Annotated in this window: 51 protein-coding genes, 1 tRNA gene and 1 riboswitch (2 of these 53 cut by a window edge); of the genes, 23 read left to right on the top strand and 29 right to left on the bottom strand. The window is 38.8% G+C overall.

Annotated elements, in window-relative coordinates; translation table 11 throughout:
• A protein-coding gene (locus ACFSKV_RS03060; RefSeq protein WP_380800273.1) for an LOG family protein crosses the window boundary here: on the top strand, positions 1-572 show its 3' portion. It extends 274 nt beyond the left edge of the window; the window shows 572 of its 846 coding nt (coding positions 275-846); its start codon lies off the left edge, out of view; its stop codon occupies positions 570-572.
• A 185-nt stretch (positions 573-757) separates the two neighbouring features.
• Here the strand turns inward: ACFSKV_RS03060 and ACFSKV_RS03055 are convergent, their stop codons facing one another.
• The 6 genes from ACFSKV_RS03055 to ACFSKV_RS03030 all read right to left on the bottom strand — a co-directional run bounded on the left by ACFSKV_RS03055 (position 758) and on the right by ACFSKV_RS03030 (position 4103).
• Positions 758-1351 carry a hypothetical protein gene (locus ACFSKV_RS03055; protein ID WP_380800271.1) on the bottom strand — a complete coding sequence of 198 codons (594 nt, stop codon included), beginning with the start codon at positions 1349-1351 and terminating at the stop codon, positions 758-760.
• 493 nt (positions 1352-1844) lie between these two features.
• A complete protein-coding gene (locus ACFSKV_RS03050; RefSeq protein WP_380800269.1) occupies positions 1845-2324 on the bottom strand; it encodes a DUF4252 domain-containing protein in 480 nt (159 codons plus the stop codon).
• 56 nt (positions 2325-2380) lie between these two features.
• Complete coding sequence (locus ACFSKV_RS03045) at positions 2381-2911, bottom strand: DUF4252 domain-containing protein (RefSeq protein WP_380800267.1); 531 nt, start codon at positions 2909-2911, stop codon at positions 2381-2383.
• A gap of 1 nt (position 2912) precedes the next feature.
• Entirely contained in the window at positions 2913-3344 is a 432-nt protein-coding gene (locus tag ACFSKV_RS03040) for a hypothetical protein (RefSeq protein ID WP_380800265.1), read from the bottom strand.
• Positions 3334-3822 carry an RNA polymerase sigma factor gene (locus tag ACFSKV_RS03035; protein ID WP_380800264.1) on the bottom strand — a complete coding sequence of 163 codons (489 nt, stop codon included), beginning with the start codon at positions 3820-3822 and terminating at the stop codon, positions 3334-3336. The genes ACFSKV_RS03040 and ACFSKV_RS03035 overlap by 11 nt, the downstream gene beginning before the upstream one ends.
• Positions 3823-4030: 208 nt before the next feature.
• A tRNA-Phe gene (locus tag ACFSKV_RS03030) sits at positions 4031-4103 on the bottom strand.
• Between the two features lie 104 nt (positions 4104-4207).
• Here ACFSKV_RS03030 and ACFSKV_RS03025 point away from each other — a divergent pair.
• The 5 genes from ACFSKV_RS03025 (at position 4208) to ACFSKV_RS03005 (ending at position 10569) form a co-directional block, all read left to right on the top strand.
• Complete coding sequence (locus ACFSKV_RS03025; protein ID WP_380800262.1) at positions 4208-5542, top strand: 4Fe-4S dicluster domain-containing protein; 1335 nt, start codon at positions 4208-4210, stop codon at positions 5540-5542.
• A 99-nt stretch (positions 5543-5641) separates the two neighbouring features.
• Positions 5642-6433 carry a (Fe-S)-binding protein gene (locus tag ACFSKV_RS03020; RefSeq protein WP_380800260.1) on the top strand — a complete coding sequence of 264 codons (792 nt, stop codon included), beginning with the start codon at positions 5642-5644 and terminating at the stop codon, positions 6431-6433.
• A gap of 402 nt (positions 6434-6835) precedes the next feature.
• Positions 6836-7327, top strand: coding sequence for a hypothetical protein (locus ACFSKV_RS03015; RefSeq protein WP_380800259.1), 492 nt, complete (start codon positions 6836-6838; stop codon positions 7325-7327).
• Between the two features lie 53 nt (positions 7328-7380).
• Positions 7381-9306, top strand: coding sequence for a CHU_0125 family OmpA-like outer membrane integrity protein (locus ACFSKV_RS03010; RefSeq protein WP_380800258.1), 1926 nt, complete (start codon positions 7381-7383; stop codon positions 9304-9306).
• An 87-nt stretch (positions 9307-9393) separates the two neighbouring features.
• Positions 9394-10569: a methionine adenosyltransferase gene (locus ACFSKV_RS03005; RefSeq protein WP_380800257.1), complete on the top strand. Its 1176-nt coding sequence runs from the start codon at positions 9394-9396 to the stop codon at positions 10567-10569.
• A gap of 18 nt (positions 10570-10587) precedes the next feature.
• On the opposite strand, the gene ACFSKV_RS03000 is transcribed toward ACFSKV_RS03005, so the two are convergent.
• Positions 10588-11544, bottom strand: coding sequence for a pyridoxal-phosphate dependent enzyme (locus tag ACFSKV_RS03000; RefSeq protein WP_380800254.1), 957 nt, complete (start codon positions 11542-11544; stop codon positions 10588-10590).
• 22 nt (positions 11545-11566) lie between these two features.
• Here ACFSKV_RS03000 and ACFSKV_RS02995 point away from each other — a divergent pair, with 22 nt between their 5' ends.
• Complete coding sequence (locus ACFSKV_RS02995; protein ID WP_380800252.1) at positions 11567-12286, top strand: peptidoglycan DD-metalloendopeptidase family protein; 720 nt, start codon at positions 11567-11569, stop codon at positions 12284-12286.
• Here ACFSKV_RS02995 and ACFSKV_RS02990 read toward each other — a convergent pair.
• Positions 12255-13037, bottom strand: a complete 783-nt coding sequence (locus ACFSKV_RS02990; protein ID WP_380800251.1) for a type III pantothenate kinase — start codon at positions 13035-13037, stop codon at positions 12255-12257. The two genes, ACFSKV_RS02995 and ACFSKV_RS02990, sit on opposite strands and share 32 nt — an antisense overlap.
• 270 nt (positions 13038-13307) lie before the next feature.
• Here ACFSKV_RS02990 and ACFSKV_RS02985 point away from each other — a divergent pair, with 270 nt between their 5' ends.
• The 5 genes from ACFSKV_RS02985 (at position 13308) to ACFSKV_RS02965 (ending at position 16399) form a co-directional block, all read left to right on the top strand.
• Positions 13308-13790, top strand: a complete 483-nt coding sequence (locus ACFSKV_RS02985; protein ID WP_380800249.1) for a GNAT family N-acetyltransferase — start codon at positions 13308-13310, stop codon at positions 13788-13790.
• A 40-nt stretch (positions 13791-13830) separates the two neighbouring features.
• Complete coding sequence (locus ACFSKV_RS02980; RefSeq protein ID WP_380800248.1) at positions 13831-14304, top strand: antitoxin Xre/MbcA/ParS toxin-binding domain-containing protein; 474 nt, start codon at positions 13831-13833, stop codon at positions 14302-14304.
• Between the two features lie 11 nt (positions 14305-14315).
• Entirely contained in the window at positions 14316-14777 is a 462-nt protein-coding gene (locus ACFSKV_RS02975; RefSeq protein ID WP_380800247.1) for an RES family NAD+ phosphorylase, read from the top strand.
• A complete protein-coding gene (locus ACFSKV_RS02970) occupies positions 14774-15532 on the top strand; it encodes an SDR family NAD(P)-dependent oxidoreductase (protein WP_380800246.1) in 759 nt (252 codons plus the stop codon). Before ACFSKV_RS02975 ends, ACFSKV_RS02970 begins: the two co-directional genes overlap by 4 nt.
• A gap of 276 nt (positions 15533-15808) precedes the next feature.
• Complete coding sequence (locus ACFSKV_RS02965) at positions 15809-16399, top strand: hypothetical protein (protein ID WP_380800243.1); 591 nt, start codon at positions 15809-15811, stop codon at positions 16397-16399.
• Positions 16400-16543: 144 nt separating this feature from the next.
• On the opposite strand, the gene ACFSKV_RS02960 is transcribed toward ACFSKV_RS02965, so the two are convergent.
• Positions 16544-18940, bottom strand: coding sequence for a TonB-dependent receptor (locus ACFSKV_RS02960; protein ID WP_380800242.1), 2397 nt, complete (start codon positions 18938-18940; stop codon positions 16544-16546).
• Between the two features lie 185 nt (positions 18941-19125).
• Positions 19126-19222: riboswitch (TPP riboswitch) on the bottom strand.
• 198 nt (positions 19223-19420) lie between these two features.
• On the opposite strand from ACFSKV_RS02960, the gene ACFSKV_RS02955 reads away from it, so the two are divergent.
• Positions 19421-19543, top strand: coding sequence for a hypothetical protein (locus ACFSKV_RS02955; protein WP_380800240.1), 123 nt, complete (start codon positions 19421-19423; stop codon positions 19541-19543).
• An 8-nt stretch (positions 19544-19551) separates the two neighbouring features.
• Here the strand turns inward: ACFSKV_RS02955 and ACFSKV_RS02950 are convergent, their stop codons facing one another.
• The 5 genes from ACFSKV_RS02950 to ACFSKV_RS02930 form a co-directional block, all read right to left on the bottom strand.
• Positions 19552-20616, bottom strand: a complete 1065-nt coding sequence (locus tag ACFSKV_RS02950) for a fatty acid desaturase family protein (RefSeq protein WP_380800238.1) — start codon at positions 20614-20616, stop codon at positions 19552-19554.
• Positions 20617-20833: 217 nt separating this feature from the next.
• Positions 20834-21358, bottom strand: a complete 525-nt coding sequence (locus tag ACFSKV_RS02945) for an AAA family ATPase (RefSeq protein ID WP_380800237.1) — start codon at positions 21356-21358, stop codon at positions 20834-20836.
• Positions 21351-21974, bottom strand: coding sequence for a nicotinamide riboside transporter PnuC (gene pnuC / locus ACFSKV_RS02940; protein ID WP_380800236.1), 624 nt, complete (start codon positions 21972-21974; stop codon positions 21351-21353). The genes ACFSKV_RS02945 and pnuC overlap by 8 nt, the downstream gene beginning before the upstream one ends.
• Before the next feature lie 55 nt (positions 21975-22029).
• Complete coding sequence (locus ACFSKV_RS02935; RefSeq protein WP_380800233.1) at positions 22030-24843, bottom strand: M16 family metallopeptidase; 2814 nt, start codon at positions 24841-24843, stop codon at positions 22030-22032.
• Between the two features lie 326 nt (positions 24844-25169).
• Positions 25170-26606: an NADP-dependent isocitrate dehydrogenase gene (locus ACFSKV_RS02930; RefSeq protein WP_380800231.1), complete on the bottom strand. Its 1437-nt coding sequence runs from the start codon at positions 26604-26606 to the stop codon at positions 25170-25172.
• 246 nt (positions 26607-26852) lie between these two features.
• Here ACFSKV_RS02930 and crcB point away from each other — a divergent pair, with 246 nt between their 5' ends.
• Both crcB and ACFSKV_RS02920 read left to right on the top strand, forming a co-directional pair.
• On the top strand, positions 26853-27221 hold the full coding sequence (crcB, locus tag ACFSKV_RS02925; RefSeq protein ID WP_380800229.1) for a fluoride efflux transporter CrcB: 369 nt from the start codon (positions 26853-26855) through the stop codon (positions 27219-27221).
• Positions 27222-27276: 55 nt separating this feature from the next.
• A complete protein-coding gene (locus ACFSKV_RS02920; protein WP_380800228.1) occupies positions 27277-28176 on the top strand; it encodes a TIGR01777 family oxidoreductase in 900 nt (299 codons plus the stop codon).
• A gap of 360 nt (positions 28177-28536) precedes the next feature.
• Here ACFSKV_RS02920 and ACFSKV_RS02915 read toward each other — a convergent pair whose 3' ends face one another.
• Both ACFSKV_RS02915 and ACFSKV_RS02910 read right to left on the bottom strand, forming a co-directional pair.
• A complete protein-coding gene (locus tag ACFSKV_RS02915) occupies positions 28537-28710 on the bottom strand; it encodes a PLDc N-terminal domain-containing protein (protein ID WP_380800226.1) in 174 nt (57 codons plus the stop codon).
• Positions 28711-28716: 6 nt separating this feature from the next.
• A complete protein-coding gene (locus ACFSKV_RS02910; RefSeq protein WP_380800224.1) occupies positions 28717-28947 on the bottom strand; it encodes a PLDc N-terminal domain-containing protein in 231 nt (76 codons plus the stop codon).
• 85 nt (positions 28948-29032) lie between these two features.
• Here ACFSKV_RS02910 and ACFSKV_RS02905 point away from each other — a divergent pair, with 85 nt between their 5' ends.
• Positions 29033-30247, top strand: coding sequence for a cation:proton antiporter (locus ACFSKV_RS02905; RefSeq protein WP_380800222.1), 1215 nt, complete (start codon positions 29033-29035; stop codon positions 30245-30247).
• Positions 30248-30303: 56 nt separating this feature from the next.
• Here ACFSKV_RS02905 and ACFSKV_RS02900 read toward each other — a convergent pair whose 3' ends face one another.
• Genes ACFSKV_RS02900 through ACFSKV_RS02890 form a run of 3 tightly spaced genes read right to left on the bottom strand, consistent with a single transcriptional unit; the run spans position 30304 to position 34971 of the window.
• A complete protein-coding gene (locus tag ACFSKV_RS02900; RefSeq protein WP_380800221.1) occupies positions 30304-31356 on the bottom strand; it encodes a 2-oxoacid:ferredoxin oxidoreductase subunit beta in 1053 nt (350 codons plus the stop codon).
• Positions 31331-33169 carry a 2-oxoacid:acceptor oxidoreductase subunit alpha gene (locus tag ACFSKV_RS02895; RefSeq protein WP_380800220.1) on the bottom strand — a complete coding sequence of 613 codons (1839 nt, stop codon included), beginning with the start codon at positions 33167-33169 and terminating at the stop codon, positions 31331-31333. The genes ACFSKV_RS02900 and ACFSKV_RS02895 overlap by 26 nt, the downstream gene beginning before the upstream one ends.
• A complete protein-coding gene (locus ACFSKV_RS02890) occupies positions 33166-34971 on the bottom strand; it encodes an FAD-dependent oxidoreductase (RefSeq protein ID WP_380800217.1) in 1806 nt (601 codons plus the stop codon). Before ACFSKV_RS02890 ends, ACFSKV_RS02895 begins: the two co-directional genes overlap by 4 nt.
• A gap of 126 nt (positions 34972-35097) precedes the next feature.
• Between ACFSKV_RS02890 and ACFSKV_RS02885 the strand changes: the two genes are divergently transcribed.
• The 7 genes from ACFSKV_RS02885 to ACFSKV_RS02855 all read left to right on the top strand — a co-directional run bounded on the left by ACFSKV_RS02885 (position 35098) and on the right by ACFSKV_RS02855 (position 45026).
• Positions 35098-35892: an SDR family NAD(P)-dependent oxidoreductase gene (locus tag ACFSKV_RS02885; RefSeq protein ID WP_380800288.1), complete on the top strand. Its 795-nt coding sequence runs from the start codon at positions 35098-35100 to the stop codon at positions 35890-35892.
• Between the two features lie 78 nt (positions 35893-35970).
• The gene (locus ACFSKV_RS02880; protein ID WP_380800215.1) at positions 35971-37746 is read left to right on the top strand and encodes a cyclic nucleotide-binding and patatin-like phospholipase domain-containing protein; all 1776 of its coding nucleotides are present in this window, start codon (positions 35971-35973) and stop codon (positions 37744-37746) included.
• A 118-nt stretch (positions 37747-37864) separates the two neighbouring features.
• The gene (locus tag ACFSKV_RS02875) at positions 37865-39289 is read left to right on the top strand and encodes a sensor histidine kinase (RefSeq protein WP_380800214.1); all 1425 of its coding nucleotides are present in this window, start codon (positions 37865-37867) and stop codon (positions 39287-39289) included.
• Positions 39290-39462: 173 nt separating this feature from the next.
• Complete coding sequence (locus ACFSKV_RS02870; protein ID WP_380800213.1) at positions 39463-42813, top strand: sensor histidine kinase; 3351 nt, start codon at positions 39463-39465, stop codon at positions 42811-42813.
• Positions 42814-42824: 11 nt separating this feature from the next.
• On the top strand, positions 42825-43199 hold the full coding sequence (locus ACFSKV_RS02865; RefSeq protein ID WP_380800212.1) for a response regulator: 375 nt from the start codon (positions 42825-42827) through the stop codon (positions 43197-43199).
• A gap of 21 nt (positions 43200-43220) precedes the next feature.
• On the top strand, positions 43221-44261 hold the full coding sequence (locus tag ACFSKV_RS02860; RefSeq protein WP_380800211.1) for an adenylate/guanylate cyclase domain-containing protein: 1041 nt from the start codon (positions 43221-43223) through the stop codon (positions 44259-44261).
• A gap of 177 nt (positions 44262-44438) precedes the next feature.
• The gene (locus ACFSKV_RS02855) at positions 44439-45026 is read left to right on the top strand and encodes an HD domain-containing protein (protein WP_380800209.1); all 588 of its coding nucleotides are present in this window, start codon (positions 44439-44441) and stop codon (positions 45024-45026) included.
• A gap of 10 nt (positions 45027-45036) precedes the next feature.
• Here the strand turns inward: ACFSKV_RS02855 and ACFSKV_RS02850 are convergent, their stop codons facing one another.
• The 10 genes from ACFSKV_RS02850 to ACFSKV_RS02805 form a co-directional block, all read right to left on the bottom strand.
• Complete coding sequence (locus tag ACFSKV_RS02850; protein WP_380800208.1) at positions 45037-45717, bottom strand: 3'-5' exonuclease; 681 nt, start codon at positions 45715-45717, stop codon at positions 45037-45039.
• A 4-nt stretch (positions 45718-45721) separates the two neighbouring features.
• Positions 45722-47668, bottom strand: a complete 1947-nt coding sequence (locus ACFSKV_RS02845; RefSeq protein WP_380800207.1) for a DUF294 nucleotidyltransferase-like domain-containing protein — start codon at positions 47666-47668, stop codon at positions 45722-45724.
• Between the two features lie 65 nt (positions 47669-47733).
• Positions 47734-49626, bottom strand: a complete 1893-nt coding sequence (acs, locus tag ACFSKV_RS02840; protein ID WP_380800206.1) for an acetate--CoA ligase — start codon at positions 49624-49626, stop codon at positions 47734-47736.
• A 34-nt stretch (positions 49627-49660) separates the two neighbouring features.
• Positions 49661-50017 carry a response regulator transcription factor gene (locus ACFSKV_RS02835; RefSeq protein WP_380800205.1) on the bottom strand — a complete coding sequence of 119 codons (357 nt, stop codon included), beginning with the start codon at positions 50015-50017 and terminating at the stop codon, positions 49661-49663.
• A complete protein-coding gene (locus ACFSKV_RS02830) occupies positions 50010-52751 on the bottom strand; it encodes an ATP-binding protein (RefSeq protein ID WP_380800203.1) in 2742 nt (913 codons plus the stop codon). Before ACFSKV_RS02830 ends, ACFSKV_RS02835 begins: the two co-directional genes overlap by 8 nt.
• Before the next feature lie 307 nt (positions 52752-53058).
• Complete coding sequence (locus ACFSKV_RS02825) at positions 53059-54762, bottom strand: sodium:solute symporter family protein (RefSeq protein WP_380800202.1); 1704 nt, start codon at positions 54760-54762, stop codon at positions 53059-53061.
• A 19-nt stretch (positions 54763-54781) separates the two neighbouring features.
• Positions 54782-55045: a DUF4212 domain-containing protein gene (locus tag ACFSKV_RS02820; RefSeq protein ID WP_380800201.1), complete on the bottom strand. Its 264-nt coding sequence runs from the start codon at positions 55043-55045 to the stop codon at positions 54782-54784.
• A gap of 16 nt (positions 55046-55061) precedes the next feature.
• On the bottom strand, positions 55062-56507 hold the full coding sequence (locus tag ACFSKV_RS02815) for a porin (protein ID WP_380800200.1): 1446 nt from the start codon (positions 56505-56507) through the stop codon (positions 55062-55064).
• Between the two features lie 142 nt (positions 56508-56649).
• Positions 56650-57072, bottom strand: coding sequence for an IS1/IS1595 family N-terminal zinc-binding domain-containing protein (locus ACFSKV_RS02810; RefSeq protein WP_380800199.1), 423 nt, complete (start codon positions 57070-57072; stop codon positions 56650-56652).
• 134 nt (positions 57073-57206) lie between these two features.
• Positions 57207-57671, bottom strand: the 3' portion of a protein-coding gene (locus tag ACFSKV_RS02805; RefSeq protein ID WP_380800198.1) for a ZIP family metal transporter. Its footprint extends 312 nt past the window's final position; only the last 465 of its 777 coding nucleotides appear in the window; the start codon falls outside the window, past its right edge; its stop codon occupies positions 57207-57209.

Genomic DNA, 57671 nt, shown 5'->3' with positions numbered 1-57671 from the left:
AGCCGGAAGATGAGTATTATGAACTTTCCAGGTCAGTAGGCAGAAAATTTGCAGAAGCAGGTTTCACTGTACTCACTGGCGGAGGCCCCGGTGCCATGGAAGCCGGAAACCGTGGAGCATTTGAAGCAGGTGGAAATTCCTTAGGTTTAAATATTATTCTTCCTCATGAGCAGCAACCCAACCCGTATGTGGATGAAACCATAGAATTCAATTACTTTTTTGTAAGAAAGACCATGTTGGTCAAATATTCCTGTGCCTTCATCATTATGCCGGGCGGGCTTGGAACTTTGGATGAATTGTTTGAAGCGGCTACTCTGATCCAATGTGGGAAAATCGGACCATTTCCTTTGATTCTTGTAGGAAGTGAGTTTTGGAAAGGACTAAGGGATTTTGTTTCCTACATGGCGAAGGAGGGGGTGTTCTCGCCTGAAGAAATAGGATTTTCCAGAATTGTGGATACACCGGAAGAAGCAGTGGAAATGGTCATTAAAAGCCTTCCTGCTGGGTTACATAAAATTCTGGAAAAAGAGAAGAAGAAACTTGAAAGACGCAAGGCCAAAAGAGGACTATAACAGCCTTAAAATCCAAAGGATAAAAACTGAAAGTTTACAGGAGATCATTATTAGAAATAAAGAATTCCTGATGAATTATTAAGCTGTAACGAATTCAGGGATTTTAAATGTCAAGACCGACAGATTATAAATCAAAAAAAGCCGCTGAAATCAGCGGCTTTTTGATTATTCCAAACTTCAGGAAATTATCTCGTGGCCATCATTTTAGAAAAACCGTCATTGGTTTTTACATAGAATTCCACTTTTGAACTAGGGCTGATTCCATGAAGTTTAAAAAGCTTTTGGAAACCACTGGCACTATCCAAATTCTCCTCATAAACTAATCTATCGTTTTCGAAAACCATGATAGACATATCCGCAGGAAGAAGCGAATTCACCAATAGTTTGTAACTGTTATTTTCAACTTTCTCCAATTTGGAATAGACCAAAGGAGCAGTGGCATTGTTTTTCTTGCCAATGTTTACAGCCAAATGCTCTACCATATGGTTTGCATCCACAACTTCTACACTGTAATTACCAGGGCCAACCTGTGAGAAATCATAATATTTTGCAAAAGGATTCTTGGCAACAATTCTGTCTTTTTGAACCAAAACATTGTTTTCGTTGTAAATTTTAACTGTTACCGGTCCTTCAGGATTTGCTCCATATCGTAATTGGACCTTTTCTTCATCCACTTTTCTAATGGATACCGCAGATGCTACAGGATCTTCTCCTGTCTGGTAAGCCATGGCATTTACCGAAATGCCAAATGCTAGAATTAATGCATTGAATACTCTCATAGTAGTAATAATTAATAGGTTTAAGAAATTTTTTCTGATTTAAGACCTCTTTGGGATTTTCCCAATTTTAAACAATTGGAGGCCGGCTATTTGTGGGTGAAGCCTAAAAGATTACTGACTTCGATACAAACATAGCAGGTTAATTTATGTTTTGCAAATTTTTTAACAAAAAGGTTATTTTGTTATGTTTTTGTTAATAAAATAAAATTAAAAATACATTATCAATAATTGCATGAAATTTTCTCGGAATCGATATCATAAAAAAGCAAAAGACTGATTTCTATACAAAATCCAAATAAAATTTTTTTCATTTGAAATATCTGAAGAAATGAAAAATAAAAAATATAATATTCCTTTAGAATTGAAATTTATCATTGTCAGTAACATCCAATAAGGAAAAAGTCTAATTGTAATGATCAATAGCTTTGATTTGGGATAATAAAATACCCTGCAAAAAACATCAGTTTTTTTGCAGGGTAATAAATCGGGTAGATTATTTAATGTTGTTGCCTACTTCTGCCAAAGTTTCGGAATCGAAATCTCCCTGCAACTCGATTACGAGAAAATCCTCTGATTTATCTTTCACCAGGACAACCACATCGCTGATTCTTTTGGAACCTTTGGTGTATACCATAAATGAACTGTTTTTTTCGCTAGCCTCCATCATCAGGTCGAACTTTTCTTTTTCCAAAGATTTTTTAAGGCTGTTAAATTCAGAATTGGCCTGTTCACCATTAACCGGAAGTTTGAACATTTTAAGCCTTTCCATAGAATTGGAAATGGATTCTGCATGACCATTATCCAATTTTACATCCAAACTTTTGGCAAAGTTCATAAAACTCCCTCCTAGGTCAAGATGAAAGAAGTCAGGATTGCTTTTATGCTTCTGGTATAGTGATTCCACACTTTTGCTCTGTGCTAATAGATAATGGCTTGATGTTAGAAAAATCATGCCTAACAATAATCGTTTCATAGTTTTCATAGTGGATTAATTTTCTGTGTTTTGAAATTTCTTAGTTTTTAATTTTTTCATTTCTTCCCGCCTTTACTATATTCATTCATTCCGGGCATATTGGTTTTTTCTGCCAAAATATTCAGGTCCTGATAAGTGAAATTTCCAAGCATACTCAATAAGGTAAAGCTTTCAGAAGAACCTGAAATCATCAATAATTCCATTATTCTGCCATTTTCTTCCCTTAGCATGAATTTGGTATTGGAAGTTTTATCTGCCACATCCATTAGGTCTTCATATTTATTTTTGGTCAGGGTTCCCATGGCTTCTTCATATAAGGGCTTTCCATTGAGATTTTCCGCACTTAGGATCCTGATACCCCTGACTTTGGAAATCAATTCCCCAAGTTCCTGTGCCTCTTTGTCAGAAGTTTCACCTGCAGACTTGAGAAAGCCTCCTGCCATCTGCATCATCTTTGGACTGATATACACCCTGGAAAAGTTATCATCTTCCATATACTTGGAAAAGAATTTGGAAATCGCATCGTCCTGGGCCTGTATTCCTGTAACTAACAGGAACAAGATTATTATAAGGCTGTATTTTTTCATATCATTTATTCAATTCCTGTAAGTTGAACATTTCTTCTGTTACACCTAAATGCTTAAATTCTTCCATATGTTGAAGACTTTGGGTTCCTTTTTCCATATTGGTCTGGATAAGATTAAAGGCCTGCATTACCTGTTCGAAGGCCTCTTTTTCAGCTTGCTTTTTATGATTATCATACACTGCCCATCCAGAGACCAACAACAACAATAGAGCAGCGGCCATCTTCATCCAGCTGGCGTATTCCCATGCCTTAGGAGTGGGCTCTATTATCTTATTGGTCTTCTCAGATCTGATTTTTGAAATTCCCAGGAAAAAGGATTTCTCTGATTCAAACCCCTCACTTTCTTGGAGAAGTAATTTTAATTCCTTCTCCTCAGTCAGGCTGGTCTCACCCTCCCAGTATTTGTCTAATAATTCTTCTATCCTACTTTTCATTTTTGCTATTCATCAAATATTCCCTGAGACTTTTCCTTGCTCTATGCAAGTTTACCTTTACCTGCTCCATGCTGATCTCCAGATATTCTGAGATTTCTTCATAAGTCAGACCCTCCACCTCTCTTAATTGAAACACCTCTTTTTGTTTCTCCGGTAATCCTTCCAAAAAAGAAAAAACCATTCTCACCTCCTTCTCCCTGTTTTCATTTTCAGAATCCTCTTCCAATAATTCATGCTCTTGCAGTGGTTCAAATCTTTTTGAAGTTCTAAAATGTTGCAAACTCTCATTTTTAAGGGATCTTACCATCCATCCCGTTGGGTTGTCCATTTTTTGAAGCTCATTTTTTCTAACCCATGCCTTTTCAAAAACAGTCTGACAGATATCTTCTGCCACATCCCTGTCTTTAACCCAGAGATAGGCCATACGATAGAGTCTGTTTTTGAGCGGCCAAATATTTGCTTCAAAAAATGTCTTCATTTATGTAGGTGATGCATGGGAAATGTAAATGTTACAGCAATTTGGAAAAAAAATAGAAATTAGATTCATTTTAAATTATTTCTAAAAATAGTATGCATGCCTACTATTTATTATTTTGCAATGCAATTTAAAGTAAGATGGAAGGTTTTGGGAGCAATGATTATTCATTGATGGGCATAAAAAAAGCCCCGATTTTGATCAGGGCCTGTGGTGATGAGTGGACTCGAACCACCGACTCACGGATTTTCAGTCCGATGCTCTACCAACTGAGCTACATCACCTTTCCATTAAAGTGTTGCAAAGGTAGGTATTTGAATCTTTCGTGCAAACCATTTTAAAAAAAAATTAAAAACAAACCCTATTCAAAAACGCTAAATCAAACAATATGAGCATTTTACCCCAATTGGCTTTTATCATTGTTTTTGCAGCGGCAGTATACATTCTTTATAAAAGAATTAGTTACCTCAGAAGAAACATTTTTCTTGGAAAAGCAGAAACCAGAAATGACCAAACAGACACAAGATGGAAGACCATGTTTTTGGTTGCTTTTGGCCAAAAGAAGATGTTTAAACGCTTCGTCCCTGCCATGCTACACCTGTTGATTTATGTGGCATTTGTCATAATCAACCTTGAAGTATTGGAATTTATCATTGACGGACTTTCAGGAAGCCATAGGATATTTGCCCCCTTACTTGGAACTGCCTATGGAGTGGCAATGAACATTTTCGAATTTCTTGCCATCGCTGTATTGGTTTCCTGTGTGGCATTTTTGATCAGAAGAAATGTCCTTAAGGTTGAAAGGTTTACCAAACCTGAAATGAAAGGTTGGCCTGCTTTGGATGCCAACTTGATATTGATCATAGAAATTATACTCATGTTGGCTATCCTGACAATGAACGCTACCGATCAAATCCTGGCCAGCAGAGGAGTGGAACACTATACCTTGTTGAATGGCCTGTTTTTCAGCAGCATGATGCAACCGATTTTTGAAAATATGAGCGATGGGACTTTGATATTGATAGAGCGCTTTGCCTGGTGGTTCCATATCATTGGAATTTTGGCCTTTGCCATATATGTAACTTATTCCAAACACTTGCATATATTCCTTGCTTTCCCTAACACATGGTATTCAAACCTTAAACCAAAGGGTGAAATGATCAACATGCCTGAGGTAACCCATGAGGTCAATATGATGCTGGGCATAGCCACAGGAGGTGGGTCAGAACCACCAGCTGAAATCGGGAGATTTGGTGCCAAAGATATCAACGACCTGACTTGGGTGAATATCATGAATGCCTACAGCTGTACCGAATGCGGCAGATGTACTTCGGAATGTCCCGCCAATCTTACAGGCAAAAAACTCTCCCCTCGAAAGATCATGATGGATGTGAGGGATAGAGCTGAAGAAGTAGGTACAAGCATCGATAAAGGAGGACTTGGGCTGGAAGATGGCAAATCACTTTTGGGCGATTATATCACCAAAGAAGAGATCAATGCCTGTACTTCCTGCAATGCCTGTGTGGAAGCCTGTCCAGTCAATATTGATCCCCTTTCCATAATCCTTCAACTGAGAAGGTATGTTGCCATGGAAGAATCAGGTACCCCGGCACAATGGAACTCTATGTTTCAGAATATGGAGACCTCCTTCTCCCCATGGAAATTCGCACCGACTGATAGGTTCAACTGGGCGGATCAGTTGAAGAGTGAGGAAATGAAATAAAGAAGCGAGAGACTAGGTGCGAGAAATTAGAGATTAGAATTTCTGACTTCTCGCCTCTCTCTTCTCGCTTCTTATGTCTAAAATCTAAAAGTCTTAAAAATGTCTACATATAAAGTTCCAACCATGGCCGAGATGGCCGCTTCCGGTGAAAGTCCAGAGATTCTTTTCTGGGTGGGATGTGCCGGTTCTTTTGATGACCGATACAAAGCCGTGACACAGGCATTTGTTAAAATATTGAATAAAGTCGGGGTAAGTTTCGCCGTTCTGGGTCCGGAGGAAGCCTGTACAGGAGATCCGGCAAGACGTGCAGGAAATGAGTTTCTCTTCCAGATGCAGGCCGTGGCCAATATTCAGGTGATGAACGGCTACAACATCAAAAAGGTAGTCACCGCCTGTCCGCACTGCTTCAATACCATCAAAAATGAATACCCTGCCTTAGGTGGTTCCTATGAAGTGATCCACCACTCACAATTCCTACAGCAGTTGATCAATGAGGGGAAAGTGACCCTTCAGGGAGGCGGGGAATTCAAAGGCAAGAAAATCACCTTCCATGACTCCTGCTACCTTGGCCGGGCCAACGATGTATATGAAGCCCCTAGGGAGGTAATCAAGGCCCTGGATGTGGAATTGGTGGAAATGAAACGTTGCCGCACCAAAGGCCTTTGCTGTGGTGCCGGTGGAGCACAGATGTTCAAAGAACCGGAACCGGGTAAAAAAGACATCAATATCGAACGTACGGAAGAAGCCCTGGCCACAGGGGCATCCGCCATCGCGGTTGGCTGTCCATTCTGCCTGACCATGATGACCGATGGGGTCAAGAACAAAGAGCGAGAGCACGACGTCAAAGTCTATGACCTGGCAGAAATGATCGCCAAGGATATGGGGATTTGATGCTCTTTGATATGGTTTTGAATTGACTTAGACCTGTCAGGTTTTGAAAACCTGACAGGTAGCAGGTCCTTTTTTTAGTCTCCCAGCTACTACGCTTTTTAAAAGTCTATATTTGCTTATTCTCCAAATTAGAACTGGAAAAATATAGAAAGGTCAAAAAATGGAAATTTATTTTTCAAGTTTCATCTTTATAATTTAGGCATTTTATTTACTAAACATAACCTTAAAAACCCAATAACAATTTGGGTATTTGATTTGACCATAAACCCACTTAGGACAATGGCTTTTAACCATACCCAAGGATTAGCCAAGATTTTATACCCATCCCTTAATTTTCTCCGTTTAAAAAAAGAACTAAATTGAACCAAAAGACCTTATTTTAGGGAATCAATAAATATTCATATGTATTTGGAATTTGATAAAATGCCGGAACATTCCCGGATTTGGATATACCAGGCAGACAGAAAATTTACCACTCAGGAATTGGATTGGATTACAGAAAGATTGAAGACTTTTTGCAATCAATGGAATACCCATGGAACCCTAATGCCCACTTCCTTTACCATCAAATTCGGGCAGGTCATTATCCTTGCAGTAGATGAAAGTCAATTAGGTGCTTCAGGCTGTTCCATCGATTCTTCTGTACGCACTTTGAGAGAAATAGAACAGCAATTGGGTGTCAATTTATTGGATCAAGGAAAAGTCGGTTACCTGAAATCCGATGACCTTTTAGAGGTAAGTCCATTCCTGGGAATCAAATCCAAAGTAACTGAAGGAACCCTTCGGGCCGAAACTATCGTATTAAATCCTGTAATCAATAAAAAATCAGAATTGGATAATAATTGGTTGATTCATGCCAAAGAAAGCTGGTTGAACAAATACTTTATGAATTAATTATCATAATTATCCTATATTTAACACATTCAGAAAAACTTTTGTAAAGCTACATGAATAGATTGGCTATAATTCTTTTGGTAACCTTGGTGACATTAGGCTCCTGCACCAGCCTTTTTCAAAAAGGCCAAAATCAATTTCAGGCAGGAGAATATCAGCTCGCCATCAATACTTTTTCTAGGGTTTTGGAAGAAGATCCGGAAAATAAAGAGGCCAATCTTTATGTGGCCGAAAGCTATAGACTTTCCAATCGGGTAGAAAAATCTAAGGCCTATTATGAAAAATTGGTGGAAAATGAGGAATCTTTTGAATCTTACTACCGCTTAGGACTTAGCCTTAAAAGCCAAGGCAAATATAAAGAAGCAGAAGAAGCTTTTGTCAAAGCAAAGAATTTGACATTGGATGATAATTACCAAACATGGGTAAACAAAGAGATAGAAAATCTAAATAAAATTTCTGAAATAGAGGATGTTTTTCCTTTCCTCCAAGTTGAAAACTACAAATTACTCAATACCTCAGGGATTGATTATTCTCCAATTGTAAGCGAAGGCTTTTTGTATTTTACCAGCTCAAGGCAGGCCAGTGGACTCTATCCAGCCACGGGCCAACCCTATACCAAATTATTCAGAACAAAGGCAGATGGAATAAAGGTGGATGTACAGGGAATTCAGGCATTACCTGAATTCAGAAATGAAGAAGGTCTCAATCAGGGAGCAATTGCCATAAGTCCGGATGGCAATACCATCATTTATGCCAGAGGTAATTCAACTTCCGCCAAAGATCTTCCGGATGTCCACCTTTTTGTTTCCTATTTCAGGGGTGGCGGTTTTACCCAACCTATCTGGATGCCTGTCAATGAAGATGAATTTTATTACAATACCACTCCAGCCTACAGTCCTGATGGAAACGAACTGTATTTTTCTTCCAACAGGCCAGGGGGTACAGGCGGATTGGATTTATATCGTGCCACAAAACTTGCCAATGGGGATTTTGGCAATGCGGTAAACCTTGGTCCCCAAATTAATTCTCATGGAAATGAAATGTTTCCCTTTGTAGCCCCAGATGGTAAAATTTATTTTGCCTCTGACGGGCATCCAGGATTTGGAAAACTGGACATTTTTGTTGCAGAAAGAACAGATAAAGGTTGGGAGGTGAAAAATTTAGGGTCAAATGTCAACACAGTCGCAGATGATTTTGGCATAACCTTCACCAAATATCCCACAGAAGGATTCCTTTCGTCAAATAGAGAAGGAGGAGTTGGTGATGATGATATTTATTATTTTGAAGATAAAACACCTAAACCTAAAGTAGTTAATGTCTTCCTGAATGTGACTACAAAAGAGAAAAAAGATGACGGTTCTGAGGCTGTTCTTCCCCAAACCAGGGTTGTGCTCTATGATGCCTCAAACAAAAATATTGGCGGGGATTTCTCTAATCAAAATGGAAGATTAAGATTTACCCTTGCTCCTGATCAAAACTTCTCCATCATTGCTTCTAAATCTGGCTATTTCAGTAAGAGTATGACCTACTCAACAGTGGGTAAGACCCCAAGACCTGAAGAATTAATCCAGGATGTAACCAATGTGACCCTCGATACGACAATTGTTCTGGATGCGTTGATTCTGGAAAGGGCAATTGTTTTGGAAAATATTTATTATGATCTTGATAAAGCAGATATCCGTCCTGACGCTGCTCTGGAATTGGACAAGCTAGTGCAGATTCTTAAAGACAATCCGACTATCAGGATTGAGTTGAGTTCACATACTGATGCAAGAGCCTCGGATGCGTATAATGATGCCTTATCACAAAGAAGAGCCGAATCTGCAGTTGCCTACATAGTTTCTCAGGGAATAGATGCCAGCAGGTTAGTTGCTAAAGGTTACGGAAAGAGACAGCTGATTATCAAGGATGCCCAAACGGAAGAAGAACATCAGGTGAACAGAAGGACAGAATTTAAGGTAATCGAAATAACCAATTAAAGATTTTCGAACATTAAGTATAACAATCCCTGGAAAACAAACTCCAGGGATTTTTTTATTATTTTTAGGTATACGCTACCTTTTTACATGAATATTTATATTAATAATATCGACCATATATGCACCATTGAAATGGTTGAACGGAAAGGAATAGGCCACCCAGATACGATCTGTGATCAAATTGCCGAGGAGGTCTCTGTGGAATTGTGCAAATATTACCTGGAAGAGTTTGGCACAATCCTTCATCACAATATAGATAAGGCCCTTTTGGTCGGAGGACAAGCAAAACCCAAATTTAAGGGAGGAAAAATCACCCAGCCCATAGAATTATTTATTGCAGGAAGGGCTACTTTGAAAGCTCAAGGTAAAACAGTTCCTATTGATGAGATTGTCCAAAAAACGGCAAAGGACTGGTTAAAAAAACATTTGAGGTTTTTGGACATTGAAAAGGACATCCGGATTTTCCCAAAAATAAGAGAAGGAAGTCCGGAATTGGTGGAATTATTCCAAAGGTTTTCCACAGGAGAAATTCCCTTGGCCAATGATACCTCTTTTGGAGTAGGTTTTTATCCTCCCTCTTCCCTGGAGAAAAAAGTACTTGAAATTGAAAATCTCTTAAACAACACTAAAACCAAAGATAAATTCCCATTTATCGGGGAAGATATAAAGGTGATGGGTCTCAAGGAAGGAAAATCAACCCAGTTCACTATTGCCATAGCGATGGTAGATAGGTTTATGTTACATATTGAGGACTATCAATCCAAAATTTCTTCTATCAAACATTTCCTTAGCACTTCGCTTGAACTTAAAGAAGCCGAAATAAATATTAACACAGCAGATGACTATAAGAAAGAAAGTGTTTATTTGACTGTATCAGGCACGAGTGCAGAAAATGGGGATGATGGACAAGTTGGCCGTGGAAATCGGATAAACGGACTGATCACGCCTTACAGACCTATGAGTCTTGAAGCCACGGCAGGGAAAAACCCCATTTCCCATGTAGGAAAGATTTACAATTATTTTGCCTTTGAATTAAGTAAGGAAATCTGTCAACTTGGATTTGCAGATACTGCACAAGTGTTTATTGTTTCCAAAATAGGAATGCCGATCACTGAACCAACAATATTGGAAATCAAACTTGATCACAGAAATGCATCAAACGAAGATATCCAAAAATTAGCAAGGAAAAAACTGGAGGAATTGCCCCAAATCTGGAAGAAGATCCTAAATGCCCCCAATCCTTTCGAACCTTTTGGCAATTGAGCTTAATGATCATCTGTTTTAAAAAGGTAATTTACCTAAATCCACATTTCCTCCCGAAAGAATAATCCCTACCTTTTGGCCCTTGAAGCGTTCCTTATGCTTTAATAAAGCCGCCAAGGGTACAGCACAACTCGGTTCAATCACAATTTTCATTCTTTCATAAACCAACCGCATAGCATCTATAATCTCCTCTTCTGAAACCGTCAGGATATCATCTACAAATTGCATAATAATTTGAAAATTGATATTTCCCAGTGAGGTCAACAACCCGTCAGCAATTGTTTTGGGGCCTTCCATAGGTATTAGTTTTTTGGCTTGGAATGAACGAAAAGCATCATCAGCACCTGCAGGTTCCCCTGCAATCACTTTGGTTTGGGGAGAGATATATTTGGTAACCAAAGCTGTCCCTCCTAGAAGTCCTCCTCCTCCAACAGGAGCCATAATCACATCAAAATCAATATCCTCTTCCCACATTTCCAATGCACAGGTTGCCTGGCCTTCCACCACATCCATATAATCATAGGGAGGTATAAAGGTTGCGCCGGTCCTTTTAACTACCTCCTGTAGGGTAGTTTCCCTTGCCATCAGGTTGGGTTCGCATTCAATAATCTCCCCACCATATCCCTTGACAGCCTTTTTCTTGATTTCAGGGGCATTGGAGGGCATGACGATATAAGATTTGATTCCGGCAACCGTTGCAGCCCTTGCCAATGCAGCTGCATGATTGCCACTGGAATGGGTAGCTACCCCATTCTTTTTTTGTTCCTCAGTCAATTTGGCTACTGCATTGGCTGCTCCTCTCGCTTTGAATGCCCCCACCTTCTGGAAGTTTTCGCACTTAAAAAAAATTTCGCAACCCGCTATTTGGTTTATAGCCTCAGACTTCATAATTGGTGTTCGGTGAATAAAAGGCTGGATCCGTCTATGGGCCGCTTTTATATCCTCCAGGGAAGGGAATTTCATGTCTTCGTTCATAGAAATAAAGATAGTGGAAGGTATGAAAACTGACAAAATTTTTATCTTGCAGGCTATGGATTTATCATTGAACGAATTACTTGAAGGCGAATCTATCTTCCCTGTTATGGGAGAAAAACTTAATTCCCAAAATACCCTTCCCATGGATTTTTCTCCCAGAAACAAAGATTTGTTTCAGGTTGACCTAAACAATACGGAGATGTTAAGTAATTATGTGTTTGGCCAACTCAATAAAGCAGAAAAAAAATATGGAATAGGAGGATATTTTGAACATAGGGCTATTTACAGCAGAAGTGAGGTATTTGAAACAGAAAAAGATGACTTCCGGGATATCCACCTAGGTGTAGATATTTGGACCGAGGCCTTTCGCCCGGTTTACACTCCTCTGAAAGGAAAAATCCATAGCTTTAAAAATAATGCAGGCTTTGGCAATTATGGTGCAACGATTATCCTGGAGCATCAACTAAAAGAGGAAACTCTTTATAGTCTCTATGGACACCTTGCTCTGAAGGATCTGGAAAATCTAAAAATCGGAAAAGAATTCAATGCCGGGGATCTCTTATGCCACCTTGGCCCATTTCCTGAAAATGGAGATTGGCCTCCACACCTTCATTTTCAACTGATGTGGGATTTGTTGGGCATTTGGGGGGATTTCCCAGGGGTATGTTCTCACAGAGAGGTGGATAAGTTCAAGAGCATCTGCCCTGACCCTAATCTCTTGATTGGCTATTCGCCAAAGTAATCAAGCGGATTCCTTCCAAAGTTAGGTTCCGGTCTACAAGTTCAAATGAATCCTGAAGGGTGGTAAGAATGGAAGACAAACCGCCTGTAGCCACAATTCTACATTGATGGCCCAATTCTTTTTGAATGGTATCCAACATCCCTTTTACCAAACCTGTATAGCCATATAAAATCCCCGCTTGGATGGAATGGGACGTGCTCTTTCCCAATGCAGATTTTGGCAATTTCAATTCAACTTCAGGTAGTTTGGAAGTATTGGAAAACAATGCCCTAATGGCCGTTTTTAAACCCGGAACAATATTGACCCCCAATACTTGACCCCTATCCCCAACCACAGTAAAAGTCAAAGCTGTACCAAAGTCAACAATAATACAGGTAGATTTGAAAATTTCATAAGCAGCAGCCACATTGCACATGAGGTCAGAACCAATCTCATTGGGACGGGAAGTGCTCACCTTTAATGCAGAATAGCTCTTCCCACTGATTAAATAACAATTTTTTTCCAGGTATTCTTTACAAAACTGTTGAAGTACATGGTTGATTTCGGGCACAACGGAAGAAATACCAACATAGGTGATTTCATCTGTTTTTATCCCATTTTCCAAAAAGAAAAGATGTACTTCTTTTTCAAGCTTTAAGACGGAAAGCTCTTTATGGGTATTGATGCGGAGCTCGTGGGTCCACTTTTGATTGGCTTCCTGATAAAACCCAAATACAATATTGGAATTCCCTGCATCTATAGCTAAAAACATAATATTAATAGGATATTTTGCTGCTCCTGGTTGTGGTAATCACCAAATATATAAATTGATTTTCTCAAAAAGATCAGAATTAGAAATATGCCAAAAATAAAATTAGAAAATTTGGTTATTGTTTTTCAATCATATCAGCACAAACTATTTAAATAGTAGCAATCGAAAAAAAGTAAGCCTAATCTAACTTTTACTAATGTTTTATTCCTTTTGATTCACCGCTTAAAACAAACTTTCCCCCTTATTATCAATTTTTAATAAATTTCAGTCATGTATATCATTAGAGAAGGAAAAATCGAAGACCTCCCCAGAATTTTAGAGCTGATTAAGGAGCTTGCCATTTATGAAAAAGCACCCAATGAAGTCATAAACACAGTTGAGCAGATGCAAGAAGATGGGTTTGGGAATAATCCTGTATTCGGCTTTTTTGTGGCCATCAATGACCAAACCCAAGAAATCATCGGAACATCCATTTATTATTATAGGTATAGTACCTGGAAGGGTAAAAGGTTGTATCTGGAAGACTTGATCGTCACAGAATCTGAGCGTGGAAACGGGGCAGGGAAATTGCTTTTTGACCGAACTTTGCAAAAAACCTTAGAGGACAATTGCTCAGGTATGACCTGGCAGGTCTTGGACTGGAATACACCTGCCATTAATTTTTATAATAAATACGGAGCAGATTTGGATGAAGGCTGGATCAACTGTAATCTACAGGCACATCAGATCCGAACAATATTGCAAATGCAATAAATTTATTTTGTAAATAGCATGAAAATTAATAAATTTGGATATGGTCAAGAAATATAATTTACCTGGTAATTATCTTTTCCAAAAGGACATCCCTGGATTCTATCCTCCAATAGAAGACCAATATTTTTTTGCTGCCAAAATTACTACTGTAGAAGAGCCTCTAATCATGGAGGAACAGTTTAACCTATCTGAAGCCAAAGTTTTATTTGATTACCTTCACTTCAATCAGGCGGATGTTGCTGAGGTGTTGGAAATTGATCCCAGTACTCTTGTCCGTTGGAAAAAAGAAGACAAGCTCCTGAGCCGTTTATTGACTAAGACCATCAAAGACATGGACAAAATTATCGCCAAGGGAATAAGGATTTTTGGGAGTGAAGTTAATTTTCTACATTGGCTGAATACATCCAATGAAGCTTTGGGCAATCAAAAGCCCATTGATATGATGCGAAATCCAAATGGTTTGGAATGGATTGATCAGGCTTTGGATGCGCTTTCTTGGGGCAATGTCTTTTAAGTGAGATTAACTTGAATTATTTCAGACTCATAGAAAAACTTCCTGGTAGAACTGCCTTAGGTTTTGGACCTGGTTCGGGAAGGTGGAACCCATATGGAACTCCATTTATTTATGCCTGTAGCCATACTTCTCTGAATTTCCTTGAGCTATTAAGCATCAAAGGCCCAATAGTATCTTTGGCAAAATGGTCTTTGATACAGATTGAAATTGAAGATGATTTACCTTATTTGGGTATTGAAGACCTCCCAAATAACTGGGACAGAAGACCCTATTCCATAAGCACTCAATCTATTGGAAATTACTGGGCTAAAAAACAAGACTCATTTGCCCTAAAGGTGCCTTCTTGTAGAATTCCTCTGATCAATTACCCGGAGGAACATAATCTTTTGATCAACCCACTCCATCCAGATTTTATACATAAAGTAAAGTTCATAAAAGAATCAGAAGTTTCATTTACCCTCAATCCATCATGAACATCAACCTTAAATCCCAAAGAATTCTTGTCACCGGAGCCTCCAGAGGTATTGGAAAAGGAATTGCGGAGCAACTTTCCGCATCTGGGGCAGAATTATTACTGCATTTCAACAACAATTTGGACGCCGCAAAAGAATTGCAGGAATCCCTTACCAATCCTTCGCACCTAGTGCAATGTGATCTTTCCAATTTAGAAGCCGTAAAAGGCCTGATTCCGAAATTGATTGCTACCTATGGAAAAATTGATGCCATTGTAAATAATGCCGGTATTGCCATATCGGTTCCAGATAATGCACCTACAGATGATTGGACTTATATCTGGCTTAAGACTATGGATGTGAACATCAATGCCCTGGCAATAATTACCAAAGAATTTATCGAACATGCCAGAGAAAACAAAAACGGTAGAATCATCAACATTTCTTCCCGTGCTGCTTTCCGTGGAGACACTCCTGACTATTTAGCATATGCTGCCTCCAAAGCAGCTATCGTAAGCTACACCCGTTCTCTTGCCCGCTACTATGGTAAGGAGGGAATAAAGGCCTTTATCCTTGCCCCGGGATTTACCCGCACGGACATGGCACAGGATTTCATGGACCAATATGGGGAAGAATATGCGCTAAACGATATTGCCCTGAACGAGCTGACAGAACCTAAAGACATCGCTCCTATGGTAACTTTACTTTGCTCAGGACTGGCTGACCATGCGACGGGTTGTACCATTGATATCAATGCAGGGTCTTATGTGCATTGAGAGGTAAATTTCAATGTAAAATGAAGAATGGGGAATGAAGAATGGAGGATCTGGTTGTAGGGTCTGACCCAAGAGCCAAGGCAAAAGTAATAAGAGCCAAGTGGAAGCTTTAAAAGTTGGACGAGTTGGTGCTATTTGGTTTAGAAGTTTTCTAAATTCACTTTGATTCAAAGAAAAGAACCGAATTACTCAGAGGGGATATTGGGATGAGAGGTAGGCTTTGATTTTCTGATAAACCAATCTACCAAGAATCCTGTTAAAGGAAAAAAGCTTTCCATGCCTTCGTCCAAAGACAGTCTTTCCCCCGAAATGATCAAGATCCTGAAAATCTTTGGAATCGGGTCTTTACTTTTAGTGTTTTTACTTTCCTTTTTCAATGAAAGAAGAGCCAATAATTCTGGGGAAGAGGCCAGTTTGATGAGAATTACGGATGCAGATAGACTATTTTTTAAAAATATCCGTGCTCCCTATTATGACATTGAGGGAAGAAGTGATGCAAAAATGACTATTTATAAGTATGGCAAAAGGTTTGAAAGTGACTTAAGGCCGGTTTTGAACCTGTCAATAATTATCAATCAGGTTAAAGATGAGGCATATATTTATCTTGAATTTCCTGTAGAAGAATCACCGATCCGGATACTTTGGGAAAACAAGGAAAATGAAAAATCCGGTGAATTAGAATTTCATAATGGTGATAAACACGCTCACCTAGAATTTGTAGAAGGATTAAATCCTCTTTTAGAAGAAAATACCAAATTTCAATTATGGTATAACAATGAATGGGTCCCCATTCTTGAAGAAGAAAAAGAAAGAGAAGCTTTAAAAACACCTATTGCTGATTATTTTAGAATGATTAACTACCCATAAATAACCTTTTAAAATTTTTGGAAGAAAATGTATGTAGTCTGGTTTTCTAAAAAAAATGATCCCATGACAAATTTTATCATGGGATCGACTTTTGCTGCTTTGATACACTAATATCAAATGGTGATAGAATAAATCCAAACCTTGTTAGAATCTTACCTTCAGTCCTGCGAGGAAGTTGGTTCCTGCCTGGGGATAAAAAAAGTTTTCTGTTACCAACTCCCTTCCTCCTGCCCCTTCTGAAGGCACAAAATAACTGAAAGTGTAACCATTGGGCTCATATAATTGGTTGAATATATTATTGATCAATAAGGTGAGCTCTAAATTCTTTACAAACCTTGGTCTTATCGCATAATTTAACCTTAAATCAGAAGTCCAAAAGGCATTCAGTTTACGGTCTTCATTTTGTGTATTATCCAAATATTGACTGCCCACATATTTATTCAACAGGCTGATTTCAATATTTTTAATTGGCCTATAGTCCAAAATAGCAGCAGCAACAACATTTGGTGAAAACGCAATATCAGTATCCGTGTAGGTAATCACCTCCTGACTAAAGTCTGACCCTGAATAATCGTCCAGGTATTCCTGAAATTCAGCAATTTTATTCCTGCTCAATGCCAAGTTGCCCCCTAAAGTGAATTTTGGCGAAAGCATATAAGCTGCATCCAATTCCACCCCCAACCGGTAAGAGTTCTCCACATTATCCCGAACATAAGCTCCAACATCATTCAATTGACCTGTCAGTACCAATTGGTCTCTGTATTTCATATAATACAGATTTGCACTATAGCTAAAGCCTCTCCCTTGCACCTTGTATCCCACTTCAACATTTTGTAGATTTTCAGGTTTTGGAGCCCGGTCTACAATCGGAGAATCAGTAAAATCCCTTCTAACTGGTTCTCGATTTGCTACAGCATAAGAGGCATACCAGGATTTGCCCTCTTGTATCTGGTAAGTAAAACCGAATTTGGGATTAAAAAAATTATATGTTACCTCCCCTGAAATATCCCTTTGGTCATTATTGATCCCGGAAAAGCTGTAGTCAATTTTCCTCCACTGAAGGTCGCCAAATAGGTAGAAGCCCCTACCTGCCTCAAAGGTGCCTTTGGTATAAATATTATAATCATCTTTCACCGCCCTATTGTCATAATAACGGTCCCTGATATTGTTTGTACCTGCATATTGCATCCAGATTATTTCACCGAAGTGATCCCCGTCATATCTATTGGCACCACCCCCGACCAACACATCCCACTTTCCGTCATCGCTTAGATAATTCAAAGAAAAAACTCCTCCATAAAAATCATTATCCAGCCACCTCCTCCGGATGATATCCATTCTGGAGAGGGTGGAATCTCCTACCACAACAGGTGGCAATCCGTAACTGCTTAATCTATCATTAGGGCGGAACTGCTCAAAAAATCCCCTACCATAAGTATAATGTAATGCCCCATTTGCTTTCCAATTATCGCTTAATTGACCGGTATAAATTAATTGATAATGATCTTGTTTGTAATCGTCTACTTGGTTATCATAAGTATAAGGATTGAAAGTCCTATTGGTGGCCAACAAATCCTCAGGGACACCTTCCCATGCCTGGTAAGTCACTTCGGCACCTGAAAAAACATTTAACTTTACCACATGTTTCTCTCCATAATATCCTCCTGACAAAAAATAAGATTTCAAATCTGAACTGGCCCTGTCAATGTAGCCATCTGATGAGATTTGGGAAAGTCTCGCATCAAATGCCCATTTGTTATTGATCAGACCGGTCCCCACTTTCACCATATGTCTTCTGGTATTGAAGGAACCAAAGGAATTGTCTATTTCCCCAAACGCCTCATCTTGTTTGGTGTCGGTTTGGATATTAAGGCTGGCTCCGAATGTTGCCGCACCATTGGTTGAGGTCCCCACCCCTCTTTGAATCTGGATGTTGTCCACTGAGGAGGCGAAATCAGGCATATTCACCCAAAATACCCCATGTGACTCCGCATCATTGAGTGGAATTCCATTTACCGTCACATTGATCCTGGTCTGATCAGAACCCCTGATCCTCAAACCAGTATACCCCACGCCTGCCCCGGCATCAGAAAAAGAAACCACCGAGGGAGTGAAATTAAGCAAAATAGGAAGATCCTGTCCCAAGTTGAGTTTAGCAATATCGGATTTATCTACCTTAGAAAAGGTTGTCGGTGTTTTATCTGATGCTCTGGTAGCATAGACAATAAATTCCTCCGTCAACAAACTGCTTGGAGTCAGGAAAACCTCAAACAATTCAGAATCAGGCAAGGAAATTTCATTGGTAAAACTCTCAAATCCCAAATAACTTACCCTCAAGGTGTAATTACCATCAGGAACATTCCTAATCTGGAAATTACCTTGAAGGTCTGATGTAGATCCCCTTCCTGTGCCCAACAAAATTACATTTGCACCCTCCAACTCTTCTCCAGTGCTGCTTTTTACAATGCCTCTCAAATTGGATTGGCCAAATGCAGCAATTCCTACTAACCCAAAGGCCAGTAAAATCAATAATTTTTTCATGATAAATTAATACTCACCGAATCTTCGGTTTTTGGTTAAACATCAGAAAATCAAGGGGTGATTTTCTGTTTTTAGTTTACCCTTCTTCCCAATTAAACCAATCCAAAATTTTGCATGCATGAACCAATTAACCATAATTGGCGACTCTGAGTCTTAAGCCTACCGGCCTATTCTGGATTAGTGTTTTAATTGAACTCTCATTTCCCTTCGCCGGCACTACCCGGATCAGGTATTATGGGTATGATCTCAGCCCGATATTTTAAGGCACCCCTAATGATCTTGGACACGAAGGTAGATGGAGAGTTTGGAAAAAGCAAGTATTGGGGAAGGATTTGGAAAGATAAATGGATTTGGAAAGGGGAAGTCGAAAGTGGGATTTCGGCGATTGATCAACATTAAGATTACAGCATGAAGGTTTTCATTAAGGTGTTGAATTTTTTCTCAGATTGTCACAATGAAATTAAATTTTGATCAGATCTCATGCGCTTAAAAAGAAGGAACCCAAGAATGTTGGAAATCATTGAAAATAAAAAAGGAGCAACACCTAGCGTTGCTCCCTTGTATCAAAATGGATTATCGGATGTAACCGGTTATTCCCCTTAAAGTACTGCTTAAGATCTTCCCAGTTGCCTCAAATGGTTTACATGGGAAGCAAATGCATAGCGCATTTTTGGGTGTTCAATATAAGGTATTCCATATTCCCTGCAGGTTTCTTTAATGATCTTACTGATCGCTGGATAATGGATATGGGAAATATTTGGAAATAAATGGTGCTCAATCTGGAAATTTAGTCCACCTATAAACCAGGATAAGATTTTATTTCTTGTAGCAAAATTAGCAGTCGTCTTCAATTGGTGTACTGCCCAATCATCTTCCAACTTATTAGTAGTATTATCCAATATAGGGAAGTTTGTCTCTTCAAGAACATGTGCCAGTTGAAATACAGTACTCAGTATTATACCGGTAGCGAGCCCAAATAAAAGAAACCCGATTAACCATGGCATGAAACCTAGTATATATATGGGTATTAATACAAACAAAAACAAATGCAGGACCTTGAATCCCCAAAAGGAAACATGATCCCAAAGTTTCATTTTATTGATTGGAGTTTGGCCAACTTTACCTGTTACATATTTTTTATAATCAGTAAAAAATACCCAATAGAAATATAGAATTGAATATACAAGAATAAAATACCAATGCTGAAAACGGTGGACTTTGTATCTTTTTTGAGTGGGTCCCAACCTTAAAAAGGCTCCGGCATTCAGATCATCGTCATGTTCATCAATATTGGTAAATGAATGATGGGCTACATTGTGTTTGGTTTTCCACATAAACACATTGGCTCCCAGGAAATTGATCGTTATTCCAGCCAATTCATTAACCCACTTTTTGCGGCTAAAACTACCGTGCGCACCATCATGCATTACATTGAACCCAATGGTAGCAGTAAGTCCACCCAAGATGATGGCTTCAAATAAAGCGATATACCAGATAGGTGTAAAGAAAACCAAATGGACATATACCCCTATAAATCCTATCAACAATACACATGCTTTAAGATATAGGGAAAAGTTACCGGTTTGTTTTAAATTTTTTTCTTGGAAATAATTCTTAATTCTCGCTTTCAAATCTGCATGAAAGGAGCTTGCTGCTTGAAATCTTGGGGGACGCATTTAACTTAATAAAATTATTAATAATTAATAGAGAATGATAAACAGTCTGGGTGATTGTTAGGCATTCCTGATGTAAAGGTAACTTAATATTTCCGTGTATTTTTTACAAAAACAAAATAATACCAATTAAAATGTCAATTTAACATTTTTTACCATTTTATACCTCTAATAGGTTTAATAACATTTCTTCGATTTATTTTTAGGAAAAAGCTTGAAATCAACCCTTCATGAAGGTATCGACGGCGGCAATACTTTTCCTAAGCCTTTCTTCTTCTGACCCGGAAACAATAATAAAAGGAACTCCGGACTGCTGGATTAACCTTTGGTACCAATCAAATAAATAGCGCCTCATTTTAGGTTCAGGATGTTCTCTCAGCGGGTCTTCCTGCCAAGGAATATCAATATCAGTCAACAAATAGGCATCATAAATTCTTTCCCTGATTTGATCAAGAATCCATTCATCCACTTTGCCAAATTTATGCTCTGACCAAACTTTAATTACATGCAGGTCGGTATCACAAATAAGTAAATTTTTGGCTTTTTCGGCTTCCTTTTCTTCAAGTGCCACCTGACCCTTGGCGATTTTCAATAAGTCATCATATTGGTAAGAACGATCTAACTTTTCAAGATATTCCCGGGCATATTCCGGTACCCATGGAACTGAAAAATGGGCAGCCAAAGTTTGGCTCAATGTGCTTTTCCCTGTAGATTCAGGCCCTATAACTACCACCTTTTTAAGCATAAACTTCCTTTTTCGCCTTGGCAGACTTGATCCACTCGACCAGTCCAATGGTGGCAAGTACTGTAAAAAACAAAAACTGGAAAGAAGTCAGCATCAATCCTTTATAAAAATATAGTGGCACCGAAGCTATATCCGTGATAATCCAAGCAATCCAGTTTTCTACTTTTTTCTTGGCCATAAGCCACATTCCCACAAACGCAGAAGCTGTGGTGAAGGAATCCCAATAGGGCACATCAGAATCTGTGAAATTTGACAAGACGAAAAAAAGAACCACATAGGAACCCAAAAGCAGCAAAACAGATGTTGCAATTCCCTTTTTGTCCAACCAGGTAACCGGTAATTCCTCCTTGCCACCAGAAGGTTTACTCCAAACATACCAACCATAGATGGACATGGAAAAATAATAAGCATTGATGCCCATATCCGCATAAAGTTTATATTTCAAGCATATATAAACATATATCAGCGTTGAAAACATACCAGTCGGGAACACCAGGATATTTTTTCTGATAGAATAAACAACCGATGCTATACCGAAAAATACTGCAATGGCTTCCAACCAGCTCATTTCAGCCACTCCTTCTTTGACTCCGTCCCAGATCCATTGTATGTCCATAAGGCGAATTAAAGAGAATTTTTAGTATTGGAAAATTGTAGTGCCCAATATCTGCTCATTGACCTCGTAAAGGATATTTCTTCACCTCCAACAGGTTCTCCTTTACTAAAAACTCCTGAGCTGCCTTTTGGACCCTTTCAACACTTATTTGTTCAATAGAATTTCTTGCCTCCAAGATGGTCTCCCATGGCAATTCATAGGTCCGGATCCCAGATAACTGACTGTTCCAATAATTATTCCTCTTAAGGTTTTCTTCCAATGCAATTCTTCTCTTTTCCTTCACCTTATTGAGGTCTTCTTCTGTCGGACCATTTTCCTGAATCTTCTTAACCTCTTCCCATGCTGCCTCAATCAACTGATCCACCATGTCCGGGCTACAAGGAAATCCAATGGAAAAAGAGAAATTTCCAACTGGCTGAATTCCCATGCTGCCATTGGCACCTACCCCATATACACCCCCTATTTTCTCTCTTAAATTTTCAATCAGCTTAATGGTCAAAATCTCACCCAAATAGGAAATATCTGCTGCCTTATTCCTGTCATAGGTGGTCTCCCCTGAAAAATACAGGATAACCTGGCTCTTTTCATCCGTACCGACTTCAATGGTTTCGGATTTACCTCTTGGAGCTCTTATTCCCAAATCCCTAAAATTATCCTTATGTTCAGGGTCTGAGGGAAGACTTCCTAAATATCGCTCCAATAAGGGAATAAAAGTTTCTAAGTCAATATTCCCTGTAAAGAAAAATTCAAAATTTGCAGCATTCCCAAACCTGTCTGCAAATATTTCTAAACCTCTGTCCAGGTTAATTTTATCCAGGTCCTCCGGGTCATTGATACTCATGGCTCTGAGATTCCCATTGGCAATGATCTGATTCAACCTTTTTGAAAACAGGTAATCAGGATTAACCTGTGCTGAAGCCAATTGCGTCTTTTGATTGCTGATATAGACATCAAACAGTTCTTTGTCTTTCCTAAGAGAGGTGAAATAAAGATATATCAACTGCATTGCCGTTTCCAGATCCTTTGGTGATGCATTTCCCGTAATCGTCTGTGAATAGGTTCCAATATTTGGAATTACAGAAACTGATTTGCCGGCCAATACCTTTCTAAGGTCTGAGGGTGAAAAATCACCTACACCCATCACATTGACCATGACCCCGGCATAGCTTGCCGAATAATGGTCTTCATCTTCGTAGACAGAAACCCCACCTTTACCAACTCCTGAAAAAACAATTTCATCATTTTTGAAATCTGTTGTTTTTACAAAAACCTGAACCCCATTGGAAAGGGTAATTTCATGGATATCTATAGATTCAACATAATTGTTTGATACAATCTTTCCCGGATTTGGAGGCGTTTGAATCAGTTGTTCTGCCAATAATTTTTCCTCATAAGGAGAAAGTTCCATTTGACTGACTCCATCTATCAAGGACAGGACTTTTTCCTCTGAAGGTAAATTGTTCTTCTCCCCCTCAGGTGCCATTATAATAATGACCCTATTTTCTTCTCTCACTAAGGATTTGGCCAGGGCATTGATTTCCTGAAGGCTGATCAGAGGAATAATCTCATTGTAAAACTCATACTTCCAAGCCTCTCCTTCTGCAAAGTTGCCTTCCAAAAAATGATTGACGTACCGACCTACAATTGCCCGGCTTTCCACTTTGTCCATTTCTTTATAGGATCTTTCGGCATTATTTAAAACTGCTTTTTTTACCCTATCCAACTCACTTTGAGTAAACCCAAATTGGGCCACCCGCTCGTTTTCGATAATCAGTGACTGTATACCTGCCTCTACTTTACCTGGTGCTACTACAGCGGATGCCGAGAAATAATCCAGGTCACGGACAAAATTTCCATAACCGGTTCCTGCAAAAATAAATGGCGCATCAGGCTTTTGCCGCAATTCATCCAGTCGCTGGGTCAACATCCCACCATATAAAGTTCTTAAAAGGAAATTCCTGTAATCTTCTTTTGTCTTAGTAGGTAAGGCTTTGTGTTTATAAAAAAGTTGGATTTGAATACCTGGAGCTTCTTCATCTGTCACGATACTGACGAAAGTTTCCTTGTGCTCAGGAACTTTAAATTCCTCTCTTTTTGGCGCCTTTTTAGGATTTTCCAAAGTACCAAAATATTCCTTTATCAATGCCTCCAATTTTTCAGGCTCTGTATCACCCACAGCTATGACGGCCATGTTATCCGGACGGTACCAATCCTGGTAAAAGTTCTTAAGGGTTCCGTATTTGAAATTTTGTATAATATCCATTTTACCAATTGGTAATCGATCTGCATACTTGGAATTGTATAGCATGATAGGAAGATATTGATCCCGCATTCTCTGGGAATAACCCTGACCTGTTCGCCATTCTTCTACAATAATGCTTCGTTCGGCATCTATGTCCTCTTCTTTCATTAAAACACCTCCTGCCCAATCACTCAGCACCAGAAATCCACTTCGGAGCTTTTCCTCATCATCTGAGGGAATGGGGAGAATATAAACGGTCTCATCAAAACCGGTATAGGCATTTAGGTCTGCACCAAAGGAAACCCCTATGGATTGGAGGTAAGAAATCAGTTCGTTTTTTTCAAAATTCCTGGTTCCATTAAATGCCATGTGTTCTGTAAAATGGGCCAGACCTTGCTGATCATCTGTTTCCAAAATAGAACCTGCATTCACAGCCAATCGAAGCTCTACTTTATTTTCAGGTTTTGGGTTTTGTTGGATATAATAAACCAGCCCGTTTTCCAACACCCCAATTCGGACCCTTGGATCTAAAGGAACTTCATGAGAAAGATCCAGTTGGGCAAAGCTGGATGAAATGGAAAAAAATAAAAAAACTATACAGGTAATAGGGTATTTGTTGGTTTTCATTTTCATTAAACACTAATTCAGGGCAACAAATTAATAAATGAGATGAAAAATCATATCCTTTTATTTTAAATAAAATCATTATCCACCTTCTTACCTGAACTAAAAATATTGCAGAATCCCAATGAACTCAACGATATACTTATTTGGCGGTGATTGGAAAATTCACAAGAACCGCTCTTCTAACCCAACCCAATTGTTACAACAAGAAAACCTGGCTCCAAGTCAACCAGGTTTGTAACAATAGTGAAAGGTAATTATTATTAAACCAAAAAAACCGCTCCCAGAAATCTACCTGGAAGCGGTCCAAAAAATTCAATTAGCACAAATTACTGACCTTGCCCTAGGGAGTAAGCGGACTTCCCTTCGAAAGCATACAGATTTTCTGTTTTGATCACATCAATTTGGTTACTTTCCGCCAATTGAAGCAATTGTATAATATGCTGCTTAGAAATACTTTTACCTTCTGTAGGTTTGAAGCGGCAGCGCCAGTGATCAGTACAAAAAGTTTCAGGGAATCCCTCAGGCCATACCTTGATGCCTCGGTTGGTAATCATCGTCAATTTTACCTCACTTGAATTCATTACCTGAAGCTTTTCTGCCAATTCCTCGGCATCTGTCCCCGCCCAATGCACAAATATATCCACGCCTTCAAGTTCCTTTTTCAATGGGGTTTTACGGATGTATTTGGGAAGATTCAAGGTACTTTCTTTGGCATAAGATACAGCTTTAAGCTTTGATGGCTTGTGGCCTAAATTTCGGATCACTGCCTCGGCAAATTCTTTGGTTCCTACCTTTTGTTTACTTACACCTTCTTTATAAATGTCATAAGTATGAATACCTTCTTCGATGGTTTTTAACCAGGCATTTTGAACTTTCTCAGCCACATCACTTTGTCCGATATGGGCAAGCATTTGGATGGCTCCCTGTAATAATCCAGACGGATTGGCCATATTTTGACCTGCTCTTCGAGGTGCAGATCCGTGGATGGCTTCAAACATTGCACATTCTTCACCAATATTGGCAGAACCGGCCAAACCCACCGAACCTGCAATCTGGGCAGCCACATCACTCAGTACATCTCCATACAAATTAGGCATAACAATCACGTCGAAAGCTTCCGGAGTGTCCGCCATTTTCGCTGCCCCAATGTCAATGATCCAATGTTCATTTTCAATTTCGGGATATTCTTTTGCAATTTCATCAAACACCTGATGGAAAAGTCCATCAGTTTGCTTCATGATATTGTCTTTGGTAAAACAGGTCACTTTTTTCCTGCCATACTGCTTTGCATATTCAAAAGCATAGCGGACAATTTTTTCACATCCCGGCCTACTGATAAGTTTAAGGCATTGTACTACCTCATCAGTTTGCTGATGCTCAATACCTGCATACAGATCCTCTTCATTTTCCCTTACGATCACAATATCCATCTGCGGATGCTTGGTGTCCACAAAGGGATGTAAACTCATACAAGGACGGATATTGGCATATAGACCTAAAAATTTCCTGGTGGTCACATTCAAACTTTTATACCCTCCACCTTGAGGGGTGGTGATCGGGGCCTTCAAAAAAACTTTGTTTCTTCGGATAATATCCCAAGATTCCTTGGCTATACCGGAAGTATTTCCGGCTAAATAAACTTTTTCGCCCACTTCGATTTCGTCCACTTCTATTTGGGCACCTGCGGCTTTGATAATGGAAAGTGTCGCATCCATTATTTCCGGACCAATTCCATCTCCTTTTGCTACTGTTATTCGTTTCATTGCCTTTAAATTTTTTTGATGATGAGGCAAAGTTCTAAATTCTAACTCATAAGTTTTTATTTATGTTTAATATATTTATTATAATATTTTTTTATATTTCTTTTTGGTTTGCATTCTAATAATATAGATGCTATAGCTTATGAAATTTTCACTCCAAACCATTGAACATCAGATTAGTATAAATCAATCAAAGAATTCACAAACAAAATTCTTATTTTTAAAATTATCTTAAAAAATTTTCTTTGGATGAAACAAATTTTGCTTGTCGGGATTGGGGGTGGATTAGGAAGTATCCTAAGATATTTGATCAATGAGTTATCTAGAAAATTTTCCTGGAACACACTTCCCTTTGGAACCTTAACTGCTAACCTGCTTGGGAGTCTTCTTATAGGTATCTTGTTAGGCTACTTCACCAGAAATCAGGGAATTTCCCAGGAATGGTCTTTATTGCTTATTACCGGATTCTGTGGAGGCTTTACCACATTTTCTACTTTTTCAGCTGAAAATTTTGGATTTATCCAGTCAGGAAATTATACATCCTTTTTATTGTACACCATTGGAAGTGTTCTTTTGGGTATTATTGCTGTATTCCTTGGATTTTTGCTCACAAAATGAAAAAGTCCAAACTAAAAAGCTTAATAAAAGTATATTATACAGGAAAAGTAATGACATGAAAAATATTTTGATTTCCGGAGGTTCCGGATTGGTGGGGAAAAAAATTACTGAATTACTGGAAAGAAAAGGTTATGCTGTGGCCTGGCTTAGTAGAAGCCCTAAAAAAAACACCCAAAAGTCGTTTGTCTGGGATGTGGATGGCATGAGCATAGACCCACAGGCCATCCCATGGGCTGATGGTATCATCCATCTTGCAGGCGAGGGCGTAGCAGACAAGAGGTGGACAGCTTCCCGCAAAAAAGCCATCTTGGAAAGCAGAACCAAATCTACAGAACTACTTTTGCAGGCTATGGAGCAATCGGATAAAAAACCAAAAGTTTTTGTCTCTGCTTCTGCGGTAGGCTTTTATGGATTCAATACGGGAGATACCTGGATGGAAGAAAACTCTACCGCAGGAAATGATTTTTTAGCTCAAGTTGTTGTCGCTTGGGAAAGTAAAGTGAAACAAATTGAACTGTCTGGAATAAGGACTGTAATCCTCCGTATAGGGATTGTTTTAGACAATAAGGGCGGGGCCTTGGTTGAAATGTTCAGGCCCCCTGTGGCGGCTCCATTGGGCAACGGTAAACAATGGATGAGTTGGATCGCTATTCAGGACCTCGCAAGAATATTCCTCTTTGCCCTGGAAAATGAACAGGTGAAAGGGATATACAATGCCGTAGGGCCAAAGCCGGCAACCAATGAGGAACTGACCCAAAAAGCAGCACAAAAGGTAGGAAAGTTATTTTTAGGAATAGGAGTACCCGGTTTTGTGCTTAAGCTCATTTTGGGAGAAATGGCACAAATGGTCTTGGGGGGCAATAAAGTCTCTTCCAAAAAAATTCAGAAAGCTGGTTTTGAGTTCAGGTATCCCAATTTGAAGGAAGCCTTGGAAAAAATATATAATACACCCTGAGATTTGAAGCAAGGTACGATCACCAAGAGATAAGAATCAAGAAAATAATTTTTCGAAAGGGTAATATTGCAATTTCAAAAAGGGAAGTGACATCTGGTTACCCGTCCTCCCGAGGCACGATGGATCTCCAGCGATTTTATTCGTGTTTAATATCTATTTTCTAATCCTCTTGAGGTTCTTCCTGCCTACCATTGACAGAATTATTGACACCGTCACAATGAATGTAGTGAAGGGTCCCATCACTGGACCATTAAGGGATCTTTCAGTCGTTCCTCCTTCAAGATGACGCACAAAGAAATGTCATTTCCTTTCAGTAAATGTCATATTTTTAAAATCAAAATGACTTGCCAAAAAATCCCTTTAAATCGTAGTTTTTTTCCCCATTAAAAACCAGAGAATTGTTCCCAATAAAGGAAGGAAAAGGACCACCAAAACCCATACAATTTTGTCGTTTTGTCCTCCAAATTTACTGCTGACCACATCATAAATGGTGTAGGCATAAATTAATAATCCAATAACTCCTAATCCAAACATAGCGTATCATTTATCGGGTTCAAAGGGTTTGTTTTTTTGTTCTTTTGCCAAAATAAAATAAACAATCGGACCAATAGGATTTGCAAAAATAAGCACTACAGCCCAAATGAGTTTCATATTCTGATCTTTAAAAGAAGATTTGAGCATATCGACCAAGGCAATAATCCAAATAATCCCATAAATCAATCCAATGAGGGCCAAAATTCCTAATGTAAATACCGAGTCAATCCAGTTCATGTCATATACTTTAACTCTCTTTCATATCCAAAATAATAATTTTTTTTAGTTAATTGCTATTCCATCAAAATACATACCTCCGCCAATGCATGACCATCCTTTGATTGTATTCATGGCTGCAATTATTCTGGTTTACGGAATAGTTTCCAAACGAGCTGAGAAAACCATCTTTACAGCTCCAATGATTTTTGTACTAATAGGTCTTTTGGCTGGATTTTTTGGTTTTGAATTGCTATACCAGGGTCCAAAAGCGCAATTAGTGAAACCCATAGCAGAATTCACACTAATTTTAGTCCTATTTATTGACGGAACAACGGTTGACCGGTCCAAATTATTTGCCGAGAAAAGTATACCTATCCGGCTATTGTTCATTGGGTTACCACTTACCATGATCCTGGGATTCATGGCCGCTATTCCTTTGTTTCCTCAAGTTGGTATTCTCCCAATATTATTGATGGCTCTGATCTTGGCCCCTACAGATGCTGCACTTGGCCAAGCAGTAGTCACCAGCGATAAAGTTCCCTTGAATATCCGCCAATCTATCAATGTGGAAAGTGGATTAAATGACGGCTTCGCCTTACCCCCTATTTTGATCTGCATGGCCATTCTCTCTGAAAAAAGCAATGCAAGCTATGATTTTAGTTATTGGTCTACCTTCATTATAAAGCAATTCCTGTTTGGTCCCATAATCGGTGGATTCGTAGGTTGGCTTGCAGGTATAATGATTGAAAAGGCCTCAAAGGCAGATTGGATAAGCCATACCTATCAAATGTTGGCATCTATAGCCATAGCTGTCTTATCTTATTTCCTAGCTGAAACTTTTGGAGGAAATGGATTCATTGCTGCTTTTGTTGCAGGAGTCATGTTAGGAACCCAGACTGAAATCATAAGGGAGAAAATCCGGGAGTTTGGAGAAGCTGAGGCCCAAATATTCATTATGTTTATTTTTCTCCTTTTTGGATTGTTATTGGTTCCCATGTCCTATTCTAATTGGGACTGGAAGGTTCTACTATATGCTATTCTCAGCCTAACCTTAATAAGGATGGCACCAGTCGCCCTAAGCCTTTATGGTTCTGGACTTGATATAAAATCAATCGCATTTATAGGTTGGTTTGGCCCAAGAGGTATAGCCTCCGTTCTTTATCTTCTTATGGCTGTTATCCAACTGGGTTCGGAGGGATATGAAACCATTATTGCTGTAATTTCTTTGACGGTCTTACTCAGCATTTTTTTGCATGGCATCACTGCTGTACCCTTTTCAAAACTTTTCGAAAAAAATAAAAGTCTTTATTCCAAATAAAAAACACGGATTTCTCCGTGTTTTTTAAGAGGTCAAGACATTAAAATTTTTGCATATTACCTATACCCTGAATTAATGGCCTGAAGATTCTGCTCTCCCGGACATAATTCCGACTCATCAAGCCCGTTTAATGGCTTATGATAGGTATTGAAAGTTTCATGAAGGTCTTTCCATTCGGTATTCACATATAACAATCCTGTCAGGATTTCATTTTTTACCCTTGCCTGCTGAAGGGCATTCACAGCAGATATCCGGTCTTCTGGATCCCAATCGGTTTCAAGTTTATTCAATTGTATCAATGATCCATCATGCAGGGCAATTTTGGTGGATTTGCCTTCTTTGTAAGATGCCTTAATTTCCGGCATTTCAGGAACAAAATCCAAGGTAGATGTGGCTTCAATATGCTCCCTGACATAATCATAAGATTTTGTCGAGCCCGGGTTATTGTTGAAAGTAACACAAGGAGACACCACGTTGAGAAAAGCAAAGCCCTTATGGTGCATGGCCGCTTTGATCAAAGGAACAAGTTGCTGTTTATCCCCACTGAAACTTTGGGCAACAAAGGAAGCACCCAATTCAATAGCCAAACTGGCCAAATCTATAGCTTGAAAAGGATTGATGGATCCAGCCTTGCTTTTGGATCCCTGGTCAGCAGTTGCTGAGTCCTGCCCTTTGGTCAAACCATAACAGCCATTATTCATTACAATGTAAACCATGTTCAAGTTTCTTCTGATTACATGGACAAATTGGCCCATACCTATTGAAGCAGAATCCCCATCACCGGAAACACCAAAGTACACCATTTCTTTATTGGCCATATTAGCCCCAGTAGCCACTGAAGGCATTCTACCGTGGACGGAATTAAAACCATGAGAATTGCCAAGGAAATAAGTGGGTGTTTTGGAGGAACAACCGATACCTGAAATTTTTGCCACTTTATGGGGTTCTACTGACATTTCAAAACATGCCTGAACAATAGCCGCACTGATGCTATCATGACCACAACCTGCACAAAGCGTTGATAAGGATCCCTCATATTCCTTAAGGGTATAGCCTAATTTATTCTTAGGCAATTTTGGATGTCTAAAGAGCGGTTTTAGATAACTCATGATGCATTGATTTTTCTTTGATAAGAAAGTTAGTAATTTGATTCTTGATGGAATCAGCCGTTATTGGCATACCATCATAATTTAAGACTGGAATTAGTTTTGAAGGATCAGTCCCAAGCTCCATGATCATCATATTTCTCATCTGGGCATCCCTGTTTTGTTCAATAACAAAAATCAAACGATGTGAATTGACAAAATCTACAACTTCTTCTCCAAATGGAAAAGCTCTGATTCTTATGGCATCAACTTGAATGCCTTCTTCCTCCAACAAATCTTTGGCCTCTTCTGAAGAGAACTGAGAAGTCCCAAAGAATAATATTCCTAATTCTGAATGCTTAGTCACTTGATAAAGTTGAGCAGCAGGCACCAGTTTCTTTGCTGTTTCCCATTTTTTTAAAAGCCTGTCCATATTTCTTTTATAAGCTGCCCCATCTTCGGTATAGGCAGCGTATTCATCCTTGGAAGTACCTCTGGTAAAGAAAGACCCTTTGGTAGGATGTGTCCCTGGATAGGTACGGTAAGGAATCCCATCCCCATCTACATCCAAATACCTTCCAAAACGGCCAACATGCTCAAGCTCTTCTGAATTTAGAACCTTACCTCTGTCGTATTTCCTTTCATCTGTCCAATGAAATGGTTCTGAAATATGGTCATTCATCCCCAGATCCAAATCTGTCATGACCATAATGGGTGTCTGTAATCTTTCGGCCAGATCAAAACTTTGGGCCGTCATGTCAAAACATTCTTTTGGCGTGGAAGGAAGTAACAAAACATGTTTGGTATCTCCATGGGATGCATAAGCTGCCAAAAGCAGATCAGATTGCTGGGTCCTGGTTGGCATTCCTGTACTTGGACCTGCCCTCTGTACATCCACCAACACAGCGGGAACTTCCGCAAAATACGCAAGACCTAAAAATTCATTCATTAGGGAAACACCTGGCCCACTGGTAGCTGTAAAAGCTCTGGCTCCATTCCAGTTTGCTCCTATGACCATACCCATTGCTGCTAATTCATCCTCCGCTTGGATAATTGCATATTTATGTTCTCCCGTTTCAGAATCAATCCGGTATTCCTTACAGTAATGTTCGAATGCCTCGGCTACTGAGGTAGAAGGAGTAATAGGATACCAAGCCATAACAGTGGCTCCTCCGTAAACAGCTCCAAGTCCACAAGCAGTATTTCCATCCACAATGATCTTATCCCCAATAAGATCTCTTCTTTCCAAATGAAAAGAAAGGGGAGACTTGAAATGATCCTCGACATATTCAATTCCAAGTTTCAGGGCTTCCATGTTGGCCTCTATTAATTGTGCCTTTCCTTCAAATTGCTCTCCAATGAGCTTCTTAATCTCCTCTACGTCCATATTCAATAATTTTGAAAGGGCACCCACATAGATGATGTTTTTGAGCAATTGTCTCTTCCTTGGATCAGAAAATGCCTGATTGGACATTTCCATCATGGGAATACCTAGGTAATGGATATCCTCTCTCACATAGGCATCCGGAAGCTTTTTGGTGCTGTCATACATAAAATACCCACCAGGCTTTACATTCTTGACATCCTGGGCCATACTTTGTGGATTGACACATACCATTAGATCAATACCTTCTCTCCTACCTAAATAACCTTTTTCACTTACCCTTACTTCATACCAGGTGGGTAATCCCTGAATGTTTGAAGGGAAAATATTTTTAGGGGTTACAGGTATGCCCATCCTGAAAATGGTTTTTGCAAACAGGTAGTTGGCACTCGCAGAACCGGTCCCATTTACGTTGGCAAACCGGACTATAAAATCATTTATTGCATTTTTCATTTTTGTATCTGGGGAAGTGGTGCTGGCATTTGATGGGCTTTGGTAACGGAATAGAAGAATTTCTGCATATCCCAGGCTGAAGTTGGACACCTTTCGGCACATAGACCGCAATGCAAACAAACATCTTCGTCTTTTACCATTACCCTTCCTGTTTTAAGTTCCTTCGAGACTAAAAGATCCTGTTCTAGATTTTCTGCGGGAACCAGTAAATTTTGGCGGAGTTCAGGTTCCTCTGCATTGGCGGTAAAGGTGATACAGGAAGTTGGACATACATCCATACAGGCATCACATTCAATACAACGGTCTGCTGAAAATACAGTCTGAACATCACAGTTTAGACATCTTTGGGTTTCTTTGTAAGCAGTAGACACATCGAATCCCAATTCCACTTCTTTTTTTCTGTCTTTGAGGGTTACTTTTTTAGAAGCCTGCGGTACCGCATATCTTTGATCTATCGCCACACTGCTATCATAACTCCATTCATGAATACCCATTTTTTGACTGACCAAATTAGTATAGGGAGAAGGCCTTTTCCTTAAATCCTGACCTTGACAGAATAAGTGTATAGACACGGCAGCCTGATGTCCTTGGGCTACAGCAGTAATCACATTCTTTGGTCCAAAAGCAGCATCTCCTCCAAAAAACACTTTGGTTAAAGTTGATTGAAAAGTCAGCTCATCCACAACAGGCATTCCCCACTGATCAAACTCCAATCCCAAATCTCTTTCAATCCAAGGAAAGCTGTTTTCTTGCCCAATGGCTATCAAAACCTCATCTGCTTCAATAAAAACATCCGGTTCCGGGGTAGGCAATAATTGCCTTTTCCCTTTTTCGTCATAAACGGCTTTGACCTTTTGAAACTTCATTCCTATCAATTTGCCGTCTTCCACTTCAAAACTTAGAGGAACATGGTTGTCGATGATTTCAATGTCCTCATGCAAGGCATCTTCTTTTTCCCAAGGAGAGGCTTTCATCTCATCAAAGGGGCTCCTCACTACAACTTTCACCTGATTTCCCCCCAATCTTCTGGAAGTCCTGCAACAATCCATGGCTGTGTTCCCGCCTCCGAGCACTATCACTTTTTTGGATATGGATTTGGTATGTTCAAACGCCACGTTGGCCAACCATTCAATTCCGATATGGATAAACTTGTCCCCTTCTTTTCTCCCTGGCAACTTTGGAAGATCTCTTCCTTTGGGGGCACCCGTACCCACGAAAATGGCATCATAGCCCTGATCAATCACCTGCTTCATACTGCTTACATAAGTCAGAAACTGGGTATGAATGCCCATATCCAGAATATAGTTGACTTCCTCGTTGAGCACTTCCTCAGGCAATCTGAATGAAGGAATCTGGCTCCTCATCATTCCTCCACCAGCAACTTGCTCATCAAACAGGTGAATTTCATAACCCAATGGCGCCAAATCTCTGGCAACGGTTAAAGAAGCTGGACCACCTCCGATAAGCGCTATCTTCTTGCCATTAGGTATAAAAGGACCTTGGGGCATATGTTTTTTAACATCCCCTTTGTTATCCGCAGCCACCCTTTTGAGCCGGCAGATGGCAACAGGTTCCTCTTCAACTCTAACTCTTCGGCATGCGGGTTCACAAGGCCTGTCACAAGTCCGTCCTAAAACTCCGGGAAAAACATTGGACTCCCAATTGACCATATAGGCTTCTGTAAATTTTTCAGCTGCAATCAATCGGATATATTCAGGGACGGGCGTATGAGCAGGGCAAGCATATTGGCAATCTACCACCTTATGGTAGTACTCAGGATCTTGGGTATTGGTAGGCTTCATGGTCAATTGGGACTATTGCTCTATGGCTATTACTTTTAGTTTATAAATCTAATAATTTTCAGAATTTAATGCCGTTTATAAGGGAATAAAATTAGAATTAATTTTGATGGTCTATATTTAAGCAAAATTTCAAAATTTTGTATACTCAGATTTTTATGTTTTAAACCAAATGGAAAAACATTTATCATTACCGGCGCTAGCAGCGGGATGGGAAAAGCAACCGCATTAAAATTTGCCAATGAAGGTGGCAATCTGATTCTCAGTGGAAGAGATCAATCCAGAGGAACGCAAACATTGGAGGAAATTAGGAGAATTGGAGGAAATGCCGTCTTTCTTGCCGGGGATTTAAAGAAGATGGATTACAATAAAAATTTGGTGGAGCTGGCACTTGAAAATTTTGGGCAATTGGACGGTTTGGTGACCAATGCCGGGATTTTGGGCCTGGGTTCTATTACCGATTTAGATCCCGACCTATGGGAGGAAACATTTGGGGTCAATGTCACCTCGGTTTTCTATCTGCTTAAATTTGCAATTCCGGAAATGTTAAAACTACCCTCAGCTTCGGTAGTGATCAACGCTTCAATCGCAGCTTTTAAATCTTTTCCAAATCATCCCGCTTATTGTGCTTCAAAGGCAGCGCTTGTATCCTTGGCCAAACAAGCTGCTGTGGAATATGGTCCAACAATCAGAATCAATTGTATCTGTCCAGGACCGGTAGATACTCCATTGATCCATGCTTCCGCTGTGGCATTTCCGGACCCTGCAAAAGCTGTAGAAAATGCCGGGAAAAACACCCTTTTACAAAGATTGGGCACAGCAGAAGACATTGCCAAATTAAGTTTATTTTTAATTTCAGATGAGGCCTCATGGATTACCGGAAGTGTTTATACCATTGATGGCGGGATAATGGCAAAAGGGTAAAAAGGCACTAACTGGAACAGTTTTTTTTATTTTTTTACCTTTTTAGAAAAATTCCATATAAATTAAGGAAAAAAGTCTATGTATACGAATTTCATATTTGATGACCACTATCGGAGGCTCCTTGTCAATCTTTTTGGAGAGATGGAAGAGAATAGTCTCAAACAGATTTTTGAAAGTGGGAAAAAAATAGAACTTGATTCAGGAGAATATTTATTCAAACAGGGGGACAAAAAAAATGAATTGTATATCGTCCTTTCAGGAAGACTTAGGGCCATTAATCAGGAAAAGACCCATATAAGTGTTTTAGGCGATATAGCAGAAGGAGAACCGGTTGGTGAAATTGCTCTTTTTACAGGCGAACCAAGGATGGCTGGAGTTGTAGCCATCCGAAAGTCAGTCGTTTTAGAGATAAATCAGGATCATTATCATAGTGTTGTATCCAAAAATCCTGGATTTGCCTCAGCATTGACCAGATTTGTTATCAAAAGAATGCGTAGGAATGAACTTGAAAAGAATGTAGAGTCCGCTCCAAAAAATATAGTTCTCCTTCCCTTACAAAAAGACCTAAAGATCGGTTTTTGGATTGAGGAATTAAAAAAGCATTTCGCATCCCTATACCTACCTACCCAAGTTCTTTCAGAGGAATCCGACTTGGGTAAAAGTGCTAAACCCATAATGGAAGTTTTGGAATCTTTTCAAGGGCTTAATCTTTTGTTGTGCGATGGCAATGATTCAGAGTGGACCAAAAAATGCCTTTTAAATGCCGACTTGATCATTTTGGCATCTGATTTTCATGCAGACCCAAATCTTTACCCTGTAGAAATAGAACAGAATCTTTATGAAAATTCAATTCTAAATAGAAAAAAATACCTGCTTTTGCTCCATCCCGAGGATGCTGGACTGCCGGAAAATACGGAAAAATGGTTCAAAAATAGAAACCTATCCCTGCATATTCATGCCAGAAAGAATAATCCCAGGGATATTCGTAGGCTTTGCAGAATTATTTCCAATCAGGCGATTGGACTTGTCCTAGGAGGAAGCAATTCGAAAGGATATGCCCACATAGGTGCTGTGAAAGCATTATTAGAAGCCGGTCTTGAAATTGATTTTGTTGGAGGCTCCAGCGCTGGTGCCATTTATGGGATGAGCATGACTTTTGCAGATTTTGATTTTGAAAGCATCGAAAAAACCTGCAATGATTCTGCATCCATTGAATCTGGAATCAATGATTTTATGCTTACCTATTTTTCAAAAAACAGTTACAAAAAAATTGAAGAATTTACCAAAAAAACATTTCAAAATTCAAGTCTAGAGGACTTCTGGATAACCTCATATTGTGTTTCGACCGACATTTCAAACAATGAAGTTAAGGTTCATCGTACAGGTCCGGCCTGGCAAAAAGTCCAGGAAAGCTTTACTTCTCCCGGGATATTTCCGCCTGTTGTAATCAATGACCAAATTTATGTAGATGGCGCTCTATCAGATAAAATACCTATCGATCCGATGTACCGTTATCCAATCAAACATATAATCGCTGTTTCTTTGACGGGAACAGAGCCTGAAAAAGTAGATTTACATGCCAATCCATCGGTTTGGGATCAGATCAAAGAGAAATTCACCAAGAAAAAAGTGTATGATAATCCAGTCATCACCACCGTAATGGTCAATTCTATGACACTAAATCCACGTCAGAAGGCAGAAATCAATAAATCTAAAGTTTCTTTACTCCTAGACATCAATCTCCGAGCAGTTAGTCTCCTGGATGATAGTCAATGGAAGAAGGTGGTAAAAAAAGGACATGATCAAACCAAACTCTTCCTCAAAGGCTTATCGGAAGAGGAGAAATTCTGGTAGGGTTAAGCCCAAATATAATATTTAGGACGAACTTTGTTTAAACCTTTTAAAATAATATTCCTTTAGGCCAGAATAAGTCAAAAGAAAAGACCTGTTCACAACTATTAACCGATTTATTATGGGTATTGAGAATATCGCCTCTTTTATATTTTTGTTCTACCTACGGCAACAAGCAATTAAAGGGGAAATTCCATCTCATTGGAAAAAACAGATAAATATTGGGTTGGTAATCGTCATTTTTCTGATAGGATTACAGGGTTCCGGTATAGCGGGAAGTTTGATAGCCAAAACTCTCAGCATACTTTTCATCTCCTACATAGTTTCGACTATCCTCAATAATCCTGAATTCGCCAATACGAAGTCCTTGGTTTATGCTGCACTTCCGTTAATTGGTATCTCAATACTTGACGACATCCTCCAATTGGCATGGCCCACCATGCACGATTTTTTGGAAAATTGGTTAGATGTAGCCTCTTTCTTTGCCTTTTTCTGGATGATTTCTGCTTATATCACTTACAGGAAACAGAAAAAAGCGCTTGAAAAAGAAAGAATTAAAGCCGAAGAACGTGAAAAGGAGCTGGAAATAACAGAAGCTCTGAAGGCAAAACTGGAATTGGAGGTAGCTGAAAGGACAGCTGCATTGCGCCAACAAAAAGAGGCCCTTGAAAAAGCATTGGATGACCTAAAGGCCACACAGGCTCAATTGATCCATGCAGAAAAGATGGCTTCTTTAGGAGAATTAACGGCAGGTATTGCCCATGAAATCCAAAATCCCCTGAATTTTGTAACCAACTTTTCAGAAGTGAGTAATGAATTGGTTCAGGAAATCCTTGTTTTAAGATCTAAGAAGTCTGAATCCTTTCCAAAATCCCAACTTGATCAGGAGGAAGATGAAATCCTTTCTGATATCAAACAAAATTTGGAAAAAATCAAACATCATGGAAAAAGAGCAGACGCAATTGTCAAGGGAATGCTGGAACACAGTAGAAATAACACTGGTGAAAAAGTTCCAACAGATATAAATTCTCTGGCAGAAGAATACCTAAAGCTTTCCTTTCATGGATATAGATCAAAGGATAAGTCCTTTAATTCCGATTTCAAATCTGAATTGGATCCCAATATGCCCTTGGTCAAAATCATACCCCAGGATTTAGGAAGGGTTTTGTTAAATTTGATCAATAACGCCTTCTATGCCTGCCATGAACGCTCCAAAAAAGAGCTTATCGGTTCTGAGGGCGATATTGCAGACCCTGATATATACGAAGGAAAGGGATCTAAACCTTATTCTCCACAGGTAAAGGTTTCCACTAAAAATTTGGGAAGTAAATTTGAAATCAAGGTTTCAGATAATGGTTTGGGTATCCCCGAAGAAATTAAAGAAAAAATTTTTCAACCCTTTTTTACCACCAAACCGACAGGGCAAGGGACAGGTTTGGGCTTATCACTTACCTATGACATCATCAAAGCGCATGGTGGTGAAATTTCAGTCACCTCCAAAAAAGGAAAGGGAACTGAATTCAAAATTGTCCTGCCAAATGAGTAATCGCTTTATTCATTGTTTTGTAAAGGAAGAATAAAAACTAACCTTGTTTCTGAAAAATTATTCTTTCTCTTGAAAATATTCAGTTTTACTTAAAAAAAGTTTCTTACATTTATGTTTACCCAAATAATTATAATTCAATAAGTTTTGGTATTTTACCTACTATAAAGTTTTTTATGAAGGCGAATTCCTGGCAGTCAAAAAGTAAAATGGACCTGACCTTTATTGGAGGAATTGGGTTATTTTTTCTTTTTGTATTTGTTTCAGTCAATATCTCCTTTTCACAAATCAATTCCAGCAAAGGACTTCCAACTATTACAACTTACTCTCCGAGAGACTACAAAGGCCACAATCAGATCTGGAGTATTATCCAAGATGAAAGGGGCTTGATGTATTTTGGAACAAGTGCCGGAATAATTGAATATAATGGTGTCAGTTGGAATAAACTTAAATTTCCAAATTCCTCGATTTCTGTAAGCAACAGGGCATTTTTAAAAGATGAAGACGGAAGGGTTTATTATGGTGCTTTAGGTGATTTTGGCTATTTTGATCAGGATATAAGGGGAAATACAGTTTTGGTCTCCTTAGTATCATTTCTTCCTAAAGAAGAACAGATATTCAATGATGTATGGACTATTCAAAAAGTAAATGGCAAATTCTACTTCCAAACTAGAGATGTCATTTTCATTTTTGATTTTAAAAACGGGTATGATCAGCCTATCATTGATATATGGAAGCCGGATACGGCATTTATGTATACTTTTTATCATAATGGGGTTTACTATGTACACCAACAGGAATTAGGGCTTTTCAGGATGGTGAATGGAAAATTGGAATTGATTCCTGGAAGTGAATTTTTGGGCGCTGAAAGGTTACAGGTACTTTTGCCGTATGGAAATCAAGAAGAATTTATCGTAGGAATGTTTGCAAGCGGATTCTTTCATTACGATGGAAAGAACTTCAAGAGGTTCGACTCTAATGCTTACGAACCGGGAGAAAGTAACCGACTTTATAAAAGCATCCCATTAGGAGAAAATAAATATATACTGGCATATGCTGGAAAAGGCATATATATCATCGATAAAAAAGGAAAGGTTACCAATGTTTTCAACGTAAGCAATGGTATTCCTGATGATTCCATATACTCCATATATTTGGATAAATCCGGTCAATTATGGACAGGAACTGAAAATGGGCTCGCCAAAATCGACATATCTTCTCCCTTGAGCAGGTTTGTTTATTCAAAGACAGCCAATACAAATATTCTCTCCCTGAATTCTATGAATGGAGACCTTTACATTGGTACAGCCCTGGAGGTATTAAAATTGGATAAGGGAACCGGTATTGTTAACAATGTCCCTGGAGTCCCCTTTTCACAAATTTTTCAAATGACCTTGGACCGTGATGAACTACTGATAGCCACAGACGGACTTGTAGCAATAAAAGAAGATAAAGTAATCACAATCAAAGAATCCGTTGGGGGCAATTTCCAGCTTTTGGATGTTGCTATTTCTTCCAAATATCCCGATTTAATGTATTGCAGCGGTTCTCAGGGGGTCTCAGTCTTCAATAGAAAAATAATTCCCGGCAGCGGGAAATATGGGGATTGGGAGTATCTGGGGGATCTGAACGGAATTTCGATGGATGTCTATAATTTAGTTGAAGATGAAGATGGAATCTTGTGGGCCGGAACTCAGGCAGGAGTGGTCTACAAAATCCATTTGGCCAGAACCGCCAGTAACGAAATTGACCTTAAAAACAGTACCGCTGAACTTATTGGTACAGATCAAGGCTTAGTGGGTTCCCCAGGAAATGTTACTAAAGTTAGAAATAAGGCTTATTTTCCAACTGTAACAGGTTTCTTTACCTATAATAAAGCCACTTCCCAATTTGAAAGGGACACCATTTTAAGTTTTTCCACCCAAAAAGTTGATATAAGTGTTGAAAACACCAATCTTTTTGAGGACAATTTAGGAAGGGTTTTGATCCTTTATGGAAATGAAAAAAAACTAGCATTACCTACATCAGAGGGCAGCTATGAAATCAAAGATTACCCTCTTAATTTATTTACCGGAGAAGTTATCACTGCCTTTTTTTCTGAACCCAATGGGGTAATATGGTTAGGAACTGAGGAGGGATTGATTAGAATTGATGGGGAAAATACCATTGATCAAAAAAAGCAAACGCCAATTTATTTTACACAAATTATTGCAGGCAATGATACCTTGAGCCATAAAAAACAAATTAATGAAAATGAGGTTCCTGAATTGGCTTATGCAAATAATTCTTTGAGAATTGCTTTTGCAAGTCCGTTCTTTGAACACGAAGACCTTACTGAATACCAAACATTTCTGGAAGGGTTTGATAAAGATTGGTCCCAATGGAGCAAAAGTGCCTTCAAAGAATATAATTACCTTCCAGCAGGCCATTACACTTTCAGGGTAAAGTCAAAAAATATATATAATGAAGAAAGTGAAGAAATCACCTATGCTTTCCGTATTCTCCCTCCTTGGTACTTTTCCACTTGGGCCTATTTTCTTTACATAGTAACAGCTGCATTTTTGGTCTTTTTAGTAGATAGGTATCAAAGGAGTAGAATATTGGCCAAAGAAAGAAATATAGCCCGCGAGCGGGAATTGTCCCATGCCAAGGAAATAGAGTTAGCTTACAATGAACTGAAGGCTACGCAGCAGCAACTGGTACAACAGGAAAAATTGGCCAGCTTGGGACAATTAACCGCAGGTATTGCACATGAAATTAAAAACCCTCTGAACTTTGTTAATAATTTTTCAGAACTCAGTCTGGAGTATTTGGATGAAATTAATGAGCAACTCGAAAAACTTGAAGATAAAGAGATAACAGATGAAGTGAAGACACTAATGGAGGATGTAAAATACAACCTACAAAAAATACTGCAGCACGGATCAAGAGCGGATGGAATAGTCAAGTCCATGTTGATGCATTCCCGGGGAGGAAAGGGTATAATGGAGCCTACAGATTTAAATGAATTGGTCAAAGAATATGTCAATTTAGCTTTCCATGGGATGCGGGCCAATAAAAATCCCATCAATGTCAGTATCCAACTGGATTTAGATGATAAAATAGAAAAAGTTAATCTCAACCCTGAAGACTTCAGCCGTATAATCCTCAATCTTTGCAAAAATGCCTTTGATGCCATGAGAGATAAAGTTGAAGAGGAAAAAATAAAATCAGAAGAATTAAATCAAACTAATGGAAATTTGGTTGGTAAAGAAAACAGATCTTACCTCCCCAAACTGAAAATCAAAACCGAAGATTTGGGGACTGAAGTTGTCATGGTCATAGAGGACAATGGGCCAGGGATAGCTGAAGAAAATAAAGATAAATTATTAATGCCCTTCTTTACCACGAAAAAAGGGACAGAAGGGACTGGTCTGGGCTTGAGTATTACTTACGATATTGTCAAAAACCATAATGGAACATTGGAAATTGATTCTGTTCTGAGTGAGTTCACAAGGTTTAAAATTACCATTCCTAAAAACAATTAATTTAAGTGAGTATGAAAATTTTAATAGTTGATGACGAAAAGGATGTAGAAATGCTTTTCAGGCAAAAATTCAGGAAAGAAGTTAAAAATAATAATCTGGAACTGATTTTTGCTTTTTCAGGATCAGAGGCCCTGGAAATTTTGGGTGAATCTGATCCCCCAAGTGTGGTTTATGTATTTTCAGACATCAACATGCCTGGAATGACCGGACTTGAATTATTAAATAAAATTAAAGAACGGTTCCCACAAATCAGCGTAAGCATGATTTCAGCATATGGAGACAGTGAAAACTATGACAAGGCTATTAATTCAGGAGCCAAAGAATTTTTCACTAAACCCATTGACTTTGAATCTTTGAAAAAAGAAATCAAAGAATTACTAAATTGAAATTGAATTTTATAAAAAACCATGGCAAAAATACTGGTAGTAGATGATGAGGAAGATTTGGAAGTTCTGATTAAACAGAAATTCCGTCAAAAAATAAGACAACAGGAATATGAATTTGTTTTTGCCATTAATGGAAGACATGCATTGGAACAATTGGAATCGAATCCGGATGTGGATGTAGTTCTCAGTGATATCAACATGCCCGAAATGGATGGCCTGACTTTATTAAGCAAACTCAATGAAAAAAATACTTTGCTGAAATCTGTGATCGTATCTGCATATGGTGATATGGATAATATAAGGACTGCCATGAATAGGGGAGCATATGATTTTGTAACCAAACCGGTAAATTTTACAGATCTTGAAATCACAATTGAAAAAACCCTTAAGCATGTTCAAATGATAAGGGAAACCTTTAAGGCGGTAAAAGAAAACAATATTCTTAAGATGTATGTTGATGAAACCGTTTTGAATTTTATGGGAGGAAAGGAAATAGAAAATGCACTTTCCCATAATGAAATTGTTGAGGGTACAGTCGCTTTTATTGACATATGTGGATTCACCACTATTTCCGAAAATGAACCGGCTGATAAGGTTGTAAACATGTTGAATACCTATTTTGACATTATGGTTCAGGAAATCATTCAGGAAAAGGGTGTGGTGGATAAATTTTTGGGGGATGCAGTCATGGCAACCTTCAAAGGTGAATTCCATCTGGACAGGGCTATTGATGCCTGCCTGGCCATCAAGAAAAAAATACATCAGGAAGTAGTAGGGTTGGATGCTGGAACTTTTAAGCCGGATGTGTCCATTGGTATTAATACCGGGGATATGGTTTGGGGCAATATAGGTTCAACTACGCTAAAGAGGATGGATTATACCGTCATAGGTGATACTGTTAATGTGGCGGCAAGGTTACAGGCTGCAGCTGGTAAAAATCAAATACTGATTTCTGAAAAATGCTACCAAATTGTCAATGAATCTTTTAAAATAAAAGAAGTGGGATTATTAGATTTAAAAAACAAACAAAACCCGGTAAAAGCCTATGAGGTTTTGGAATAAAAGTATCTTTTTATTAAAAATAAATTAGCAGTGTATAAAAATTATCAGAAAAGCCCAATAAACGACTATAATGTTCATTTTATCCAAAAATTTTTATGTTTATTTCATAATATTTTTTATACTTGGTAGAAAAGAATAGGTTTAAATTGCCCTTTTCTGTCAATTTCAAATCAACAAATGGAGATATATAGCCAAATATTTGAAATCTTTTTTTCTAAACTGAAGGAGGAAACTCCTTCTTATTACACCTATCATACACCAGAACATACCCAATATGTAATCGAAAAGGCTATTATGATTGGAAAAGAGGAAAACATCCAAAAGAAAGAAATCGAATTATTAAAGATAGCAGCACTTTTTCATGACATGGGTTTTTTAAGAAGCAGAGAAAATCATGAAGAAACAGCCTGTGAAATGGTAAGTCAAGAACTTCCTTCATGGGATTTCAGTACCTATGAAATTTCCCAGATTTGCGGGATGATCAGAGCAACAAAAATTCCACAAAGACCAATTTCTTTATTGGATAAAATTATTGCGGATGCAGACCTTGAATATCTTGGGACCGATTTATATGAGGTTCAGGCAAATAATTTGTATAAAGAATTAATTTATTTCAACCCAACATTGACAAAAAAAGAGTGGCTTGAAATCCAGGTCAATTTTTTATCGACCCACCGATTTCATACTGAATTTTGTATCAATAACAGGGACCCAAAGAAACAAGAACATTTGAAAAGGTTAAAATGTAATTTTATTGAATTCTAATATTGGGCGATCAAATTTTTCTAAACAAATCACCAAAATCCTTAATACCTTTATTTTCAGCAGCTTTTAACAATTTCATCAATAATTGGGCAGTTAAAAATGCATCTCCCGCAGCCGTATGCCTGTCATCCAAAGTAATCCCAAATCTTTCACAAAGGTTATCCAGGGCATATTCCCCAGGTCTGGCCATAGAATAATCAAAATGAGGACCCTTTTCTAATCGGATGGCCAAATAATGGGTATCCAATACAGGGTTTAAGATTTTTTTTAATCCGAAAGGTCTAAGTGCCTTTTCCAGCATTGCCAGATCAAAACCTATATGATGACCTACAACAATATCTGAAGATATATAATCCAAAACCTCGTTCCCAAAATCCTTTAGCGGAATACTTCCCAAAGGCTGTATAATTTCATGCACCTTAATGCTTTCTCTGTTTTGTATTTTAAAATCTAAATAAAGCTCTTTAGCAGTATGCAAATTGATACTGTAATTACTGACCTTTATTCCCCCAAATGAAATTATATAATCTTTTTGAGGATCTAATCCTGTAGTTTCGGTATCAATAACTACAAAATTAAGTTGTTTGATTGGACGGACTGATGGAATTTTTCGCTCAAATAGTTCTTCATACTGCTGGACGAACGTTGACTTTGGAGCTTTTTTTTTGCCTAAAAAATCAAATATACCCATAATATTACCCCCCAAAATAATCCAACTGAAACCTGACTTTGATTATTTTTTGCAACTCATCAATAGGTGCAAAAGCATTTTTCAACAATTGGCGTTGAATCTTGCCTAATTTTTCGGGAGAAATATACCTTCCCGAATTACCTTCATTTAATCCTTCAATAGCTCTAATCCGCATTAATATTTCATATGCCTTCCCTGCTTCCAACATCAATTCCCTGTGATTGGGCTCCAATTCAGATAACCTCTCAAAGCGTTTGAACGTGTTGTTCACCCCTACGACCTGATGGCTCAAAACCAACAACCTGGCAATATCAGCTAATGGCATCATAGCCCTTAATTTGATGTCAAATTTATCTTTCTGTTCTCCGGATTTCTCCACTATGAAATTCCTAAAGAAACCCAAAGGTGCTGGGTTCAATAATGCATTTTTGGCCAGGAAATTTAAAAAAATGGATTTTCCCGAGATTTCGTTATAGATATGCTCTGTCAACTCTTCAGACAATCCCTTGAATCCGACAATTGGCCTAAAATCAAAAAAGATAGTTGCATTCAATAAAGCCTGTTGATTGGGAATATGAATCCAATCAGAAAATAATTTTTTCCACATGGAAATGGGTTGACAATACTTCCTATTATTGGCCATGATCTCTGCCGGACAAGCTTCAAATCCACAAGAAAATAAAATTTCCAAGACCTCTTGGGAGATCAGTAACATATAATCCTGGGTCTCCTTAATTTTGGACTCAGGAACATCCTCGAACACTATCGCATTGTCCAAATCGGTTCTAAGCAATTGTTCTTCCCGTCCCTCACTGCCCAAAGACAAAAAGCAGAATTTTACCTGAGATGCTTCAGGGAAATTTTCATCATGTTTCCTTTTGGCCATTTCAACAGCCCTTTTTATGATGATATCGTTAATTTCAGAAATGATATTGGCCACAAAATCCATGGCTACTTCATTTTCCAAATAGTAGGCCAATAATTTTTCAGCCCTATCCCTAAGTTTCGACATTTCGCTTACATCCCAAGTATTCAATAATGCATTGATCAATACAGCCGGGCTATTCCCTTGGGAAAGCAAAATGTCATGGTCTGACAGAATACCGGTAACTGGACTCCCTGGTGTTCCATCCTCTGTAAAAATAAGGTGATGCAACCTGTTTTTGACCATGGTAAGATACAGGTCAGGAAATCCTGATTCCTTACTCTTGGTATGAACAGGTGAGGTCATCAGTTCATCTACCGGGGTATCATAGCTTTTTTGCTGGGCTAGTAGTCTATTTCTCAGATCCTTATCTGTAATAATACCCAATGGATGGAATTTTTCATTCACAATAACAATAGAACCAACGCCGTTTTTGGCCATCATTGCAGCAGCATTCTTGATCAGGGTACCCTGGGGACAAGTAAGCACTTGTGGAGAGTAAGAGAAATCTGACTGTCCGGTAAATATTAAAAGCCCCTTGTCCCGGGAAACGTCCTTCATCAGGGACCTGGCCTTCTGGGAATTGGATAAATCCGAACGTACAACCACCTGGCCCGAAGCAAATCCTGCAGCGAAATAAAGTGCAACTTTGTTGTTTTCCTCCAGAATCTTTTCGAATATACTTACCGGGATGGCGTAAATTAAGCTTTCCTCTTTTGCCTGGGCACTTAAAATATAAGGTCTCTTTCCCAATAAAGCCAAAACTCCAAAAACATCCCCCTCATCGCAAACCTCCACTATCCTTCCCTTCCCTTCTTTTTGTTCCAATAAATGAACTGATCCTTCTTTAAGCACAAAAAAGAAATTTTGTGCAGGTTCCCCCTGCTGAAAAAGGAATTCATTCTGCCCAAAAAACCTGACTTCAACACCTCTGGCCACCACCTCAAGTGAAGCATCACTCAAAAAAGTGAAGGGAGGATAACGTTTGAGGAACTCTTTAACCCTATTGATTATGACGTTGGACATATTTTGAATTGGGAAGGCGGATTTCGGAAGTTGGAAAGCCCTACTTCCGAAATCCAAATTGATGCTTATTTTTTCCCTTCAATGATTTTGGTCACCACTTCCGGATCCAACAATGTGGAAATATCACCCAAATTATCTGTCGCTCCTTCAGCTACTTTCCTTAAAATCCTCCTCATAATTTTCCCGGATCTCGTTTTTGGTAAACCAGGTACAATTTGGATCTTATCCGGTTTGGCTATCGGTCCGATAATTTTGGAAACTGTATCCTTGATTTCATTGATCAGATTTTCCTCTGTCCTATGAGACATATCACAAATGACATAGGCATAAATTCCTTGACCTTTGACATCATGTGGATAACCAACCACTGCAGATTCAATCACCAAAGGATGCTCATTGATGGCATTTTCAACTTCTGCTGTACCCATTCTATGCCCGGAAACATTGATGACATCATCTACCCGTCCTAATATCCTGTAATATCCATCATGGTCTCTCTTTACCCCATCGCCTGTAAAATACATTCCCCTATAGGCTGAAAAATAAGTCTGCTTGCACCTTTCATGGTCACCCCAGGTGGTTCTGATCATAGATGGCCATGGAAAACGAATACACAAATTGCCTTCTACAGAATTTCCGGTCAGTTCATTCCCTTCAGGATCTACAATAGCTAGCTGTATCCCCGGTAAGGGTAATGTAGCAAAAGCAGGCTTGGTAGGAGTAATTCCTGCTATTGGAGATACCAAAATACCCCCTGTCTCCGTCTGCCACCAAGTATCTACTATAGGACATCGTGACTTCCCAATATGGGTATAATACCACCTCCAGGCCTCTTCATTGATAGGCTCTCCTACCGAACCCAAGACTTTCAAAGAATCCAAATTATTGGCATCAATGGGGTCTGTTCCATAGGCCATCAAAGCCCTTATTGCTGTAGGGGCAGTATAAAATTGGTTTACCTTATATTTTTCGACCACCTGCCAGAATCTCCCTGGATCCGGATAAGTTGGTACTCCCTCAAACATCAAGGTAGTCGCCCCCGCCAATAATGGGCCATACACGATATAGGAGTGTCCTGTAATCCAGCCAATATCCGCAGTACACCAATAAATATCTCCCGGAGAATATTGGAACACATTTTCAAAGGAATATTTCGTATAAACCATATATCCTGCTGTAGTATGCACAACACCCTTTGGCTTTCCGGTGGAGCCTGAAGTGTAAAGGATAAACAGAGGATCTTCACTATCCATTTCTTCCGCTACATTGGTATCATCCTGACCTTCAATGACATCATGCCACCAAAAATCCCTGCCTTCCTTCATGCTAATTTCCTGTCCTGTCCTTCTGCATACAATTACAGTTTCTACTGAAGATTTTTCCAATGCTTCATCTACCACCCCTTTGACGTCGATTTTCTTATTCCCTCTGAAATTACCATCTGAAGTTAAAATTGCTTTGGCTTCACAATCATTGATTCTATCCGCTAAAGCCGTTGAACTAAATCCTGCAAAAACTACCGAATGAATAGCTCCGATTCTTGCACAGGCCAGCATCGCGACAGCAGCCTCCGGAATCATTGGCATGTATATAATTACCCTGTCTCCTTTCTTTATTCCTTTAGCTTTCAAAGCATTAGAAAACTGACAGACTTGATGATAGAGCTCTCTGTATGAAATCTTTTTCCCTTCCTCAGTTGGGTCATTGGGTTCCCAAATGATTGCTGTTCGATCACCATAGGCAAATAGATTTTTTTCAAAAATATTCTCCGTTACATTCAGTTTTCCATTGACAAACCACTTTACATTAGGCCCTTCAAAGTCCCACTTCAAAACCTTATCCCATCTTTTTTTCCAATGAAAAGAATCTGCAATTCTAGCCCAGAAATTCTCAGGTTCTGCGACCGACTTCTGATATTCGTAGAAGTAACCGCTAAGGGTATGTATTCTATCACTCATATTTCTAATTATTTATAGGTTATTGTTATATATTTTAATTGATTAATCCCTTTACCTTATTGACCAGATCTTTGGTGGAAAATGGCTTGGTGAGGTATAAATCTGCGCCCATCTCCATTCCTTTTTGTATATCCTGTTGTTTACTTTTGGCAGTTAAGAAGACTACTTTTACATTTTTGTGGTTTTTTTTAAGATATCTACACACTTCATACCCATCAACTTTGGGCATCATGATGTCCAAAATAACCAAATCAGGTCCATTCTCTTTTATGATACCCATAGCCTCTTCCCCGTCCCGTGCAATAAAAACCCTGTACCCTTCCTTTTTGAATAGAAACTCCAGGGAAAGAAGGATATTCGGTTCATCATCTACAATCAATATTTTATTCATAGGTATTCTGAATTTTTTTTTGCTCACTTTCTTTCTCTTGAAAAGGCAAGTTGAATTCAAAACAGGTCAGGTCATTTTCCCTGAACACACGAATTTTGCCTCCATGATATTCTACGATTTTCTTGGAAATAGCTAATCCCAAACCACTTCCTATCGGCTTTTTACTTGTCTGATTCCTTGCTTGGAAAAATTTTTCAAAAATGAATGTAATCTCTTCTTCAGGTACCCCCTTTCCATCATCTAAGACCTGAACAATAAAGTTATTATTTTCTAAAAATGAATTTAATACCACCTTGCTTCTAGCAAATTTAGAAGCATTGGAAAGCAAATTTAGTATAACCTGCTTGATCCGGTCCTCATCCACAATCAACTCCATTTGATCAAATCCAAGCTTGATGGAAAAATTCAATCCCCTCTCCTTAAACAACTGAAGCATACTTTCAGTAGATTGTAATATCAAAATCCTTAAATCTACTTTTTCAAGGTTAAGTTTTTGCCTACCCGAATCAAATCGTTCAAGGTCCAGAACCTGATCAATCAATCTGGTCATTCTGTTTGTTTCTTGGATAATGATATCCAAAAATCGTTTCCTATCCTCTTCTGGAAGATCCTCATCCATTAAAATTTCTGAAAAAGCCCTGATTGAAGTAATTGGGGTTTTCATCTCATGGGTTACTGTAGATATAAATTCATCTTTAAGCATATCATTCAGACGGAGGGTTTCATTCATACTTTGCAACTTATTCGTTGCCTTTTTCAGGGCTATACTTTTTTGCCTGAGTTCCAAATTCAGGGATTTCAGTTCCTGTGTCTCACGCAAAATCCCTAAGACCTCCTCCATGCTGATTTCCTCCTCCTTTACCACAGACCCCACCATTATTCTTGCGGATGCCGTACCAATTATTCCTGATAGCAAACGCTCTGAATAATTCACCAGCTCAGGGTCCGCATACCGCTGGTTATCCAAATTTTTCCCTGAATTTTTTGAAAATTCACCCAAAGCAATTTCAGCTTTTTCTTCGCCCAAAAAATTAAAAAGAAGGGCTTTCAAGTCCGGCAAGTATGCCTGCCCCTTCCAAATAATGGAACTATCCAAGGTGGTACTGTATTTGAAAATGTCAACAAAAACCACTGCCTGATTATGCTCTTTGGAAGATTGGGAGGAAAATAATGAGACCAGAACATAGAGTAACAAATTTAAGCTTAGACTGAAAAAAAGGCCATGACTGATATAACCCAAGTCCTCCATACCAAAAAGATGCTGAGGTCTCAGCCCAAAAATTCCAAAAAGCCCTTCTTCCAATAAGGATTTCGGTAGATATCCAGCAGTAACTATGGTTGGTACCACTAGGGTATAAAACCAAATGATGAATCCTGCAATAATTCCAGACATTGCTCCTATTCTGGCACCCTTTTTCCAGAAAATGCCCCCGATTATCGCAGGGGTGAATTGTGCTATGGCCACAAAGGAAATAAGCCCAATGGAAACAATAGAAAAATGAGAAGAAACTTCTTTATAATAGATATAAGCCAAGAGAATGATTAGTAGTATAGTCGCTCTTCTTATCCATATTACTGTATTTCCAAGTTTTTGTTGGTACTTGCTTTTTAACTTATCATTGACCAAAAGTAAAGGCATGATCAGATTATTACTTACCATATTGCTTAATGCAATAGTGGAGACAATGATCATGCTTGTCGCGGCAGAGAATCCTCCCATATATACCAAAAGAGCAATCCATGGCTGCTCATAAGAAATAGGTAAGGCCAAAATGTATGTGTCTGCATCCACAAGGGCACCTGGAAAGTGAATAAGCCCTCCCAAAGCAACAGGAAGAACAAACACATTGATTAATAGCAAATACAAGGGAAAAAGCCACATCGCCTTATCCAGATGTTTTTCATCTCTATTTTCTATTACAGTCATCTGAAACTGTCTTGGCAAAAATAAAATGGCCATCATAGACAAAATGCTAATCCAGAACCATTCTGATACACCAGTATTTTCCTGTAGGATAAAAAGATGATCCAGTCCCCTTATTGAAGCCTGATTGAATATGTCCTGAAAACCATCGTAAACAAAATAAGTCACAAATACTCCCCCAACCAGGAATGCTATCAATTTAAAAATTGATTCAAAAGCAACAGCCATCACCATGCCCTCATGTTGTGCTGTAGCCTCAATATCCCTTGTTCCAAACAAAATGGTAAATAATGCCAAGGCAAGGGCAAGATAAAATGCCGTATCTTCGTAAAATGGAAGCTGAAAAAGATTAGGAGTAGTTTCTGAATATTGTAAAATATCAAAAGAAGTAGCTATAGCCTTGATTTGAATAGAAGTATAGGGCAGTATCCCTACCAGGCAAAAGACAGTTACCAAACCGCCTAAAGCAATATTTTTCCCATACCTGCTTGATATGAAGTCTGCAATCGAAGAAATCCTCTGAACTTTACTGATTCGGATAATTTTTCTCATTACAATCCACCAAAGTGGTGCAATTAGACTTGGTCCAAGGTAAATTGAGAGGAATTCCAACCCATTGGTTGCCGCACGCCCGACAGAACCATAAAAAGTCCAAGCCGTACAGTATACCGCCAAGGAAAGTGAATAAACATAAGGATTAGATGCATAACTTTTACCCTTTCCGGCAGATTTCTCCGAAAAATAGGCAATGGCAAAAAGTAATGCCATGTATCCAAAGGTAAACGCTATGATCAATCCATTGCTTAACATTTTATTTTTTATCTGCTTTCTTAATAATCCATCCTGTAAGCATAATTATCAAGGCCCAAAAGAAAAAAATGAATATGAAAAGAACTGGAATTCCCAGCCATCTTTCCTGAATGTTGTAGAGGTTCAAAATGGGATAATTGAGGAGAAAAATTCCCAAAAAAAATAAACCCCATAAATATTGACTTTTGAGTGATTCTTTCATCATGCTTGATTTAATATATTAAATTACAGCTTTTGAGGTGTTGAAAAAAGGGAACCCCCGACAATTACATTGCCGGGGACACTGTTCCCTCAGTTAACAATCGGATTAATGATCAATTGCTTTGCCTGCACCTCTTGGAATCCTGATTTCTTGAATCAAATCCTGAACATGCTGTGGTGGGGCAGGTGTGAATTTGGATACCAGGAAACAAACCAGGAAGTTAACCAACATGCCAATAGAGCCTATTCCTTCCGGAGATATTCCAAACCACCAATTATCAGATGCAACAGCTCCAGGAGACAATCCAAGCAGGGTTTGTCCAAACTTGAAATAAGTAATATAAGCCAAGGTAAAAAGCAGTCCGGAAATCATTCCTGCAATAGCGCCTTCTTTATTGATCCTACTGGAGAATATTCCCATAATAATTACAGGGAAAAATGAAGCAGCTGCAAGACCAAAAGCGAATGCTACCACTTCTGCCACAAAACCCGGGGGGTTGACCCCAAAATATCCTGCAAGGATAACAGCTCCAGCAGCAGATAACCTGGCTATCAAAAGTTCCTTCTTTTCCGTCATGTCCGGCTTAAAGGTTCTGAACAAATCCCTTGAAACCGATGTCGAAATTACCAACAATAGTCCCGCTGCAGTCGATAATGCCGCTGCCATACCACCTGCCGCCACCAAACCTACAACCCAATTAGGCAGTTTGGCAATTTCTGGGCTTGCCAAAACCATGATATCTTTATCAATAGACAATTCATTGGAGGATGGATTAGGTGTATACTGAACAATCCCATCTCCATTCCTGTCATTGACAGTGATAAGGTTCGTCTTTTGCCAATTACCTACCCAATCCGGCAAATCAGTGACAGGTTGCCCGCCTACAGTATCTATCGCATTGTAAATCCCAAAGGCGGCTACAGCTGGTGCTGTTGTGTATAGGATGGCAATAAATACCAAGGCATAACCCGCAGAGAGCCTGGCATCCTTAACTCTTGGAACAGTAAAAAATCTGACAATGACATGGGGTAATCCCGCTGTTCCCACCATCAATGCCAGGGTGATCGCAAACATATCCACCATACTTTTTCTTCCCGATGTATAGGCTGCAAATCCCAACTCAGATAATACCCCATCTAATTTGTCCAAAAGGTGGGTACCATCTGCAACCGTATCACCCAGACCAAATTGGGGGATAGGGTTTCCAGTCAATTGCATGGAAACAAATATTGCCGGAACCATATAAGCAAAAATCAAGACACAATATTGGGCAACCTGGGTATAGGTAATCCCCTTCATGCCTCCTAAGACGGCATAGAAAAACACAATACACATCCCTATAATAACCCCTGTATTGATATCCACTTCAAGGTACCTGGAGAAGACAATTCCTACCCCTCTCATCTGTCCGGCAACATAAGTAAAGGAGATAAAAAGGGCGCAGACAACAGCCACTACCCTTGCTTTATTGGAATAATACCTGTCCCCAACAAAATCAGGCACGGTGAATTTTCCGAATTTCCGTAAATATGGTGCCAACAGTAAAGCCAGTAAAACATAGCCCCCTGTCCAGCCCATCAAGTAAACAGACCCATCATAACCTGCAAAGGCTATAATCCCTGCCATCGAAATAAATGATGCTGCAGACATCCAGTCTGCTGCAGTTGCCATCCCATTGGCCAATGGAGAAACCCCTCCTCCCGCGGTATAAAACTCTTTGGTCGAACTGGCTCTTGTGTAAAGGGCTATCCCGATATATAAGGCAAATGAGAGACCAACTAATATGTATGTCCAGGTTAATATATCCATTTTGAAATCAGTTTAAAGATTATTCTTCGTTTACATCAAACTCCCTGTCCAGTTGATTCATTCGATACACATAAATGAAAATCAGGATGACAAAGGCATAAATTGATCCTTGTTGGGCAAACCAAAAACCCAATTTAAAACCTCCGATTTTGATGGCATTAAGGGGTTCGACAAGAAGTATCCCAAAGCCAAAGGATACGGTAAACCAAATGAGGAGAAGAAAAAGAAGGGTTCTAAGGTTCTTTTTCCAATAGGCTTTCATTTTTTGCTTGTTTTCAGACATAATTAAAGGGTTATTGTTAAAGGAAGATTTGTGTTTGAATTAGAAATTCCCCAGCAGATCCAATTCTTCTGTAATTTTCAAAGACCGGTCGATTACTGTATTGAAGCGTGATTTTTGCTTGGTGGCCATTGATGTAATAATTCATGCCAAGATCATATTGAAATGAACTATCATCAAAGAATTCGAAGTTTTTATGAGTAAGAGCTCCAAAAGGCTGAATTCTACCATGGTCTCCTAAAAGCGTTTTTGGCAACAGATAACCTGTTTGTGAATAAAAGATTTTGCCTGACCCAATAGTTGGCTGTGCATTTCCTGGTCCGTTCTGGGAAGTGCCCGGTCCAAAACCCACATTCATGATCCCAATATTTCGGATATAATTGGGGCCAAAGTCATAATGGTAGAAAACAGCATATGAAGTCAGTGCAGTACCTTTTACGTGATTTAACGGAATATCCAAAAAGGCATCCAGTCCAAAAAGCGCAATGTTATGATAATTAAGAGTTCCATTTGCGTTTTTAGAAGAAGTGGCATCTGGGTGAAAATGCCATCCCCCTCCAATATTGAAAACTTTTTTGGATCCCAAATATGACCCTACAAAATAGGGCAATTTATTGTTTTCTTCTTCCAGAAACTGATAAGCTATATAGCCCTGTGTCGCCCAATTATCATTTACCACATTAAATGCTTGGGGCCTCTGTCTGATTTCATTAAAGCTACCACCTGAACCAACGGAAAAGGGTTTGTTCAATGCCAACCTGTAATCAATCTTTTTTACCTGTCCTTTGGCATAGATTCCAAACTGTCGGGCAAATTGGTCTGTAACTTCAATTAAGGGCCAGTTAAAAATCGGGGCATCGATGGCCAAAAAGTTAATGGTACTATGACTGGACATTCTTGAAATTCCATTCCAGTAATGTAGACCTGTCCCAACATACAATTCATCCAAGACTTTAAATTCTGTCCAAACATCATGAAAAAACAACTGTGGCTTTTTAGAAGACTGACCGTTTGCTTCACCTATTCCGCTTTCGAGGTCAATATTTACCGGTATAAATCCCGGATTACCAGACATACCCCCTCCTGGTACACCCCCATTTGTAAAAGTCTGGTTATTGATCCCGAAATGGGAAAGTATTAAAAACCTCGGAGACACCTGGGCATAAGCCAATAATCTTGCCCGTCTGATGCCAATACTTGCTGAATGATTACTTGGAAGACCGTCTACTCCCAATGTACCGGGATTATTTTCTGTGGCTTTGATCCATATCTGATTCCAAATCAAAAACCTAATGTATTTGGAGCCATCATCACTTAACTTCAAAGTGAGTGGTTTATAATCATGGTTAATTTCCAGTTCATCTGTGGCCGTAGCAAAAGTACGCAGGGTATCCTGTGCATTTGCCTGAAATATGCAAAACCAACCTAAACAAAGACCACCTAAACAGGTCATGAAGGATTTCATTGAAATATGGGTTTCTTGTTAATGACTTTTGAAGTCGGGCCCGAACAACAATTGAATCCTAAATTGAAAAGATGATTTAAAAAAGAAAAAAAAGAGATATATATGTGTTAATTAAATATAGTAAACAGAATATTATTCTAAATTACCTGTTTTTAAAACGTTCCCATTTTATTATCATAAACTTATCACCTAATTCGGTAATCAACATTCCTGTATCCATAAGATTCTCCTTATGAGCCATATACTTCACCAATTCAGTATGATTGAGCACTTTATATGTTGGTCTATAATCATAATTTTCAGGAGATTTAATCTTGTATTGCTTTACCCAATTCATAACTGATACATGGCTCACACCCAATATTCTTTCGATTTCCCTATATGAAATCCCTTCAATATATAGCTGTAATGCTTTGACCACGTAGTACTTATCAATGGATTTTCCCAGCTTATTGACCGTAAAATGATATCCGCATTTTTTACATTTAAAACGTTGTCTACCTCCTATTACACCGCTTTTAACAACTTTTTGATGCTCGCATTTAGGACAAGTCGGCTTTTCCATAATGTTGATTTTGGGCTTAATATATCAAATTAGCGAAAATATAATATTTTACCAATATATACATTTGGCATTTAGATCCAAAATCAAAAACAAAATTTTATATTGGTTTTTAGGCTCTATGTAATATAAAAATACTAAAGTAACATTTCCAACGAAATTGCTAAACCGAAAGCAAGCATACTTACCAAAACTTTGTTGAGGTAAAACCTATGGTCCGGACTACTTTCAAAAAATATAGTTGTGGATATATGAAGAAACCCTCCGGCAACAATTCCATAGAACATATTTAAAGTTTCTCCTCCCAGGATTTTGCTTTCATATAAATAATTGCTTAACAACATTCCTAAAGGAGAAGCCAATGAAAATATCAGTAAGAGTACAAATATCCATCGTTTCCTCATCATACTCATCAACACGGCAACAAGGGCAAAGGCCTCAGGCCCTTTATGGAGAAGGATTCCAAACAATAAATTACCTCCACTATGGTGGTGATGGTGACTGTGTCCTGAGTGGTCATGGACATGGGCAGTCAATCCAGCTTCATTCCCTAATAAAGTACCCTCTAAAAAGGCATGCAAGAATAAACCAATCATAATTGT

The sequence above is a fragment of the Shivajiella indica genome (assembly GCF_042683085.1).
Taxonomy (GTDB): domain Bacteria; phylum Bacteroidota; class Bacteroidia; order Cytophagales; family Cyclobacteriaceae; genus Shivajiella; species Shivajiella indica.
The sequence above is the reverse complement of the archived record's forward strand: the minus strand, read 5'-3'. Positions and strand labels throughout refer to the sequence as shown.

What these genes read in the sequence shown, in the direction of transcription:
- ACFSKV_RS03000 (WP_380800254.1), bottom strand. Translation starts at nt 11,544, where the DNA reads ATGAACGAAGACATGAAATTCCCTTCCCTGGAGGATATAAAAGCGGCC.
- ACFSKV_RS02895 (WP_380800220.1), bottom strand. Translation starts at nt 33,169, where the DNA reads ATGAAAAATGCAATAAATGATTTTATAGTCCGGTTTGCCAACGTAAAT.
- ACFSKV_RS03025 (WP_380800262.1), top strand. Translation starts at nt 4,208, where the DNA reads ATGAGCATTTTACCCCAATTGGCTTTTATCATTGTTTTTGCAGCGGCA.
- ACFSKV_RS03010 (WP_380800258.1), top strand. Translation starts at nt 7,381, where the DNA reads ATGAATAGATTGGCTATAATTCTTTTGGTAACCTTGGTGACATTAGGC.
- ACFSKV_RS02850 (WP_380800208.1), bottom strand. Translation starts at nt 45,717, where the DNA reads ATGGGTATATTTGATTTTTTAGGCAAAAAAAAAGCTCCAAAGTCAACG.
- ACFSKV_RS02825 (WP_380800202.1), bottom strand. Translation starts at nt 54,762, where the DNA reads ATGGATATATTAACCTGGACATACATATTAGTTGGTCTCTCATTTGCC.
- ACFSKV_RS02890 (WP_380800217.1), bottom strand. Translation starts at nt 34,971, where the DNA reads ATGAAGCCTACCAATACCCAAGATCCTGAGTACTACCATAAGGTGGTA.
- ACFSKV_RS02930 (WP_380800231.1), bottom strand. Translation starts at nt 26,606, where the DNA reads ATGAAACGAATAACAGTAGCAAAAGGAGATGGAATTGGTCCGGAAATA.
- ACFSKV_RS03005 (WP_380800257.1), top strand. Translation starts at nt 9,394, where the DNA reads ATGAATATTTATATTAATAATATCGACCATATATGCACCATTGAAATG.
- ACFSKV_RS02920 (WP_380800228.1), top strand. Translation starts at nt 27,277, where the DNA reads ATGAAAAATATTTTGATTTCCGGAGGTTCCGGATTGGTGGGGAAAAAA.
- ACFSKV_RS03040 (WP_380800265.1), bottom strand. Translation starts at nt 3,344, where the DNA reads ATGAAAAGTAGGATAGAAGAATTATTAGACAAATACTGGGAGGGTGAG.
- ACFSKV_RS02845 (WP_380800207.1), bottom strand. Translation starts at nt 47,668, where the DNA reads ATGTCCAACGTCATAATCAATAGGGTTAAAGAGTTCCTCAAACGTTAT.
- ACFSKV_RS02985 (WP_380800249.1), top strand. Translation starts at nt 13,308, where the DNA reads ATGTATATCATTAGAGAAGGAAAAATCGAAGACCTCCCCAGAATTTTA.
- ACFSKV_RS02915 (WP_380800226.1), bottom strand. Translation starts at nt 28,710, where the DNA reads ATGTTTGGATTAGGAGTTATTGGATTATTAATTTATGCCTACACCATT.
- ACFSKV_RS02935 (WP_380800233.1), bottom strand. Translation starts at nt 24,843, where the DNA reads ATGAAAACCAACAAATACCCTATTACCTGTATAGTTTTTTTATTTTTT.
- ACFSKV_RS02835 (WP_380800205.1), bottom strand. Translation starts at nt 50,017, where the DNA reads ATGAATAAAATATTGATTGTAGATGATGAACCGAATATCCTTCTTTCC.
- ACFSKV_RS02905 (WP_380800222.1), top strand. Translation starts at nt 29,033, where the DNA reads ATGCATGACCATCCTTTGATTGTATTCATGGCTGCAATTATTCTGGTT.
- ACFSKV_RS03050 (WP_380800269.1), bottom strand. Translation starts at nt 2,324, where the DNA reads ATGAAACGATTATTGTTAGGCATGATTTTTCTAACATCAAGCCATTAT.
- ACFSKV_RS02960 (WP_380800242.1), bottom strand. Translation starts at nt 18,940, where the DNA reads ATGAAAAAATTATTGATTTTACTGGCCTTTGGGTTAGTAGGAATTGCT.
- crcB (WP_380800229.1), top strand. Translation starts at nt 26,853, where the DNA reads ATGAAACAAATTTTGCTTGTCGGGATTGGGGGTGGATTAGGAAGTATC.
- ACFSKV_RS02950 (WP_380800238.1), bottom strand. Translation starts at nt 20,616, where the DNA reads ATGCGTCCCCCAAGATTTCAAGCAGCAAGCTCCTTTCATGCAGATTTG.
- ACFSKV_RS03055 (WP_380800271.1), bottom strand. Translation starts at nt 1,351, where the DNA reads ATGAGAGTATTCAATGCATTAATTCTAGCATTTGGCATTTCGGTAAAT.
- ACFSKV_RS02810 (WP_380800199.1), bottom strand. Translation starts at nt 57,072, where the DNA reads ATGGAAAAGCCGACTTGTCCTAAATGCGAGCATCAAAAAGTTGTTAAA.
- ACFSKV_RS02990 (WP_380800251.1), bottom strand. Translation starts at nt 13,037, where the DNA reads ATGTTTTTAGCTATAGATGCAGGGAATTCCAATATTGTATTTGGGTTT.
- ACFSKV_RS02900 (WP_380800221.1), bottom strand. Translation starts at nt 31,356, where the DNA reads ATGAGTTATCTAAAACCGCTCTTTAGACATCCAAAATTGCCTAAGAAT.
- ACFSKV_RS02855 (WP_380800209.1), top strand. Translation starts at nt 44,439, where the DNA reads ATGGAGATATATAGCCAAATATTTGAAATCTTTTTTTCTAAACTGAAG.
- ACFSKV_RS02945 (WP_380800237.1), bottom strand. Translation starts at nt 21,358, where the DNA reads ATGCTTAAAAAGGTGGTAGTTATAGGGCCTGAATCTACAGGGAAAAGC.
- acs (WP_380800206.1), bottom strand. Translation starts at nt 49,626, where the DNA reads ATGAGTGATAGAATACATACCCTTAGCGGTTACTTCTACGAATATCAG.
- ACFSKV_RS02870 (WP_380800213.1), top strand. Translation starts at nt 39,463, where the DNA reads ATGAAGGCGAATTCCTGGCAGTCAAAAAGTAAAATGGACCTGACCTTT.
- ACFSKV_RS03015 (WP_380800259.1), top strand. Translation starts at nt 6,836, where the DNA reads ATGTATTTGGAATTTGATAAAATGCCGGAACATTCCCGGATTTGGATA.
- ACFSKV_RS02880 (WP_380800215.1), top strand. Translation starts at nt 35,971, where the DNA reads ATGTATACGAATTTCATATTTGATGACCACTATCGGAGGCTCCTTGTC.
- ACFSKV_RS02965 (WP_380800243.1), top strand. Translation starts at nt 15,809, where the DNA reads ATGCCTTCGTCCAAAGACAGTCTTTCCCCCGAAATGATCAAGATCCTG.
- ACFSKV_RS02970 (WP_380800246.1), top strand. Translation starts at nt 14,774, where the DNA reads ATGAACATCAACCTTAAATCCCAAAGAATTCTTGTCACCGGAGCCTCC.
- ACFSKV_RS02955 (WP_380800240.1), top strand. Translation starts at nt 19,421, where the DNA reads ATGCGCTTAAAAAGAAGGAACCCAAGAATGTTGGAAATCATTGAAAAT.
- pnuC (WP_380800236.1), bottom strand. Translation starts at nt 21,974, where the DNA reads ATGGACATACAATGGATCTGGGACGGAGTCAAAGAAGGAGTGGCTGAA.
- ACFSKV_RS02865 (WP_380800212.1), top strand. Translation starts at nt 42,825, where the DNA reads ATGAAAATTTTAATAGTTGATGACGAAAAGGATGTAGAAATGCTTTTC.
- ACFSKV_RS02995 (WP_380800252.1), top strand. Translation starts at nt 11,567, where the DNA reads ATGAAAACTGACAAAATTTTTATCTTGCAGGCTATGGATTTATCATTG.
- ACFSKV_RS02830 (WP_380800203.1), bottom strand. Translation starts at nt 52,751, where the DNA reads ATGTTAAGCAATGGATTGATCATAGCGTTTACCTTTGGATACATGGCA.
- ACFSKV_RS02860 (WP_380800211.1), top strand. Translation starts at nt 43,221, where the DNA reads ATGGCAAAAATACTGGTAGTAGATGATGAGGAAGATTTGGAAGTTCTG.
- ACFSKV_RS02875 (WP_380800214.1), top strand. Translation starts at nt 37,865, where the DNA reads ATGGGTATTGAGAATATCGCCTCTTTTATATTTTTGTTCTACCTACGG.
- ACFSKV_RS02910 (WP_380800224.1), bottom strand. Translation starts at nt 28,947, where the DNA reads ATGAACTGGATTGACTCGGTATTTACATTAGGAATTTTGGCCCTCATT.
- ACFSKV_RS02820 (WP_380800201.1), bottom strand. Translation starts at nt 55,045, where the DNA reads ATGTCTGAAAACAAGCAAAAAATGAAAGCCTATTGGAAAAAGAACCTT.
- ACFSKV_RS03020 (WP_380800260.1), top strand. Translation starts at nt 5,642, where the DNA reads ATGTCTACATATAAAGTTCCAACCATGGCCGAGATGGCCGCTTCCGGT.
- ACFSKV_RS02815 (WP_380800200.1), bottom strand. Translation starts at nt 56,507, where the DNA reads ATGAAATCCTTCATGACCTGTTTAGGTGGTCTTTGTTTAGGTTGGTTT.
- ACFSKV_RS02980 (WP_380800248.1), top strand. Translation starts at nt 13,831, where the DNA reads ATGGTCAAGAAATATAATTTACCTGGTAATTATCTTTTCCAAAAGGAC.
- ACFSKV_RS03045 (WP_380800267.1), bottom strand. Translation starts at nt 2,911, where the DNA reads ATGAAAAAATACAGCCTTATAATAATCTTGTTCCTGTTAGTTACAGGA.
- ACFSKV_RS03035 (WP_380800264.1), bottom strand. Translation starts at nt 3,822, where the DNA reads ATGAAGACATTTTTTGAAGCAAATATTTGGCCGCTCAAAAACAGACTC.